The organism is Wohlfahrtiimonas sp. XWW7, assembly GCF_056716055.1.
Genome location: NZ_CP168032.1, coordinates 1,032,501 through 1,090,171, shown reverse-complemented (window position 1 = coordinate 1,090,171; position 57,671 = coordinate 1,032,501). Strand labels below are relative to the sequence as shown.

General features: G+C 38.5%; 48 protein-coding genes and 2 rRNA genes (2 of these 50 cut by a window edge). 18 read left to right on the top strand and 32 right to left on the bottom strand.

Annotated features, from left to right (window positions below; all coding sequences use genetic code 11):
- On the bottom strand, nucleotides 1–1,215 hold the 5' portion of the coding sequence (fdrA, locus tag ACA100_RS05295; protein WP_481079105.1) for an acyl-CoA synthetase FdrA. It extends 450 nt beyond the left edge of the window; 1,215 of the gene's 1,665 nt are visible here — the first part of the coding sequence; its start codon is at nucleotides 1,213–1,215; its stop codon lies beyond the left edge, outside the window.
- 342 nt (nucleotides 1,216–1,557) lie between these two features.
- Here fdrA and ACA100_RS05290 point away from each other — a divergent pair, with 342 nt between their 5' ends.
- Both ACA100_RS05290 and ACA100_RS05285 read left to right on the top strand, forming a co-directional pair.
- Complete coding sequence (locus tag ACA100_RS05290; protein WP_481078930.1) at nucleotides 1,558–2,859, top strand: MFS transporter; 1,302 nt, start codon at nucleotides 1,558–1,560, stop codon at nucleotides 2,857–2,859.
- A 204-nt stretch (nucleotides 2,860–3,063) separates the two neighbouring features.
- Nucleotides 3,064–4,224: a porin gene (locus tag ACA100_RS05285; protein ID WP_481078929.1), complete on the top strand. Its 1,161-nt coding sequence runs from the start codon at nucleotides 3,064–3,066 to the stop codon at nucleotides 4,222–4,224.
- Here the strand turns inward: ACA100_RS05285 and ACA100_RS05280 are convergent.
- The 3 genes from ACA100_RS05280 to ACA100_RS05270 form a co-directional block, all read right to left on the bottom strand.
- Nucleotides 4,181–4,522, bottom strand: a complete 342-nt coding sequence (locus tag ACA100_RS05280; protein WP_481078928.1) for a hypothetical protein — start codon at nucleotides 4,520–4,522, stop codon at nucleotides 4,181–4,183. The genes ACA100_RS05285 and ACA100_RS05280 overlap by 44 nt on opposite strands.
- 17 nt (nucleotides 4,523–4,539) lie before the next feature.
- Nucleotides 4,540–5,373, bottom strand: a complete 834-nt coding sequence (locus ACA100_RS05275) for a hypothetical protein (protein ID WP_481078927.1) — start codon at nucleotides 5,371–5,373, stop codon at nucleotides 4,540–4,542.
- A gap of 115 nt (nucleotides 5,374–5,488) precedes the next feature.
- Nucleotides 5,489–5,974 carry a MerR family transcriptional regulator gene (locus ACA100_RS05270; protein ID WP_481078926.1) on the bottom strand — a complete coding sequence of 162 codons (486 nt, stop codon included), beginning with the start codon at nucleotides 5,972–5,974 and terminating at the stop codon, nucleotides 5,489–5,491.
- 82 nt (nucleotides 5,975–6,056) lie between these two features.
- Between ACA100_RS05270 and ACA100_RS05265 the strand changes: the two genes are divergently transcribed.
- Together ACA100_RS05265 and ACA100_RS05260 are read left to right on the top strand one after the other, a co-directional pair.
- Nucleotides 6,057–6,791, top strand: a complete 735-nt coding sequence (locus tag ACA100_RS05265) for an SDR family oxidoreductase (RefSeq protein WP_481078925.1) — start codon at nucleotides 6,057–6,059, stop codon at nucleotides 6,789–6,791.
- A 104-nt stretch (nucleotides 6,792–6,895) separates the two neighbouring features.
- Nucleotides 6,896–8,485 (top strand): peptide chain release factor 3, encoded by a 1,590-nt coding sequence (locus ACA100_RS05260; protein ID WP_481078924.1) that lies wholly within the window; start codon nucleotides 6,896–6,898, stop codon nucleotides 8,483–8,485.
- A 59-nt stretch (nucleotides 8,486–8,544) separates the two neighbouring features.
- Here the strand turns inward: ACA100_RS05260 and ACA100_RS05255 are convergent, their stop codons facing one another.
- The 5 genes from ACA100_RS05255 to ACA100_RS05235 all read right to left on the bottom strand — a co-directional run bounded on the left by ACA100_RS05255 (nucleotide 8,545) and on the right by ACA100_RS05235 (nucleotide 17,621).
- Nucleotides 8,545–9,513: a DUF2207 domain-containing protein gene (locus ACA100_RS05255; RefSeq protein WP_481078923.1), complete on the bottom strand. Its 969-nt coding sequence runs from the start codon at nucleotides 9,511–9,513 to the stop codon at nucleotides 8,545–8,547.
- A gap of 260 nt (nucleotides 9,514–9,773) precedes the next feature.
- Complete coding sequence (locus tag ACA100_RS05250) at nucleotides 9,774–11,813, bottom strand: DUF2207 domain-containing protein (RefSeq protein WP_481078922.1); 2,040 nt, start codon at nucleotides 11,811–11,813, stop codon at nucleotides 9,774–9,776.
- Nucleotides 11,810–13,735 carry a DUF2207 domain-containing protein gene (locus tag ACA100_RS05245; RefSeq protein ID WP_481078921.1) on the bottom strand — a complete coding sequence of 642 codons (1,926 nt, stop codon included), beginning with the start codon at nucleotides 13,733–13,735 and terminating at the stop codon, nucleotides 11,810–11,812. The genes ACA100_RS05250 and ACA100_RS05245 overlap by 4 nt, the downstream gene beginning before the upstream one ends.
- Complete coding sequence (locus tag ACA100_RS05240; RefSeq protein ID WP_481078920.1) at nucleotides 13,732–15,663, bottom strand: DUF2207 domain-containing protein; 1,932 nt, start codon at nucleotides 15,661–15,663, stop codon at nucleotides 13,732–13,734. Before ACA100_RS05240 ends, ACA100_RS05245 begins: the two co-directional genes overlap by 4 nt.
- Complete coding sequence (locus ACA100_RS05235; RefSeq protein ID WP_481078919.1) at nucleotides 15,660–17,621, bottom strand: DUF2207 domain-containing protein; 1,962 nt, start codon at nucleotides 17,619–17,621, stop codon at nucleotides 15,660–15,662. Before ACA100_RS05235 ends, ACA100_RS05240 begins: the two co-directional genes overlap by 4 nt.
- Before the next feature lie 199 nt (nucleotides 17,622–17,820).
- Here ACA100_RS05235 and ACA100_RS05230 point away from each other — a divergent pair, with 199 nt between their 5' ends.
- The 4 genes from ACA100_RS05230 to ACA100_RS05215 all read left to right on the top strand — a co-directional run bounded on the left by ACA100_RS05230 (nucleotide 17,821) and on the right by ACA100_RS05215 (nucleotide 23,474).
- Nucleotides 17,821–18,747 carry a DMT family transporter gene (locus ACA100_RS05230; protein ID WP_481078918.1) on the top strand — a complete coding sequence of 309 codons (927 nt, stop codon included), beginning with the start codon at nucleotides 17,821–17,823 and terminating at the stop codon, nucleotides 18,745–18,747.
- A gap of 128 nt (nucleotides 18,748–18,875) precedes the next feature.
- On the top strand, nucleotides 18,876–19,982 hold the full coding sequence (locus ACA100_RS05225) for an ATP-binding protein (protein WP_481078917.1): 1,107 nt from the start codon (nucleotides 18,876–18,878) through the stop codon (nucleotides 19,980–19,982).
- 4 nt (nucleotides 19,983–19,986) lie between these two features.
- On the top strand, nucleotides 19,987–22,290 hold the full coding sequence (locus tag ACA100_RS05220; protein ID WP_481078916.1) for a DUF5682 family protein: 2,304 nt from the start codon (nucleotides 19,987–19,989) through the stop codon (nucleotides 22,288–22,290).
- Nucleotides 22,291–22,301: 11 nt separating this feature from the next.
- Nucleotides 22,302–23,474, top strand: coding sequence for a VWA domain-containing protein (locus ACA100_RS05215; RefSeq protein WP_481078915.1), 1,173 nt, complete (start codon nucleotides 22,302–22,304; stop codon nucleotides 23,472–23,474).
- On the opposite strand, the gene ACA100_RS05210 is transcribed toward ACA100_RS05215, so the two are convergent.
- Nucleotides 23,471–24,037, bottom strand: a complete 567-nt coding sequence (locus tag ACA100_RS05210) for a LemA family protein (RefSeq protein ID WP_481078914.1) — start codon at nucleotides 24,035–24,037, stop codon at nucleotides 23,471–23,473. The genes ACA100_RS05215 and ACA100_RS05210 overlap by 4 nt on opposite strands.
- Before the next feature lie 66 nt (nucleotides 24,038–24,103).
- The gene (locus tag ACA100_RS05205; protein WP_481078913.1) at nucleotides 24,104–24,649 is read right to left on the bottom strand and encodes a cysteine hydrolase family protein; all 546 of its coding nucleotides are present in this window, start codon (nucleotides 24,647–24,649) and stop codon (nucleotides 24,104–24,106) included.
- A gap of 173 nt (nucleotides 24,650–24,822) precedes the next feature.
- On the opposite strand from ACA100_RS05205, the gene ACA100_RS05200 reads away from it, so the two are divergent.
- Nucleotides 24,823–25,359 (top strand): VUT family protein, encoded by a 537-nt coding sequence (locus tag ACA100_RS05200; RefSeq protein ID WP_481078912.1) that lies wholly within the window; start codon nucleotides 24,823–24,825, stop codon nucleotides 25,357–25,359.
- Nucleotides 25,360–25,384: 25 nt separating this feature from the next.
- Entirely contained in the window at nucleotides 25,385–25,765 is a 381-nt protein-coding gene (locus ACA100_RS05195; protein ID WP_481078911.1) for a hypothetical protein, read from the top strand.
- 82 nt (nucleotides 25,766–25,847) lie between these two features.
- On the opposite strand, the gene ACA100_RS05190 is transcribed toward ACA100_RS05195, so the two are convergent.
- From ACA100_RS05190 to ACA100_RS05145, 10 genes are all read right to left on the bottom strand, one after another.
- Nucleotides 25,848–27,208 (bottom strand): IS3 family transposase gene (locus ACA100_RS05190; protein WP_481076906.1). Its coding sequence is split into 2 segments (ribosomal slippage): nucleotides 25,848–26,728 and nucleotides 26,728–27,208, totalling 1,362 coding nucleotides; the frame shifts between segments, so codons are not numbered across the junction.
- A 91-nt stretch (nucleotides 27,209–27,299) separates the two neighbouring features.
- Nucleotides 27,300–28,667 carry an L-serine ammonia-lyase gene (locus ACA100_RS05185; protein WP_481078910.1) on the bottom strand — a complete coding sequence of 456 codons (1,368 nt, stop codon included), beginning with the start codon at nucleotides 28,665–28,667 and terminating at the stop codon, nucleotides 27,300–27,302.
- A gap of 88 nt (nucleotides 28,668–28,755) precedes the next feature.
- Nucleotides 28,756–30,081, bottom strand: coding sequence for an SLC5/6 family protein (locus ACA100_RS05180; protein WP_481078909.1), 1,326 nt, complete (start codon nucleotides 30,079–30,081; stop codon nucleotides 28,756–28,758).
- Between the two features lie 68 nt (nucleotides 30,082–30,149).
- The gene (locus ACA100_RS05175) at nucleotides 30,150–30,866 is read right to left on the bottom strand and encodes a helix-turn-helix transcriptional regulator (protein ID WP_481078908.1); all 717 of its coding nucleotides are present in this window, start codon (nucleotides 30,864–30,866) and stop codon (nucleotides 30,150–30,152) included.
- Between the two features lie 252 nt (nucleotides 30,867–31,118).
- Nucleotides 31,119–32,045 (bottom strand): c-type cytochrome, encoded by a 927-nt coding sequence (locus ACA100_RS05170; RefSeq protein ID WP_481078907.1) that lies wholly within the window; start codon nucleotides 32,043–32,045, stop codon nucleotides 31,119–31,121.
- Nucleotides 32,046–32,047: 2 nt separating this feature from the next.
- Nucleotides 32,048–32,692: a c-type cytochrome gene (locus ACA100_RS05165; protein ID WP_481078906.1), complete on the bottom strand. Its 645-nt coding sequence runs from the start codon at nucleotides 32,690–32,692 to the stop codon at nucleotides 32,048–32,050.
- Between the two features lie 145 nt (nucleotides 32,693–32,837).
- Nucleotides 32,838–34,427, bottom strand: coding sequence for a phospholipase D family protein (locus ACA100_RS05160; protein ID WP_481078905.1), 1,590 nt, complete (start codon nucleotides 34,425–34,427; stop codon nucleotides 32,838–32,840).
- Nucleotides 34,428–34,489: 62 nt separating this feature from the next.
- Nucleotides 34,490–36,988, bottom strand: coding sequence for an ABC transporter permease (locus tag ACA100_RS05155; protein ID WP_481078904.1), 2,499 nt, complete (start codon nucleotides 36,986–36,988; stop codon nucleotides 34,490–34,492).
- Entirely contained in the window at nucleotides 36,981–37,667 is a 687-nt protein-coding gene (locus tag ACA100_RS05150; RefSeq protein WP_481078903.1) for an ABC transporter ATP-binding protein, read from the bottom strand. Before ACA100_RS05150 ends, ACA100_RS05155 begins: the two co-directional genes overlap by 8 nt.
- A gap of 129 nt (nucleotides 37,668–37,796) precedes the next feature.
- Complete coding sequence (locus ACA100_RS05145) at nucleotides 37,797–38,741, bottom strand: STM4504/CBY_0614 family protein (RefSeq protein WP_481078902.1); 945 nt, start codon at nucleotides 38,739–38,741, stop codon at nucleotides 37,797–37,799.
- A 114-nt stretch (nucleotides 38,742–38,855) separates the two neighbouring features.
- Between ACA100_RS05145 and ACA100_RS05140 the strand changes: the two genes are divergently transcribed.
- Nucleotides 38,856–39,467, top strand: coding sequence for an arylesterase (locus ACA100_RS05140; RefSeq protein ID WP_481078901.1), 612 nt, complete (start codon nucleotides 38,856–38,858; stop codon nucleotides 39,465–39,467).
- Here the strand turns inward: ACA100_RS05140 and ACA100_RS05135 are convergent.
- Together ACA100_RS05135 and ACA100_RS05130 are read right to left on the bottom strand one after the other, a co-directional pair.
- Nucleotides 39,445–41,067: an NAD(P)-binding protein gene (locus tag ACA100_RS05135; RefSeq protein WP_481078900.1), complete on the bottom strand. Its 1,623-nt coding sequence runs from the start codon at nucleotides 41,065–41,067 to the stop codon at nucleotides 39,445–39,447. The two genes, ACA100_RS05140 and ACA100_RS05135, sit on opposite strands and share 23 nt — an antisense overlap.
- A 1-nt stretch (nucleotide 41,068) precedes the next feature.
- The gene (locus tag ACA100_RS05130) at nucleotides 41,069–42,583 is read right to left on the bottom strand and encodes a polyamine aminopropyltransferase (protein WP_481079104.1); all 1,515 of its coding nucleotides are present in this window, start codon (nucleotides 42,581–42,583) and stop codon (nucleotides 41,069–41,071) included.
- Nucleotides 42,584–42,712: 129 nt separating this feature from the next.
- Between ACA100_RS05130 and ACA100_RS05125 the strand changes: the two genes are divergently transcribed.
- From ACA100_RS05125 to speD, 5 genes are read left to right on the top strand one after another with little or no spacing between them, the layout of a single operon-like run.
- Nucleotides 42,713–43,111, top strand: coding sequence for a DUF350 domain-containing protein (locus ACA100_RS05125; RefSeq protein WP_481078899.1), 399 nt, complete (start codon nucleotides 42,713–42,715; stop codon nucleotides 43,109–43,111).
- Between the two features lie 36 nt (nucleotides 43,112–43,147).
- Entirely contained in the window at nucleotides 43,148–44,167 is a 1,020-nt protein-coding gene (locus ACA100_RS05120) for an SPFH domain-containing protein (protein WP_481078898.1), read from the top strand.
- A 9-nt stretch (nucleotides 44,168–44,176) separates the two neighbouring features.
- Complete coding sequence (locus ACA100_RS05115; RefSeq protein ID WP_481078897.1) at nucleotides 44,177–45,766, top strand: DUF4178 domain-containing protein; 1,590 nt, start codon at nucleotides 44,177–44,179, stop codon at nucleotides 45,764–45,766.
- A gap of 11 nt (nucleotides 45,767–45,777) precedes the next feature.
- Nucleotides 45,778–45,921 carry a hypothetical protein gene (locus ACA100_RS05110; protein ID WP_481078896.1) on the top strand — a complete coding sequence of 48 codons (144 nt, stop codon included), beginning with the start codon at nucleotides 45,778–45,780 and terminating at the stop codon, nucleotides 45,919–45,921.
- Nucleotides 45,922–46,278 (top strand): adenosylmethionine decarboxylase, encoded by a 357-nt coding sequence (gene speD, locus ACA100_RS05105; RefSeq protein ID WP_481078895.1) that lies wholly within the window; start codon nucleotides 45,922–45,924, stop codon nucleotides 46,276–46,278.
- An 18-nt stretch (nucleotides 46,279–46,296) separates the two neighbouring features.
- Here speD and pcnB read toward each other — a convergent pair whose 3' ends face one another.
- From pcnB to ACA100_RS05075, 6 genes are all read right to left on the bottom strand, one after another.
- Nucleotides 46,297–47,529 carry a polynucleotide adenylyltransferase PcnB gene (gene pcnB / locus ACA100_RS05100; protein WP_481078894.1) on the bottom strand — a complete coding sequence of 411 codons (1,233 nt, stop codon included), beginning with the start codon at nucleotides 47,527–47,529 and terminating at the stop codon, nucleotides 46,297–46,299.
- Nucleotides 47,530–47,604: 75 nt separating this feature from the next.
- Nucleotides 47,605–47,997 (bottom strand): 30S ribosomal protein S9, encoded by a 393-nt coding sequence (gene rpsI, locus ACA100_RS05095; RefSeq protein ID WP_077926667.1) that lies wholly within the window; start codon nucleotides 47,995–47,997, stop codon nucleotides 47,605–47,607.
- Nucleotides 47,998–48,014: 17 nt separating this feature from the next.
- Nucleotides 48,015–48,443 carry a 50S ribosomal protein L13 gene (gene rplM, locus ACA100_RS05090; RefSeq protein ID WP_481078893.1) on the bottom strand — a complete coding sequence of 143 codons (429 nt, stop codon included), beginning with the start codon at nucleotides 48,441–48,443 and terminating at the stop codon, nucleotides 48,015–48,017.
- 180 nt (nucleotides 48,444–48,623) lie between these two features.
- Entirely contained in the window at nucleotides 48,624–50,294 is a 1,671-nt protein-coding gene (locus ACA100_RS05085; protein WP_481078892.1) for a glycerol-3-phosphate dehydrogenase/oxidase, read from the bottom strand.
- A gap of 37 nt (nucleotides 50,295–50,331) precedes the next feature.
- The gene (glpK, locus tag ACA100_RS05080) at nucleotides 50,332–51,831 is read right to left on the bottom strand and encodes a glycerol kinase GlpK (protein ID WP_481078891.1); all 1,500 of its coding nucleotides are present in this window, start codon (nucleotides 51,829–51,831) and stop codon (nucleotides 50,332–50,334) included.
- 33 nt (nucleotides 51,832–51,864) lie between these two features.
- Nucleotides 51,865–52,713: an MIP/aquaporin family protein gene (locus ACA100_RS05075; RefSeq protein WP_481078890.1), complete on the bottom strand. Its 849-nt coding sequence runs from the start codon at nucleotides 52,711–52,713 to the stop codon at nucleotides 51,865–51,867.
- 183 nt (nucleotides 52,714–52,896) lie between these two features.
- On the opposite strand from ACA100_RS05075, the gene ACA100_RS05070 reads away from it, so the two are divergent.
- Nucleotides 52,897–53,748 carry an alpha/beta hydrolase gene (locus ACA100_RS05070; protein WP_481078889.1) on the top strand — a complete coding sequence of 284 codons (852 nt, stop codon included), beginning with the start codon at nucleotides 52,897–52,899 and terminating at the stop codon, nucleotides 53,746–53,748.
- A gap of 2 nt (nucleotides 53,749–53,750) precedes the next feature.
- A complete protein-coding gene (locus tag ACA100_RS05065; protein ID WP_481078888.1) occupies nucleotides 53,751–54,140 on the top strand; it encodes a YchJ family protein in 390 nt (129 codons plus the stop codon).
- On the opposite strand, the gene ACA100_RS05060 is transcribed toward ACA100_RS05065, so the two are convergent.
- The 3 genes from ACA100_RS05060 to ACA100_RS05050 all read right to left on the bottom strand — a co-directional run.
- Nucleotides 54,141–54,977, bottom strand: coding sequence for a DNA ligase (locus ACA100_RS05060; RefSeq protein WP_481078887.1), 837 nt, complete (start codon nucleotides 54,975–54,977; stop codon nucleotides 54,141–54,143). It lies immediately after the preceding gene.
- 173 nt (nucleotides 54,978–55,150) lie between these two features.
- A 5S ribosomal RNA gene (gene rrf, locus ACA100_RS05055) occupies nucleotides 55,151–55,266 on the bottom strand.
- A 117-nt stretch (nucleotides 55,267–55,383) separates the two neighbouring features.
- A 23S ribosomal RNA gene (locus tag ACA100_RS05050) occupies nucleotides 55,384–57,671 on the bottom strand (it continues 621 nt past the right edge of the window).

The following is a 57,671-nucleotide window of genomic DNA, read 5'->3' as shown; positions in this document are numbered from 1 at the left end:
TAACTTCATGATCTCTTCTTGACGAGATGATGGATCAATCATTGGATGTGGGCGACCAACTGTATAAAAGTCATCACCGAGATCCACAACTTTATGACCATCCGCATCTAACATTGTGCCTTTATCATGCTTAGCATCGATCTCTGCATTCAAGCCTTCCGCTAAAATTAATGCAATTTCTGCTGCTAATGTACCGCCTGTGTATAAGCCCAAGATTTTTCTATTAGGCACAGGTTTCATTGTTTCATAATCTTTTTCTACTTCTGATAATTCAGCGGCTAAACGCGCTGCTTTATCAATCGTATTGATCAAGTAAACATTGCCATCTTTTGGCTGATCGATTTTGCTACCTAAAAACAATGCCACAACTGGCTTATTAATAGATTTCATTCGCTGAATAATTTTTTGGCGCACTTCTTCTGCTGGTGGTTTCGATACAAAAGCGATCACTTTAGTATTTGCATCATTTGCCAACATATCCAAAGCTGTCATTGCACTTGTGCCACCGACATCCACAGATAGATCACGACCGCCCAAACCAATAGCGTGAGTAATGCCTTGCCCTTCTAGTGCAATCTGTGAACATAGCTCTTGAATACCTGTACCCGATGCACCCACAACGCCAATATTACCTTCAGGAATAATATTAGCAAATGCCAATGGAGAGCCTGCAATCATAGTTGTACCACAATCAGGGCCCATCACAATTAAACCTTTATCCGCTGCTTTTTGCTTTAAACGAATCTCATCCTCTAATGTTACGTTGTCTGAGAAGATCATCACGTTCAAATCACGATCCAATGCTGAATCTGTCAAGTCCGCTGCATATTCACCCGCAATAGAGATCAACAATGTATTGGCATCGGTCATTCTTTGTAAGGCTGAGTCCAAACGTCTCGCCTTTGGAATTCGTTTACCGCCACCACCTTGATTCTTTGCTAAGTTTGCTAATTCTTCTTCCAACGCTGCAACAATAACATCTACAATGCTTGAATCTGTTGTTTCTGCTTTAATCGCTATGCAAATATCATTAGGCGTTGCTTCATCAAATTCTGGGCTCCAGAAACCTGTTGCTTGTAATAAGTCTTTATTGGCTGGTGTTCCCATCATGACTGAAATTTCTTCGACATCAGGATGTTCACTTAGCTTGCGTGAAATCAACATCAAGCTAACTGAATCCTGAAAGCTGCCTTTCTTCACAAAAGAATGGATCATAGTTTGAGTACCTCGTTTAAATGTACCTAAATTTAAGTGTGCCATATCACAATTAGGATGTGGCATTGCACAATCAAAAAGTAACATGCTTCCCGAATATAATAGTGATAAATGTCATGAAATTCAGGCTGTTTTAAATTTTCAGTCAATGCTAAAAGATTGGCTTAAATTTTTTGATGAGAAACGCCGTGAAGATAGATTTCTTCGATCAATTGAAGGACATTGACAACAAATTTATTGCAATCTTTGAAACCTAACTTAAGTCAAATCTTTCTCCTTCGGACAACACTACATTGAGCATAGTTATCCCACTTAATGTTACGTTTTTAAGGAGAGCTTTCTATGAGTTCAACACAACAATCCCCAAACGTCAGTAGTAAATATTGGATGGTGGCTGTCGCCGTCTTTTTCTTAGGTTGGGTCTTTATCTATGCAGGTCGAATGTTAGTTAGCCCTGTCATGAGCGAGATCGGCAAAACATACGGCATTGGCGCTGCTGCTGTTGGCGGTATTATGAGCCTTTTCTATTTAGCCTATACAGGCTTACAAGTGCCATCAGGCATTGTGGGCGATATCATTGGTAGAAAACGTGTATTAGTCATCGGCTTCATGATCTACGCACTTTTTGTTGCAATGGTTTATTTTGCTAATTCATACGCAATGTTCATTATCTTTTGGATGATTGCAGGTGCTGCACAAGGTAGTTATTACGGTCCACAATATGCATTATCATCTGAAGCCATTCCGCCAAAGCATTTAGCCGTTGGCAGCGCGATCATTGGCGCTGGTATGTCATTCGGTATCGCCTTAGGTTATGAAGTATCAAGCCGCTCTTTCAATGCAGGTAACGATTGGCGAATGGCCTTCGTTTATATGGCAATACCAATCTTTGTTGTCGCTCTATTGATTTTATTCTTCATCAAAGAGAGAGTGAACAACGTTAATACAGCACAAACTGCCACAACGGAAAAAAAGAAAGGCATTACATTAGCGGACTTTTTATCTCTATTTAAACGCCGCAATCTTGTGATGGCTTACATCGCTATATTCTGTTCAATCTATGGCTTTTTCGTGATCATTACATGGTTACCGTACTATCTAGAAATGGAACGCGGTATGGATAAAGCTGTTGCGAGCCGTGTTGCATCTATAGTTCCTTGGTTATCCATCATCGGTACAATCTTCTTCAGTTGGGTTTCTGACCGCTTAGGCAAACGTAAAGCCGTTGCATTGTTCATGTTGCCTTTATCATTGTTATCCATCTTCGGTATCGTTTATTCGGGTAATTTAGACAATAGCACCACAACTTCAACAATCTTGGGCTTAGCAACCAATCCACAAAATATCTTATTGTTATGTGTGTTAGTGCTTTACGGCTTCATTGGTAAAATCAGCTTGAACCCAGTTTTATTGGCATTAACCGCTGAAAATGTACCGAAATCTCTATTAAGTACAGCATTTGGTCTATATAACTTCTTAGGAATGTGTGGCTCTATCTTAGCGCCTTGGATGACAGGTTTCATCGCTGAAAAAACAGGTAATTTGAATGCGAGTTTCTATGTTGCAGCGGCAGTTACAGTGATTGGTATTTTGGCATTATTGTTTGTCGATGAATCCAAAAACTTAAACAAGAAAACCGCGTAACGATAATTAATTTAACTGAATTATTCAGCCTTTCTGATGCATTTCAAAATGGCTTTTTTATGCACATCAATTTAAATATCATTGTTAATTTTTATTAATATAAGTTAATTCTTTTAAAGATAAAGACTATTCTTTATAATCGCCAAGCTTTCTCACAGCGACATTAGTCATTGATTCATATAACTAACTTAAATGAGAATTATCATGCATAGAAAACTTACTGCTCTCATCATATCCATATCTGCTTTAACTTCAGCGCATGCTGCCACAGAAATCTACGGATCATTACAACTCGGGATGACGCGATTAGACAAACAGGGTCTAGCCATTGAGGATTATGGTTCTTACATTGGCTTACGCGGCAGCGAATCTCTCGGTGAAGATACACAGTTAATTTTTAATTTACGTTGGGCTTTCAATGCTGCTGATGGCGTTGAAAATGGCGAAGGCTTTGAAAATGAAATCGCCATGATTGGCTTAGAAACATTCATAGGTACCTTTGCCATTGGCCGTATGGAAAACCCTTTTTATGATGTTGTCAAAGCTGATAGCGTTTCTGATGATTTTAATGCCTTAGGTTTATCTGCCAGTGCAGCAGCGGCAGGTGATATTTTGCTAGGCAATGCAGGATCAATCAATACATTTGATGCTGAAATCTGGGAATACTTAGGCAATGCTGCCATTTACACATCGCCAACCTTTGCTGGTTTAAGCTTCACAGCTGGAATAGTTGCTAGCAATGATGAGGAAATCTATGGCAACAATCATGGTGCTAATCTCTATACAATCAGCCTAGCTTATGAACATGAATCGGGATTTTACTCACGTTTGGGTTATTTTTCTGCGGATCTCGCGGATGATGCAAAACGCGCTTATAGTTACGGTGCTCAAGTTGGCTTTAGAACAGAAGATTGGGGAATCACAACCAATTATGCTTATGCTAAAAATAAAGGTGCAAAAAACTTTGGGATTGGCAATGCACATTCAGAGTTTTTCTGGGATCAAATCAAAGATCAATCAATCAGTAATAATGATTATAAACACACAGCCAAAGGTTGGGATATTGGTGCATATTGGGCATTTGGTTCAGATCATGACACAACATTGCGTGCAACTTATGGTCAAGCCACTGCAAAAAAACGTCACACAGGATTGGATAATCTCAATCACGCCATTCGAAATCAAGAAGATAATCGCTTGAAAACTTTCTCTATTGGATTGGAACAAGAATTATCAGAGCGCACAGCCATTTGGGTAGAATATCAACACAACGTTGTAAAACAGAAATTCGTAATGGATCAAGGCGTATCATCTAGAAAATTCAAAGATGATCAATTAAGTATCGGTATCCGCCACGATTTTTAATACAGATTTTCATTCTAATAAACCATTCTGATAAATTGAACTGCACCCCAAAAGTTGGACACAACTTTGGGGTGTTTTTATATGGCGCACTACTTACACCAGATATTCCAAATACACCTTTAGATACAATTTTAGATATATCGACCGTTGCCAAACGATATAAGTAGCCTTCCATATCATAAATAACATCGTAATCACCATTAGCAACATCAATCGCCTCAGCATATTGCTCTAATTCTTCTTGCGAATAATAAACACTTGCATAACCGTATTCATCTAATATCAATGGTAATCTCATAATGACTTCAATAAATCCTATAATTGCTGAGCAATATATCGATCAAGTTGTTCTTTAAGCGTTTTTCTCTGTGTTTTATCCATATCCAAAGAGATCAAAGATTGATTCAGTATTACAAAATATTCAGAAGTTGGATCATAAACCACAATCATATAACTTCCCGTTGCATCACTTAAAATGAATGGCATCACATTGCCTTGCTTTTTATTCACACCGAAATACATTTTTTGCAATTTCCCATGAATCATTAACTGATACATGACCGTGTTCTTTTTCTCCCACATTTTTTCATCAAAACGATACAAAGCAAGCTCGATATTGCCACGGTTCAACTCATCAAAAACGTGCCGACTGCGCGGTCTTCTAGTGAATAATATTAAAATCAATAACCAAAATAATAAACCACTCACAGCAATCCAGAACAACACAATCATTGCGCGAGCGCCCATCTTTTCGACCGCCAAATCCAAAGTAACATAATCAATATTATTCGGATCTCTTAAGGCTGTCACACTATAATCTCCATTTTTAAAAGAAAAAAATGAGATATCCTGAGGATATGTTTTACCTCCAACTTTCACTTTCACATTACAAGTGGTCAATACAATTAAATGTGATCGACATTTACCATCAATCTGAGCACTTACAAACTCTAATTGATCTTTAACTTTATAATCCTCGTAAATCTCTTTGGCTTGAAAAGCTGCAAATACTAGCAAACCCATCGCCATTGCAAATAGGACAAACATTGCTAACGCAGATTTAATAACACTGACAGAGAATTGAATTTTTGGCTGAGGCATTGGTAATAATGCTTGTAACTCAGGCGCACGCTTAATTTCATTTATCATAATTGACCTTTATTATTCATAATTATGGCAGGCATATTAACCCACAAAGCCCTTATAAAATAGCCATTATCATCAATAATACGCAACTATTAAAAACTGCATGAGCCTTAATTTTCTATTCTTTCAAATAACTTGGTGTTGCCGTAACTTTGTGCTTATTATTTTTTTGCATACTGTTGTAATGCTCTAAAACTTCGGGATTCAATACTCGCGTGCCTTCAATAAAATGTATCGACTCAGTTTTAGCTTCACAGGCCGATTCGTAATACCATTTCTTCCATTTCAAGAATGCTAACATTGTTTCTAGTACTTTAATTTTATCTTCTAAATCGCGTTCTTTTTCCGTAAAAAAATGCTTCCTATCTTCTAAAGTTTCATCGCCCATCATTGTCCATTGTACAAATTGACCAATCTCTTTAACAGGCACGTCAGATCGTTTTAAGCATTGAATCACTTCCAGATACTTCAAATCATTCTCACTAAATACTCGATAACCAGCACCATTTCTCTCTACAAATGGCAATAAACCAATTTTATCGTAATATCTCAATGTATCTGTTGTGATGTTTGTCATTTTCGAGACTTCACCGATGGTATACATTTTTTTATCCTTTTACTTGCATTGGAGTTAACTCCAAGGTGTATTCTCTCTTTCATTCCAAAAATATAAGGATGAATACAAAATGTCAAACAAACCATTAGTTGTGATTACAGGCGCAAGCTCAGGATTTGGTGCTAAAACTGCTGAAATGTTTAATCAAAAAGGCTTCCCATTACTATTGCTAGCGCGTCGCATCGAGAAAGTTAAAGATCTACCTTTGAATTTTGATAATGTCATGATCGAAAAAGTAGATGTTGCAGATGCCCAAACTTTTAAATCCGCCATTCAAAAAGCAGAAGCCATTTATGGACCAACTGATTTGCTGATCAATAATGCAGGTGTGATGCTTTTAGGCGACATCAGAACGCAAGATGAATCTGAATGGCAAACCATGCTTCAAACAAATGTCATTGGCGTACTCAATGGCATGAAAGCTGTTTTGGATGGTATGGTGAAAAGAAATGGCGGAACAATCATTAATATCTCCTCCATCGCTGGCTATAAAGCATTTCCTAATCATGCTGCTTATGTTGCCTCTAAATTTGGCGTTCATGGCTTAACAGAAACCATTCGTCAAGAAGTTGCAGATGCAAATGTTCGTGTCTCACTTGTTTCCCCAGGTGCTGCAGAAACTGAATTACTCACACATGTGACCAGCGAACAATCTCTGACGGATTATAATGCATGGAAAGAGAGCATGGGTGGATTAACATTAGATCCGATCAAAGTCGCTGAATCTATTGATTTCATCTATCACATGCCGCAAGAAGTGACCATTAGAGAAATCTCAATTACAGCGACAAGACAGCAGCCATAAAATTTTTTAAGCGTGATATGTTGCTGAATATTTATTAATTTGTTGTATCAAATCATGTAAAATGGTTGGTTTATTTAAAAGTTTATCAATAGGCAACATATTTTATGGCAGGAATGATTCAAGAGATGGAACGCAGACGCACGTTTGCGATTATCGCTCACCCTGATGCTGGTAAAACCACAATGACCGAAAAGCTTTTGCTATTCGGAGGTGCGATCAGCTTGGCAGGTACAGTTAAAGGTCGTAAGGCAGCGCGTCACGCAACATCTGACTGGATGGAGATGGAAAAACAACGTGGTATTTCCATCACATCTTCTGTCATGCAGTTCCCTTACAAAGAGAAAATGATTAATCTCTTGGATACTCCAGGCCATGAAGACTTCTCGGAAGATACTTATCGTACTTTAACAGCCGTTGACTCAGCTTTGATGCTCATTGACTGCGCAAAAGGTGTTGAAGAGCGAACCATTAAATTGATGGAAGTTTGTCGCCTACGTGATACGCCAATCATGACATTCATCAACAAGCTCGATCGTGAAGGTAAAGATCCGATTGATCTACTCGATGAAGTTGAAGATGTCTTAAAAATTCAATGTGCGCCTGTAACATGGCCAATCGGCATGGGTAAAGAGCTTAAGGGCGTTTACCACTTGATCGATGATTATGTCGCTTTATATGAAGTACATAAAGATGGCAAGAAGCATGATAGCCGTATCATTCAAGGTTTGGATAATCCTGAGTTAGATGAAGTTCTGGGTGCAAAAGCAGCTGAATTCCGTGAAGAGTTGGAATTGGTTCGTGGCGCAAGTAATGAATTCAATTTAGAAGATTATTTAGCAGGTAAATTAACACCTGTTTACTTCGGCTCTGCTGTGACAAACTTCGGTGTGCAAGAAATGCTGGATGGCTTTGTTAAAATCGCCCCGCCACCAAAAAGCCACGCAACAACAACGCGTGAAGTTGCACCATCTGAAGAAAAATTCACAGGTTTTGTCTTTAAAATCCAAGCCAACATGGACCCAAAACACCGTGACAGAATCGCATTTATGCGCATTTGTTCTGGCAAATATTCTCCTGGCATGTCAGCGCGCCATGTTCGTATCAATAAGAACATCAAAATTCCTGATGCTTTGACATTCATGGCATCTGAACGTGAGCATTTAACAGAAGCTTATGCTGGCGACATCATTGGTATCCACAACCACGGCACAATCCGCATTGGTGATACATTCACAGAAGGCGAAAACTTAGTTTTCACAGGGATTCCAGATTTTGCGCCTGAATTATTCCGCCGTGCGCGTTTGCGTGATCCATTGAAGATGAAGCAATTGCAAAAAGGTTTAGAAGAGTTGTGTGAAGAAGGTGCAACACAGTTATTCAAGCCACTCAACAGCAATGATTTAATCATCGGTGCAATCGGTGTACTTCAATTTGATGTTGTATTGAATCGCTTACAAACTGACTATAACGTCGATTGTATTTTTGAAGCTGTCAACGTAACAACTGCACGCTGGGTTGCTTGTGCTGATGCTAAAAAATTCGATACATTCATCAATAAATGCTACGACAATATGGCAGTAGATCACTCAGGTGAATATGTTTATATCGCGCCAACGCGTGTGAATTTAACATTAGCTCAAGAGCGTTATCCTGAGATCAAGTTCACAGCAACTCGTGAACATGGCGTTGGCTAATTAGCTCAACTGCATAAAACTAAAGCGCTTCTGTCGGATAGATTGAAGCGCTTTTTAGTTTACGGTCCTTTATCAGAAGGATCTTTTTTCAAGAAAAAATCTTCAAGCTCTTTACTTTGATCAATCCCATGCGTTCTTCTATTACTCACAAATTCAGAGCTTTTACTTAACTCATATATTCTACCGACATTTGTCTCTCTAAATTTTTCATATTCCTCAGGATATAACTTTTTAAACATCAGCATCCAACGTCTATCCAATCTCATGACCATTGTCAGCACTAAATATTCTTCAAATATTTTTGGATGTAATGCGGGATCACCTTCTTGAACATGTTGAATAAAATATTTAAAGCTCAATACTGTTAATTTTGCATCCAAATACTCAGGCTTAATCCTTTGTCCAAACATACCAAACAAAGCACAAACAAAACCAAGCAATATACAAGCCAGCCACATTGTCACTGCATTACTCCAATGTGCTGTTGTCATGGCAACATCGTTCCATGAAAAAATGAGCGGTACAGCACCAAAAACAAACCCTATTATGATTAAAAACAACATTAAGAAAAATCCTCCCACAGAGGATAAATCATTATTAGATGAAAATAGAGATGTTAAACCAACATAACTCAGCAGCCCGCCCGCTAATGGAAATAACATTAAAGCTAAGAAATAGCCCGAAGTTAATCCATAAAATGCCGCAATACAGCCCAATAAAATAATCATTAAGAATTGGTTCACCCAACCAAATGGTACATAATAAAATTCTCGCGAATAATTCAATGCACCATCATTAATGTCAGTTAAATCCTCTTCATCATATTGTTCCAATGCTTCTAAAAAATATCGCTGCCCTGTTGAGAGATATGCATTTTCTTTCTGATCTTTATTCAGCAAAATTTTGCTTTGGACCACATCGTAAGTAATCACGTTCTTCTGAGCCAAATCCACAACAAGCGCTTTTGTTAAATCATCATCCTTGCCATAAACTGGCCGAACTAAAGCCTGTAATTTAATCAAAGGCATATCTGGAGGTATCGTTGTTGGATGATGAATTTGGGGTATTTTAATTAACCTATTGTTCAATAGAGCATATGCAAAACACCAATAACAAAAAATAATTCCTATAAATATCAACATCAGCAATGTATATGGATGAATAAATATTGGCAACGTTTCTTGTAAGACACTCACCCAATCAACATTAGGTTTATCAAGCACTAATGATGATTCTTTTAATAACCACATTCCCAAAAATATTATAATAATTGTAATCAATATTCGTTTCATCGACCACCTCCGCCGCCGCCACCTGAACCGCCACCCGATGATCCGCCACCGCCAGAACCCGAGCTGCTTCCACCACCTGAAGAACTACCAAAACTGCCAGATATTCCGCCTAAAAAACCTGATGAACCGCTGCCAGAAGTAGAAGAACCTGTCATCGACAGCGCATGATCGGAATCTTCACTATAAGATGGCAATAATGCGCCAATACTATTAATATCATCCAAAATATCAATCGATTGAGATTGTAAAACAACTTCTGGATATAGTTTACGATACAAAGCAACCCACTTTTTCTCTACACCCAAAACAATGGCATATGGTAAATATTCATCAAATAAATCAGCGGTTAAAAGCTCATATTCATGCGCTTTTGTATAAGCTAAAAAATGTCTAAATTCATACACAGCACGTCGTTTATCTTTATAAAGAGAATTCAATAATTGTATTTTTATAAAACTATTATAAATCCATAGCATTACCATACAGATGCAAATCCATATCGCTATCAACCCCACAATGGAGCCCGTTCTTAAAATTGTTGAACCCGTCATATTTATAAAAAACATAATAATTATGGATGCAAAAACACCAAACCCATATATCATTGCTGAAGGTATAAGAAAGCTGAAAAACAGTATGATCTTGCCACGAAAGATTGCATATAACAAAACCATACTGGCAGGATAAAAAGTTTGAGAAACAATGATCAACATTAAGCCCATCATGATATATGTCATCAGATCGGTAGAAGGCAAAATAATCAACACCACTGGCACTAAGAGATAAATTCCGCTACCTAGCCACTTCATGATAGGATTTTCAAACATTGATTCATAATATAGTGATAAAGATGTTTGATATGGCCGAATAAAAATATCTTTCAAACTTTCTTCTGAAATATCTCTAAATCGAATGAAATCACCAGCTTTAGCAAACTTTATAGAGAATAAAAATCTCTGCTGACACACGGATAATGACTGATCTGCTCTCACTTCACTCATCGAATCTTTCAGTAATTGAAAGCCTTTTTTCTGTAATTGAATATAGCCGTTTGCATGCAATCCAACTAATTCCGCTGTAATCAGCTTATCGCTATAGGGATAATGTCGACTCAGTGCCATTGTTTCCATAAGCGTTGTAGAGGGTTCATATCTCACCATAAATATTTTACGACTTCTGCGTTCCATGACTTTGATACAAAGTCGACCGAATAATGTATAAACAAAAATCACAACCGTCAGCCAGAGCAAACTTTGCATCCAAACTGGTATTACAACAACGATATCCATAATTTGTATGCGCCACATGCCATCATTAATAATAATGAATGGCGGTAATGCCTGAGATATATTTAAACCTTTTTCAAATCCAACAGCGACAGTCATGCCTTTTTTTCTACCCAATTTTTCAGGTGATGAAAAATGTATAGTTTGAGGCGTTTCTATTAATCCTTGTATTTGATCAATCGCACCTGAATAACCGTAATAACTGGTTGATTGTGTCATGCCAACTTTCTTAGGTAGATGCACGGTTACACTTGCTTTCTCTATTGGTAAACGCCAATTATGACCAATTGCATTGAAATATAACTCATCATAATCTTTAAATTGACGAATATGATGATAGCTTTGCCAATGGATCTGATAAACATTACGACCAAAGTTAATATAGTTTTTACGCTCATCCTTGTCTTCACCAATGGCAATGTACAAAAGATCATTTTCCCTTGTCCGTAAAAGATTATTATCATGCAAAACACGCGCATAATAAGGTTCTTTATGACCATTTCGTGTAATACTCATGATCCGCGTTGGTGTTTCTACATTGCGATTGTCTAATAAATAATGCAAAGGGATTTCGCGTGTGATACCAAGTTTAATCTCTTTAAACTCTGTATCCACTTCTATAGTCTCCACCACATCAATTTTGCCATCTTCTAGTACTGTGACATCCACATGATAATTTTTGATGACATCAGCGAGTGCAACATTCAGCAACAACCATAATGTGATAAGGATCGTAATTATTTTTCTCATCGTCCACGACCTCCACCACCGCCAGAACCACCGCCTGAAAATCCTCCACCGCCAGAGCCTGAGCCTGAGCTTGAACCAGAGCTAGAACTTGAATCACCATGAGATGTACTCATACTAAATCCGCTAGATGACTTGGGTTCAGATTGTGCATTGTTAAATGTATATGATTGGCTAATACCATAACTAAACATCACACTAGAATTTTCAGCCATCTTATATTCAGCGGGATAAGCCTCTTGATAACGCTTTAACCAATGATGATCCACACCAAAAATAATTGAATAGGGTAAATACTCTTCAAATACTTCAGGTGGAATTAAACGATATTCTTCTGCTTTGGTATAACGCAAATAATGTTTAAATTCTAAAACTTGCTGTTCTAAATCAACATATTTTGTGCGTACAATCGGTTTAATCTTGTTATACCAGCATAATGATGCATAAAAAAACTGAAAAATTACTGCCATCAAAACACCTGCCCATCTATCATTGACAGGATCTGTACCTAACCCCACAAAAGGCCATAGTACAATGGCAAACCCTATACCTCCTCCTAACAGAAATAATACGAAACGCCATATAAAATTCCACAAAGAAGTGCTACGGAATAATAAATACAACATTCTAAAAATAATCGCAGAGCCAATCACACTTGGAATGAGATACATGATGAAAATTTCACCCAAAAATGATACTGCCCATCCAATTAAAACTGCCAATAATAAAACCCAAACAAATGGCATCAAAAATTGAAAAACAGGTGTTTTATAATATTGTTTTTTATAACTTTCAACGGGCCGCACTAATCTTCGTAGCGCTATATTGAGCGACTCATTATAGCTAGAATAGTACAGCTGTTTACCATATTGCTCATTGATGTCTTCTAAAAATACTTCCTGTCCATCCGTCAGTCCTGATACATTCTGATTTTTACTAGAATTACATGCTATCGTTTTTTTATCATCATTAAACCGAATGAGTTTCCGACGTACTAAGTCAATCAATAAAGCTGTTTTCAATCGATCACTGGAACCATGAGATAATGTAGATATTTGATCAAACGATAAATTTGGTGGTGAAAAACGAACTGTGAATGCACGCTGAGAACGTGGCAACTGCATTCGATAAATGAGATAACAAATACACCAATATAAAAACATTACGCTGAAAGATATTGCCATAATAATGTGCATATACCTTACAAAAGGAAAATATTGAGTCAATCCATCCTTTATTCTATCAATGATGCTAGGTTTCACACTCGGCAGGACTCCTTTCGTAACACCCACTGCAACTGTTACTCCTCGACCCAATCCAATCGATTCAGGTACAGTAAATACAGTAGTCTGAGGAGATATTTGCTCTGTCATTATCGTTTTCGTGCTTTTGACAGCACCATAATAGCCCGCATATTGCTTGACTGTAACAACTTCGGGAAAAATCACAGTCACAGAAGCTTTCTCAATCGGAAAAGCCCAATTATGTCCAATGGCATTAAAATACAACTCATCATAATCCGAAAAACTTCTAATATGATTTGAGCTTTGCCAATTGAATTGATAAGTATTTTTACCCAATGGCACATAATTATTAGGATGATTAGCTTGTGCTCCTGTATAAATCTCATAATCATTATTATTGTGTTCCACCCAATAATTTTCTGGCTGACCATTGCGTTTGACACTTAAAATTTTGATAGATGTTTCTACTGTTTTATTGCGAAACGCATAAGATTTAGGAATATCACGAATAATACCTAATCGTACATCTTTATGATCAATGTCCATCTCAATCGTTTCCTCCACATCAATTTTGCCATTTTTCAATACAGTCACGACCACATGATAACTTTTGATGACATCAGCGAATGCAACATTCAGCAACAACCATAATGCAAGGAAAATCGTAATTATTTTTCTCATCGGCCACCACCTCCGCCGCCACCAGAACCACCGCCTGATGATCCACCACCGCCCGAACCTGAACCGCCAGAGCCACGACTACCACCATATCCCTGAATATGATGATTAGATGGCATGCTTGACGATAATGCTCCATTAAAGAATGAAGGATTATGCGCTGCTGAATAGAATGCTGTGCGCCCGTTATTTTTACTCATCATAAACTGTGTTGGATATAAAGATTTATATAGATCTAGCCATTTATTTTCTACACCAAAAATAATGGCATATGCCAGATACTCTTCAAATAAATCTGGCGTAATCAATTGATACTCATCCTCTTTTGTATACGCTAAAAAATGTTTAAATTCTAAAACAGCTTGTTGATCTTCCACATACTCTTTTTTCAATGAAAATTGCCAGCTTTGGACGATATAAAAGCAGATGCATGAAATCACAAGCGATACAACGATTGTTATATAGAATGCTAAAAATTCTAACGATGACAGCTGAATGTTTATAATTTCATCTTGCATGCCAAACATTGGAATCGCCCCTGCAACAAAACCTATTACAACGGCAATGATGCCCATAAATTGGAATTTGGAATCAGTGGGTAAAATGTATTTCATCAGAACTGGCGCAATTAATTTAGCACTGGCGAGCGTCACAAATATTAAAGCCAAATAATCTTCTAAAACAAAATATAGGCTAGAAATTAGCAAAATACCTGCTAATAAAACCGAACCAAAAAACTCATAAAAATGTAATTTATGACCATAAAATTGCATTATAGAATTTTGTAAACTCTGTTGCGTTTGGTTCATTGCTTGCGCCAAATCTGGATTACGTTGTGTTAAGTCATAATGCGCTTTACCCAACAACTCTAGTGCTTTCAATAACACTTTCTGAGCATTACTTAAATGAGATTGATCATCCAATGAATGCACAATAAATTGCTGATTTTGTCGATCAATGGTGATGAATCCTTTCCCATTTAGATCCACCAATAATCCAAACATTCCTCGATCCATTCGGATATTCTCGGGATCTGTACTCACAAGCCCAAAAGTTTTATCCAAATCTATATGTTCAGGTGGTGAATATCTCACCATAAAAGCTCGGCGACTTTTAGGTGTTAACAGCCTATGCAAACAAAATCCTAAGCATGCGTAACCCATCATCACGATCATTGCACCAAACAAAATAATATTCATCGGCTGAATAAACTTTGGAAAATAGCCTAAAATCTTATCCATAATGATATCTTTTTGATCAGCTTTTACACTTGGAATAATCCCTTTCGTAAAACCTGTTGCGACCGTAAAACCTTTGCCATTACCTAATATTTCAGGCGCTATGAATTGAATTTCCTGTGGGGATTTTTGAATAGGTTTTGCCTGATTGGTTTGACCTTGCACACCATAATAAACGGCTGATTGCATGGCTGACACAGATTTTGGTAAATTCAATTTAACGCTTGCATCGATGATCGATAATCGCCAATTATTCCCTATCGCATTGAAATATAACTCATCATAATTTTCAAAGCTGCGAATATGATTTTGACTCTGCCAATGGATCACAAATGTGTGTTTGCCTTTATCCAAATAGTTATCCACAACGTTATCAACGGAACCTGTGAATATCTCCACATTTCCCCCGTTATTTTCCGTCCAAAAATTTTCTGGCTTACCATTTCTCATCACACTTAATACATCAATTGGTGTTTCCACTCGTTTGTTCATGAAATAAAAACTTGTGGGAATTTCTCGAGTGATGCCAAGTTTAATCTCTTCATGGTTAGTGGATATCTGAATCGTTTCCACAACATCTATCGTGCCATCTTCTAGCACTGTAACATCCACATGATAACTTTTGATGACATCAGCGAATGCAAGATTCAGTAGCAACCATAATGTAAGGAGAATCGTAATTATTTTTCTCATCGGCCACCACCTCCGCCGCCACCAGAACCACCACCTGATGATCCACCACCGCCCGAACCTGAACCGCCGCCACGAAAACCACCTGATGAACCATATCCACTGCTCATGCTAGCAGGTGCTGTTGTTGCATTACTCACGATGGCTGAGCCTCCACGTGAGAATGATAATCCACCTGTTAATAAACTTTCCTGATAATGATTAGGATAATATGATTGATATAGCTTTAACCAACGTTTCTCTATGCCAAAAATAATGGAATATGCTAAATATTCTTCAAAAAGATCTGGCGTAATGATTTCATATTGATCTTTTTTTGTGTAAGACAGATAGTGTTTAAACTCCAATAACTGCTGATATTCATCCGCATACATTGGTATCAACTGGTATCTAAATTGCCATAAACTTAACACAAGTTTAATGATCACCCACCATGAAAACCATGCAAGACTAAATGCCACTATATATTCAGGTATAGACAGTGGTGCAATCGCTGTTTCAACCAAAATCAAATACAATGGTACTGCGCTAAAGCTCAACATAAATAATATCACTGGCACATATTTCACTATGATTATGAGTTGCCTGAATATATTTTTGCTACGACCAACATTCATGGCGTGTTGGATAATGGGATAAATAAAAATAAGCATTGGAAACAGTATAAATATCCATGATACATAAATATCTACACCCATAAATAACGATGATAAAAAGATCATTCCCCCCAAAATTAACATACCTAGAAGACTAAAAATGGGGAACTTTTTTTGATAACATTTTTGCCTAAGTTCATCCAATTCCTCTGATAAATCTGTAATATTTTTATCTAAAAAACCGTTGTATTTTTTTAAGGAGATTGTTGGTGTATAGGTTATTTGGAAGCTTCGAACAAAATTTTGCTCAGCAGCTCCCATGGATAACCATTGATCATTGGTGAGTTTTTTATTCACACTTAATGTCTTCTTTTTACGATCAAAAATTAGAATCCCTTTATTATTGAGCTTCACTAAGATCGCAAAAATAGAAGTTGTGTTACATCCTGTTTGAAAGCCCAATGACAATACACATGCTAAATCTATGGATATATTCGGTGGTGAAAAACGTACAGTAAATGCCCGATCGCTTTTTATTCGCATTCGCTCATGCATCATTGATGCAAACTTACGAAAAGCTTGTAATACAACAATCATACTCAATAGAACAATATGAAATGGCTGAATAAAATTTGGCAAAACATCCAGAATTTTGCCCATAATAATGTCTTTTCGGTCAGCTTTTACACTTGGAATAATCCCTTTCGTAAAACCTGTTGCGACCGTAAAACCTTTGCCATTACCTAATATTTCAGGCGCTATGAATTGAATTTCCTGTGGGGATTTTTGAATAGGTTTTGCCTGATTGGTTTGACCTTGCACACCATAATAAACGGCTGATTGCATGGCTGACACAGATTTTGGTAAATTCAATGTAACGCTTGCATCGATGATCGATAATCGCCAATTATTCCCTATCGCATTGAAATATAACTCATCATAATTTTCAAAGCTGCGAATATGATTTTGACTCTGCCAATGGATCACAAATGTGTGTTTGCCTTTATCCAAATAGTTATCCACAACGTTATCAACGGAACCTGTGAATATCTCCACATTTCCCCCGTTATTTTCCGTCCAAAAATTTTCTGGCTTACCATTTCTCATCACACTTAATACATCAATTGGTGTTTCCACTCGTTTGTTCATGAAATAAAAACTTGTGGGAATTTCTCGAGTGATGCCAAGTTTAATCTCTTCATGGTTAGTGGATATCTGAATCGTTTCCACAACATCTATCGTGCCATCTTCTAGCACTGTGATATTAGAATCATAACGATCAATCTGATCGGCATTTGTTATATTCAGCGCGAAACACAGTAATATTAATATGATCACTGAAATATTTTTTATTTGATCCTGCATTTTTATTCCAAAGTATTCTTATAATCTTTGGGCATTATAACAGCTGAGAAAATAATTTATGATTGACACTTTTTCCATAAAATATATTATAGACAATCAATATCCTTAATTAGCTTCTCAAAGACCATCATATCTTTGATGTCATTGCGCATTAATTACGGATATAAAATATCTTTAATATATTTACAAAGGTTCAACTATGTCCATCTTGCCTTATATTTTGCTCGGCTTACTTGCAGGTGCTTTTTTTCCGATTCAAGCCACCATCAATGCCCGCTTAAGAACGTACGCAAAAACACCTTTAACAGCATCATTCATTGCCTTCTCTGTAGGTTCTGTGATTTTATTCATTGCACTAATCACATTCGATGCACAATTTTATCAACGCATTGATTTTTCATATCCCGTCACTGTATTTCTCGGTGGCGCTGCATCTGGCTTAGTTTTCAATGTTGCCAACATAGTATTATTTGCAAAAATCGGCGCAACCATCACAACTTTGGTCACAATTACTGGGCAAATGATCATGGGCATCATGCTAGATCATTTTGGTGTGCTTGATCTGCCCATTCAAGAAATTTCCATATTGCGTTTGATCGGTGTAATTTTAATGATCATTGCCATCATTATTTATCAAAATGCCAATCTAAAAACTCAACATCACACGACAGAAACCAATCCTCATGCTAAATATTGGATTGTCATTGGATTATTTGTCGGGATTTTTCCGCCATTGCAAGCAGCATTCAACGGTCAATTAAGATTAGCCACTCACTCAATTTTAACAGCCACATTCTTATCATTCTTTATCGGCGCCATCATGCTTGCCATTTTGGTTTTCATCGTGGAAAAGCGCATTAAAATTCCATTGCACGATGCACAAGGCAACAAAATTCCCTTATGGATTTATACAGGCGGTGTTTTCGGCATCATCATCGTCGGCGGTACAATCGTCGTTATCCATCAATTGGGCGCTGTATTAACAAGCATTGTCTTTATTTTAGGGCAACTCTTGATGGCCGTATTCATTGATCAACTCGGTCTATTTGGCTTAGCAAAACGTACGATCACTTACCAAAAAACTATTGCCTTATTGTTAATGTTCGTTGCATTAATCATCGTATAATCCCACATGAAATATTTAGCCATTAATATTAATGAGAATATTTGATATTTTTTTCAGCATTAATTTTAATGAATCTTTTGTTATTCTAACCTGCACAATTAATACCGAATTTCATTACGGAGCAAAAGATGGCAAAAAAAGCTAAGAAAACAGATGATGCATTACGTTTACCAGCAGAACTGTTATATGCACATGAATTGGAAGCACTGAAGAAAGAAGATGCCAAAAATGATAAACCCGCTGGCTGGCAATTGTCGCCAAAAGCCGTATTGAAATTCATTGTGGGCGGCACAGCAGATGGCGTTGAGATCACACCGAAATACATTGGCCATGATCGCTTAGTGGAAATTGCAATTGCAACATTATTAACCGATCGCTCTTTGCTATTGATTGGTGAACCAGGTACAGCAAAATCATGGTTATCTGAAAACTTAACCGCAGCGATTTGTGGCGATTCTGCCAAAGTTGTGCAAGGTACAGCAGGGACAACGGAAGAACAAATTCGTTACTCATGGAATTATGCAATGCTATTGGCAAATGGCCCATCGGAAGATGCGCTCATTCAAAGCCCAATCTTTCGTGCGATGGAAACAGGTTCAGTGGCACGCTTTGAAGAGATTTCCCGCTGCGCTTCAGAAGTGCAAGATGCTTTGATCTCTATTTTGTCTGAAAAAACAGTTTCTGTGCCTGAATTGGCGCGTGAACAACGTGCTCAACGTGGTTTTGGCATCATTGCGACAGCCAATACTCGTGATAAAGGCGTCAATGATATGTCATCCGCATTGAAACGCCGCTTTAATATCATTGTATTGCCTGCACCGAATGCTTTAGAAACAGAAGTGAACATTGTTTCTAAACGTGTTGCGGAGATTGCTAATAGTTATCAATTAAAAGCAACTTTACCTAGCCATGATGAAATTGAAAAAATTGTCACGATCTTCCGTGAACTTCGTCAAGGCTCAACATTGGATAACAAACAAAAATTGAAATCACCAAGCGGCGTTGTTTCCACAGCAGAAGCCATTTCGCTCATCACAAATAGCATGGCTTTAGCATCCAGCTTCGGCACAGGCACAATCAGCCCAGATGATTTAGCCGCAGGTTTGCAGGGTGCAATTGTCAAAGATGAAGATAAAGACAAAATCGTTTGGAAAGAATATTTAGAAAATGTGATGAAAAAACGTGGTGAACAGTGGCGCAATTTGTACCACAGCTGCAACGACATGAATGGATAAAATTATGACTGCACAAATTTTTGGTGTGCGCCATTTATCGCCAGCGGCAGCGCTGCATCTTAGAAGCTATTTGGCGGAAAAAAAGCCCAAGTGCATTTTAATCGAAGGGCCAAAAGATGCCACGCACTTCATCCCTATGATTGCTGATCCCAAAGTGCGCCCGCCGATTGCCATCATGGCTTACACACAATCATTCCCAATTGAAAGTGTACTATTCCCATTGGCGGACTATTCACCTGAATATCAAGCCATTGTTTGGGGGAAACAACATAAATGTGATGTAGCATTCATTGATCTACCTGCGGCAAGCTCATTAAAGTTTCGTCAAATCATGCGTGAAGTTCATGAAGATGATTCAGACAATCAATTGCGCCAAGATTTCAATGAATCACAACATCAATTATATGCAAACATTGCTAAATTATCGGATGAACATGATTATGAAAGTTATTGGGAACGCAATTTTGAGCATTCCCAAAGCGCTGAACATTATCAAGGGGCGATTGTTTATCAATCTTCACAGATTCGTGAATTAACAGAATCCACAGAAGCGATTGCAGAGCCATTAGATCATGCTTATAACCTTATTCGTGAAGCTCATATGCATTCAGAAGTGCTGCGCATTCAAGCTGAAAAAGGTTATCAGCTGGATGAAATCGTCATCATTGTGGGTGCTTATCATGTCGCAGGTTTAGAAGCACGATTTGCTGCATCACAAAAAGAGATCATGCCACCATTGCCATCTTGTGAGATCAAACAAGCGCTGATGCCCTATTCTTATCTACGTTTAAGTAGCCGTACAGGTTATGGCGCAGGTAATCGTGCGCCTTACTATTTCGGCATGATGTGGCAAGCATTGCTCAACAATAATATTGAAAATTTATCTGCACAATATCTCACCAAAGTGGCACAAGATTTACGCAAAGATGGATACAATGCATCCTCGGCCAGTGTGATTGAAGCTGTACGTTTAGCAACGGCTTTAACCACAATGAAGGGCGGACAATACCCTGTATTATCTGATCTGCATGAGGCTGCTGTGACCTGCCTAGGCGAAGGCGAGTTATCTAAAGTTGCCGTTGCCCTTAATCGTGCAGACATTGGCACAGAGATGGGACATTTACCAGAAGGCAGCTATCAAACGCCCATTCAAGAAGATATGAATCTTCAATTAAAGCGCTTAAAACTGCAAGATTATCGTGATGCTGTACAAAAAGAGCTAGCATTGGATCTACGTGAAAATATCCGTGTTAAATCAGAGGCTGCTGCATTTATGGATTTGAATCGCTCAACATTTTTGCATCGTTTACAAGTGCTCAATATTCCATTTGCAACGCAACAGCGTACATATCAAGATTCTGCATCATGGTCAGAAAAATGGCTATTACAGTGGTCAACTGAAGTTGAAATCACAGTGATTGAAAGTAACCTTAAAGGTGAAACCATTGAAATGGCTGCCGCTTATCAACTGCAACAACAATTGGATGAATGTGAAAGCGTTGGCACTGCTGCACAATTAATTCGTCAAATTTGTGAATGTGATCTCACAGAGATGTTTGATACAGCCATCATTTCATTACAAGCGTTACTCGTGGATAGCGAAGATTTTGATGCCATTAGCACAGCCTGTTTTGAACTCAGCCAACTGTATCAATTTGGTTCGCTACGCCGCATTGATACACAAACACTTGAGCCCATCATTCAACAGCTATTTTTACGTGCCTGCTTGTTATTGTCTGATGCCGCTAATTGCGATTACAGCGCTGCTAAAAGCATCACACAAGCCATTCATGCTTTAGAGCAAGTTGCCCATGATTTATATGAATCTGTGAATGTTGAACTGTGGCATGCAGAGCTCAATGTTGTGGCACATGGTGATCACTACAACACTTATTTATCAGGCTTGGCATTTTCATTGTTATTAGAGCATCAGCTTGTTTCCGATGATGATTGCAGTGTAGAAGTTGCTCGTAGATTCTCAGCGGGTGTACCTGCTGATTTAGCCGCAACATGGTTTGAAGGCTTAGCTGCACGTAATCGTTATGCTCTATTGTCTCGCATTGCCATTTGGCGTGAACTCAATGATTATGTGACAAATTTGGATGAAGAAGGTTTTAAACGTGCCGTTGTCTTTTTACGCAGAACATTAGGGCAATTTGAACCCACACAAAAAGCAAGCATTGTGGATCTTCTCAATGATTTTTGGGGTACAAGTTCTGCACAAACAGCAGAATATCTTCAGGCAGAACTCACAGAAGTGGAAACACAAAAACTGGATGAGCTCAATGATTTTGACTTTGATTTTTAGCGAGCAACGACATGAATACGATTGATAATACTGAGATCGACCAAGAGCAATTGAAACGTTGGCGTTTAATCTTAGGCGAAGGCGCTGATAATTTACAAGATGCACCTTTGTCCGATACTGAAATGGTGATGGATCAAGCCCTTGGCATGATCTATGAATCCAATGATTCAGGTAATGGAAACAACACTAAGCGAAGTGCTGGCCGTGGCGCTTCATCACCTAAATTGGCAAAATGGTTAACAGATGTTCGTAACTTTTTCCCAAGCGATGTTGTGAGTGTGATCCAAGCTGATGCAATCGAGCGCAAAGGCTTAACACAATTATTGTTAGAACCTGAATCCCTACAAAATGTGACGCCTGATCTCAATATGGTGAGCAATTTACTTGCACTCAAAGATGCCATTCCTGAAAAATCTAAAGAATCTGCAAGACAACTGATTAAAGCGGTTGTGGATGAGATTATGAAAAAGATGGAGATGGATCTGCGCCGTGCCGTTACGGGCGCCGTGAATAAACGTGCACATACGCCGATTGCTAATTTTTCAAGCACTGATTGGAAAATGACGATTGAACGGAATCTCAAAAATTATGATGTGGCTACAAAGCGTTTAATTCCTGAGCGCTTCTATTTCTTTGAACGCAATCAAAAACAGAAAAATTGGACTGTCATTTTGGACATCGACCAAAGTGGCTCGATGTATGAATCCATCATCTATTCATCCATTATGGGCGCAATTTTTGCGAGCATGCCAGTTCTAGAAACTCATGTTGTGGCATTTGACACTAATATTATGGATTTAACAGAATTGTGCCGCAATGATCCTGTGGATGCACTTTTTGGCTTCCAAATGGGCGGCGGAACGGACATCAATAAATCCGTTTCCTATTGCCAAACACTGATTACAGAGGCGAAGAAAACCATCTTCATTTTGATTTCAGATCTCTATGAAGGCGGCGTTCGTAAAGGTTTGCTGCGTCGATTGGAGAATATGAAAGATGATGGTGTCATTGTCATTACGTTATTAGCATTAACCGATAGCGGCCGACCTGATTATGATAAAAATCTTGGCAAAGAGATCAGCAAATTGGGCGTACCTTGTTTTGCCTGTACGCCAGATCGCTTACCAGATATGATTGGTGCTGCGCTCAAAGGCCATGATTTAAAGCGTTTTGAGGAAGATTAAAGCGTTATTGTCGGTGCATTGCGCTCTGTTGAATCATTCACTGCAAAGTACTCAATCATCGGAAAATTGAACATAGAAGCAATGATAACATTTGGGAATTGTTGCTTATAAGTTAAATAATGGCGAACTGTTGCATTATAGTAGCGCCTTGCTTTACTGATATCATCCTCAATCTTCACCAATGATTCACTCAACTGCTGAAAATTATGATTCGCTTTAATGTCAGGATAATTTTCAACCAACATCAATAACTGATGAATTCTGTCACTCAGTTTTAACTCATTTTTGCCTAAATCACCCACAGACAAATTGCCGTTTAAGCCTTGTGAACGCAGCGCCACAATCTCTTTTAAAACATTGGCTTCATAATCACGCGCACCTGTTGTGACAGAAACCAACATCGGAATTAAGTCATAACGCTTTTTCAAAAAAACATCCATGCTGGCAAATGCCTCATTAGACATTTGCCGATGTTTAATCAATTGATTGTAGACCGTGACTGTAAAAATCATAATCAATAATGCAGCCACAGAAATAATGATGAGAATCGTTGTAATGGTCATGTTTTATCCACTTTTTAATTTTATGCAATTATAACACTCAAGCTCATCATTATTCTGTCAGATAAATTAAACAATCCGCGCACCTAAAACATTTTTAAAATGATTCAAAGCCCATTCATGCCCAACAGGATCAAAACTTGCAACACCTTTTTCGTGAATCACAATGTCATAACCCAAGTTGTATGCATCAATCGCCGTATGCAAGATACAGATATCTGTGCAAACACCCACTAAATGCACTTCTTTAATATTGCGTTCACGCAAACGAATGTCTAAATCCGTGCCACTAAATGCAGAATAATGGCGCTTATCAATCCAATAAATTTTAGGATCATGACAATGTTCTGCAAAATATTTAGCTAAATCACCATATAAATCACGCCCTTTTGTGCCCATCACATTATGAGCAGGAAATAATTTATTCTCAGGATGATAACGATCATTAGGATCATGTCCATCAATGGCGAAAACAACATAATCTCCTTCATCCACAAAATATCTCGTCAATGCCAAAATATCATCATGCAGCTTCTGCCCTGCTTCAGCAGTTGTGAGTTTTCCTTCTGTTGCTACAAAATCAAATGTGTAATCAATATTGATTAAAGCTCTCATTAATCCCCTCCAATGGTTAAATGACATCAGCATGATAACTGATTATATTTTGTTTAGTAAGCTAAACAATTCCTTTAACGATTTATGACCTTTTAATCTTGCGAGATTCGTGTAGAATTTACCGCTTGAATCACTTGGGTTCCCTCACCCCAATTTAATTAAAAAGGTTAGCTATGAAATATATCTATCTCATTGCCTACGTGGCAAGTGTGCTCGTTGCAAATCTATTGCTGGATCATTTTATTGAACTGCCATTTTTTGGTTTGCTCAGTTACGGTACAATTTTCTTTGCCTTTGTTTTTACATTGCGCGATCATCTTCATCGTTATGGCTTAAATTTTGCATTATTGGGCATTGCACTCGCTTTAATCGTCAATACTATTTGTGCGATTTATTTTGAGATTCCATGGCGATTTCTTATGGCATCCTTCATTGCCATTTTATTCAGTGAACTGATGAATACAGGCGTTTTTGAAAAACTCAAAGCACGATCTTGGCATGTTCGTGTATTAGCAAGTAACGCCGCAAGCGTGCCCATTGATAGCACATTCTTCACTTTCATTGCCTTTTATGGCATTTTTGAACTACCAATGATGATGGAAATCATCTTTGCAGACATTGTGGCAAAATTCCTGATTGCTTCAACGATCATCAGCAAAGTATTCATCATTAAGCCCAAACATGATCAGGCAACCTTATCCACTCAGTAAACATTAAATCACCATGAAAAAACCTATGATTGATACTGTCGTTTTACAGTATGCATCCGAACATCACGATTTCCCAATTGATCTAATACGCAATCAATACCCTGAATTAAAGACTGCCGTCAAACATGTCATTCAACTACCCATTTTGTGCCATGCGAGTCAAAACCCTAAAGCAGGATCAACCATCAGCATTAGCTACACTGCTGATCTAGTATTACTAGAACTCTTCTCCTTAGAAAAATATATCAATGCGTTTATTGGACATAAAACTGTGCGTGATCTTGAATATCTAACACAGGTGATCGCTTTAGAATGTTGTAGAGCACTCAAAGTGGAAACCACTGTCACCGCTGATATTATTTTAGAAGGATTGAATCAATCACAAATCATCACTGTCACGGCATAATAGCAATGTTTCACATGAATCCAAGATAAAAAAAGCCCCATGAATAACTGAACTGACCCCATAAACTTGGACAGTTTATAAATTATAAAGACAAGGACTGATTTCGATATTCTATCGGACTCAGTCCTTTTAGTTTGAGCTTAATTCGATCATTATTGTAATAATCGATGTACTCATGAATCTCTTTCTCTAATTGATCGATAGATTCAAATTTTTTCACATGAAATAGCTCTGATTTCAAAACACCAAAGAAGTTCTCAATCACAGCATTATCATAGCAATTGCCTTTGCGTGACATGCTTTGTCTAACTTTGTGATCTTTTAAAGATTGTTGGTACTGTTTCATTTGATATTGCCAACCTTGATCAGAATGTAAAATCAGTTTCTTGCGTCCTTTCTTATGTAACTTTAAATGCTTCAATGCCTTATTCAGCATTTTACCCACCAACTCATATTTGGAGTTTTTAGCAACTTCATAGCTAATAATTTCCTGATTATATAGATCTAAAATCGGAGATAAATACAGCTTTTCACCGTTCACTTTAAACTCTGTGACATCTGTTACCCATTTTTGGTTGGGCCTTTGAGCCTTAAAATTACGCTTCAAAATATTCTTCGCTATTTTTCCAACTTTTCCTTTATAAGATTGGTATTTCTTCGGTCTTACTAAAGATTTAAGATTCAGTAATCGCATGATTCTTTGAACTTTTTTATGGTTAATGGGGAAATCTTTTTGTAATATCGCAGTGATGCGACGATAACCATATCGACCTTTATGCTCATGAAAAAGGGCTGTTATCCTTGCTTTAAGGCTTTCATCTGAATCAGGCTTAGCCAATACTGCCTTATGATAGTAATAAGTGCTTTTGGCTAGATTCATGATTTTCAGTAACGATGACAATGAATGCTTTACTTTGAGTTCTTCTGCGATGATTGTTTGCGCCTGAGCGCTTCTTCCTTCTCGTCCAATTCCTGAAACTTTTTTAACACATCATTCTCCGCACGAAGATAGGCTAATTCAGCTTGAAGTTGATCTATCAACTTTTCTTGTTCAGTGCGATTATCAGGTTTTTTGGGCAATCTCATCTTTTTAGGTCTTCCTTTTTGACGTGGTTCAAGTGCACTCAAACCACCTTCTTTAAACAGTGATTGCCATTCTAATATAGAAGTAAATGCTGGAATATTAAAATATGAAGCCGCTTCGCGGGCAGAGTAATAATGATCTGACATAAACTTCAATACATAATATTTGAATTCAGCAGAATATAATCGTTTTGTTGTTCTTGGCTGAATCCCTGATTGACCATGATACTGATAAGCTTTGACCCACTTTTTAACGGTGGAGTGATCAATATTAAAATGATCAGCTGTAGAGCTATATCCATTTCCTTTTTGATAAAACTTAACAACTTTTAATTTGAAATCAAAAGAATACTTCGCCATATAAAAACACCCCAAAGTTGTGTCCAACTTTTGGGGTGCAGTTCATAACATGGGGCAACGGGTTATATGGTTAATATTAGGGGGAGGGAGATTAACCACATCTTGTGATCACGGCAGCTAAGCCACCCTGTGATGTTTCACGATATTTACAGTGCATATCTTTGCCTGTTTCATACATTGTTTGAATCACTTTATCTAAAGAAACTGTTGGCGTACTTGTACGACGAAGCGCCATTCTTGCCGCATTAATTGCTTTCACTGCACCAATTGCATTACGCTCTATGCATGGTACTTGTACTTGTCCGCCGATTGGATCGCACGTTAAACCTAAATTATGTTCCATGCCAATTTCTGCTGCCGTACAAACCTGTGTTGCGCTGCCGCCCATCAATTCTGCCAACCCTGCGGCTGCCATAGAACATGCAACGCCCACTTCACCTTGGCAGCCCACTTCTGCGCCAGAAATCGATGCATTCAATTTATAAAGCATCGCAACTGCCGAACTTGCCAAATAGAATCTTAAATATGCATCAAATGTTAATGGCTCTACAAACTTATCGTAATACGCTAATACTGCTGGAATAATGCCGCATGCACCATTGGTTGGCGCAGTCACAACACGGCCACCTGCTGCATTTTCCTCATTCACAGCAAAAGCATACATATTAACCCAATCAATTGTCACCATCGGATCTGTGGATAATCTATCCTGTGCACGAATCGAACGATATAAATCAGGTGCTCTACGAGGAACTTTAAAACCGCCTGGCAATAAACCTTCTGTTTTCATCCCGCGCTCAATGCCTTCTTTCATCACTTTGATCACATTCTCAAAATGATTTTGGATCTCTTCCATTGAGTGCATACACAACTCATTTTTCAACATTAAACAAGAAATCGATAAAGCATTGTCTTTACTTTGTTGAAGTAATTCTTCCGCCGTTGAAAATGGATAAGGTACTTGAATGGATGTAGATTCTTTTTTGCCAAAATTTTCTTCATCAACGATTGTACCGCCGCCAATGGAGTAATATGTTTTGCTGAGTAACAATTCATCACCACGATAGGCGCGAATCGTCATACCGTTTTCATGTAATGCTAAAAATTCTGAATGAAAGTTCATGCTGGTTTCTAATGGAAAATCTACACAGTATTTATTATCCATCATTGGTAATCTGTTCGTTCTTTCTAAACGCGCCATGAACTCTGGAATTTTTTCGATATCAACGGTTGCAGGATCATTACCTGCTAAACCTAAAATTGTTGCTGTATCTGTTAAGTGACCTTTCCCTGTTAATGATAATGCACCATATAAATCAACAACAATTTTTGTTGTACTTTCGATTAATTCTAAATTAACCAATTCAGTCGTGAATGACTTTGCTGCTTTCATTGGGCCAACTGTGTGGGAACTCGAAGGGCCAATACCAATTTTGTAGATTTCAAAGATGCTGATCATAGGGAATCTCCTATTTTTATTTTAGAGGCTTAAGCTCATTGTGCGTAAGCCTCTGCTTTTATTTAATAAAGTTTTTGTGATATTGGTATTAACCTGCAATCGCCATACTTACTAAGCTGAATACGATCGCTGTGATTGCAATTAAACCTAATACTGTTACAAAGATGTTGCTCACTTGTCCTTTGTATTTCGCTAATGCTGGTACTCGGCTGATCGCATACATTGGTAATAAGAACAAGATCGATGCAATGATTGGGCCAACTAAAGTTTCGATTAGATCTAATACATTTGGTGAAAGAATTGCGATAACCCAGCAAGTGATGAAGATGAATACAAATGTGATCTTGTTAACAGTTTTTACAGAAGGTGCTTTACCCATTGCTTTTGCGCCTCTTGTTACCAAGCCATCAAAGCCTTCTTTTGCACCTAAATAGTGACCGAAGAATGATTTAGACATCGCTACAAATGCTACGATTGGCGCTAAGATTGAGAAGAATGGTGTACCGAAATGGTTGGCAACATAAGACAAGATTGGTAAGTTTTCTTCAGCTGCTTGTGATAGTTGATCTGGTGATAACGCTAATGCACAGCTCACTACGAAAAACATTACTGTCACAACCATTAAAATGTTTGCATATTTGATAATACGAGAGCATTTTTGTTCAGCAATACCTGCATCTTCTTTTTTCTTCGCAACTGCTAAAGAAGAAATGATTGGTGAATGGTTGAAAGCAAATACCATTACAGGAATGATCAACCAAATGTTACCTAAAGTGCCCATAACAGTTTCTTCCGTTGACCAAGAAGAGAAAATTGCTGTTGACCAATATTGAGACATCCAAACTGCAATGAACATTAATACTAAAATGAATGGATAAACTAAGTAAGACATTACTTTCAACGTCATCTCTTGTCCGAAGTTAATGATCAACATTAAACCGCTCACAATCACCAACGATACAATTGTTTTCAATGCAACTGAGTCTGCAGCTGCTGCGCTGATCAAATGAAGCTGATTCTCCATAAAGCTGATCGTTGTATTCGTTAAACCTACGCTATAAATCAGCAAGATTGGGAAAATAATTAAGAAATATAAGAAAGTGATGACATTCCCTGCGGTTGGCCCAAAAAACTCTTCTGTTGTTACAGTAATATCACCATCTTTGCTGCTGCCCGCTAAGATGAAACGACACAATCCTCGATGCGCTAAATATGCCATTGGAAATGAAAACAACAGTACGAATAATAACGGTATTAAGCCACCAGAGCCTGCTTTAATCGGTAGAAACAAAACACCTGCACCGATTGCTGTACCATAAAGGCTTAACATCCATGTTGTGTCTGAACTTGTCCATTTAGATCGAGCAGTTGTCGATTCTATAGTTGTTGCGGTTGGGTTATATGTATTGCTCATAACAGCTCCCTATAACAAGGTTATTTTTGATATAAAATTAGCTAAAATAATGAATGAAACTTAAATGTTTACCCCATTTTTAAATGGTTAACTTCATGATTAGATTTGAACTCTCTAATGTTTTTATAAACGGCATGCCGAGTGATATTTAAATGATCCGCAACAATGACTGTCGCTTCTTTTAATTCAAAAATTCCACTGTCATACAGCACGCGAATAATACTTTTATTTCTATTTTTCAAACTTGTTTGCATTGCATTTACTTCTTGTTCTGCATGTGCAATGGCTTTTTCAATCACATCTTTAGCATTCGTGCTGAAATTTTCTAATTGATTTGTCATTATTGCAGGCAATGCACCTGTTGGCATTAACGTTTGAATCAACTCAGGAAATGGCACTGATAAATTAATGTTAATACAAAACATACCAATAGCTTCATCTGTATGGTTTTTCAAAATACAGGTTGTGGATTTCATCAAGCCACCACTTTTCGCATTTGTAAAGTAACTTTTAGAAACGCAATCTCCAGTTTGTTCATAAAGGTGCAACATTTTTAAACCTAAATCTGTGACTGGTGAATTTAAAGTTCTACCTGTATGATGACCATTAATGATTTTTACAACAGATTTTTCGATGTTTTCAAACGAATGAATAACAACTTCACAATGAGGACCAATCAGATCTGCAACAGTTTCTGCTAAATTAAAATATGATTGTAAGCACTCATGATCTACTTTCGAGAACTTCTTTTTAAAGATGATTGTTTGATCTTTTTGAGCTTTCATATTTTATTTTCTCAGTGTAAAAAATTTAACTTCTGAGACGCATTTTATTTAACAAATCTTTACATGTAAATATAAAATTACATAAATATAACCTTGTATTATTATTTTTATGAGTTATGTCATGTTTAGGATATTTTAGTTAACTCAAAACACCCTGTTCAAATCAAGAAATTGTAACTTTTATACCAAACAACAAAAAAGCTCCAACATTGTTGGAGCTTTGATTTGAAATACGCTTTATGAATGAATTAGTTATTTTATACCTTGGCCTAAAATCTTACCATTCACTTCTTTACCATAAAGATTGACACCATCATTTGCATGATATTTTTCGTAAGTCTTTTGCACTGAACCATCGATCAAACGTGGATCTTGTGGGCGCTCATGACTATTCATGAATGCAGCAACATCCCATGCTTCTTGATCGGTTAAAGAGTTACCTTTCCCTAATGGCATATTAGCTTTAATGAAATCTGCTGCCGTATTGATACGGTGCATACCAGCGCCCCAGTTAAAGGAATCTTTACCCCAAAGCGGCGGGAATACATAGTTATCAGCAACTTTTTGCCCCATGCCATCAGAGCCATGACAGAAGGCGCAGTTATCTGCATAAACTTTTGCGCCACGTTCAATGCTATAGCCACCTTCTGGCTGTGCTACTTTTGGATAAGCACGACCTGGCAAAGAAACGCCCGTTGGTGCATTCGTTGCTAACCAATAAGAATAAGTGATCAATGCAGTCATAGCTTCGCTATCAGCGGCTGGCGGTGTACCATCCATACTGAATTGAAAACAGCCTTGAATACGTTCAGCATAAGTATTCACTTTATTATTCTTACTACGATAAGCAGGATACATTGGATATGCACCCCATAATGGTGCCGCATTTGCTAAACGACCTTGATCCATATGGCAATTCACACAGTTCATACCATTGCCAACATATTCTGGCACTTGATTTTTTGTATCCACAAAAATTGCATGGCCTTTACGAACCATTTCACCATAAGCATTGTCTGGTAGATCTTTTTCTAACGGTGCTTGATGGTATTGAGTTGTTTCATCCACAGCTTGAATGTTAGATAATTGTGATTGATCATCCATTTTGATCGGATTTTCGGCCACTGCTACAGAAGAATAAAGAGCAGCCATAATAGATGCCACTAAAATCTTTTTCATGATTATTCTCCTTGCTGACCAATCGATTCAAAATATGCTGCCACTGCTTTTGCTTCTTCATCTGTTAAAGATTTTGCAATGTGCCCCATTAAGTCTGCTTGGTCATTTGTACGTGTACCATTTTTCCAAGCAGTGATCTGATTCACAATATAGATCGAACTCTGCCCCGCTAATCTTGGGAATGAATCGCCAACGCCAACACCACTTGGACCATGGCATGCGATACATTCGGGAATATGACGACTCCAATCACCACGCAAAGCCAATTGACTACCAACATCTGTTGGTGTTGCCGCTCTCGTAATCATTGGCACTTCTTGCACTGGCAATTCAGACATATAAAACGTTACGGCTTCAATTTCATCATCACTCAAATTGCCCGCAATGCCATCCATGATCGCATGACTTCTTGTACCGTCTTGAAAATCATGCAACTGCTTGGCTAAATAATCAGGTGACATCCCTGTAATATTTGGATAACCCGCGACCGCTAAACCATGTCCTTCCGCCCCATGACATGTTACGCACGCAAGTGCCTGTGGCTTTTCACCACCTTTTAGGTAAATCTGCTCCCCTTCATCAGCATAACTGACGAACGGCAACATCCCCAAAAGAGACAAATATCCGATTTTCTTGATATGTCTCATGTTCCCCTCCTCTATTTAAAATACTTATCCTCGAACGGATCATGCTATCACAAATAAATTAAAAAAAAACACTCCTACCAAAACAGAAATGTTTTTGTTAATTATCAATTAGTTAAATTACAACCAATCTACAGCTAGATTATCTTTATAATTGAGATTCTACAGGTAACCAAGAAACAATTTTTACAATCATTCTTTTCCATAAACTGGTTTCAGGATCTTTTTCCCACTCTTTTAATTCAGACTGACGATCATCCAACCAGATCATTTGATCATCGCGCAAAACTAATTCGTAACTCACGTCGCTTTGCATCACATTTTTATAACGCTGACTTAATTGATCAGCAATACCAGTATTTTCAAAGAATACGCCCATCTCTGTATTAAGCCTTGCAGAACGAGGATCTAAGTTAAATGATCCCACAAAGCCAATAGCATCATCAATGATGAATGCTTTAGTATGCAAACTTGCGCCACTCGCGCCGATCTTCCAATCCTTAGATAACTTGTAATTCACATTAAAAGGCATTAACTCATACAATTTTACGCCACTTTTCAATAAATCTTGACGATAAGGCGCATAACCTGCATGAACCATTGGTACATCATTCGCAGCCAATGAGTTTGTTAAAATTGCCACACTTTTACCTGACTCACTCAATCCCGCCAGTGCTTTAGTGCCTTCTTCTCCTGGGACAAAATAAGGTGAAACAAGATAAAGTGAGCGCTCTGTTTTTTGCCATGTTGTTGGTAGAATATTCATGATCAACCACTGCGCCTCATTCTCACCAAACACTTTTTCGGGAGGATCAGATAGCACATGAACATTATCACTCCAAAATATTTTGCTTTTTTTCGTCACGACATCATCAATTGTAAAATGAATGGTTAAAGCTTTTTGGTAATCCTCCATTAACTGTCGCTCGGTATCGCTCATTGTCAACGGCGTTTCTCGTAATTGTGCCAACGCATTTTTATGCCCAAACTTCACTTGCTTTGCAGGAATGGATGCTTGGCTATCCCAAAAGGATTCAAAAATCACTTCGGCCTCTTCTACTGCTTTGCCCATCAACAATAAATCCACATCCAAAAAGTTAGTTTCAGGATCTGCATCAAAATATTCATTCCCAATGTTTCGGCCACCAATAATGGCAAGCTGACTATCTGCAATCATGGATTTATTATGCATTCGGCGATTCAAACTTAAGCCTCTAAACAGCATTTCCACCGTTCTTGTCACAAAATTACGACGGCTATAAATCGGGTTGAATAATCTAATTTCCACATAAGGATGTTGCGCTAAGCCCGATAGCACAATATCTTTTTCCACAGTATTCATATCATCCAACAAAATACGAATGAATACGCCGCGATCTGCCGCTTTCAGCAATTCATAGCCGAGCATATTGCCTGTCAAATCATCATGCCAAATGTAATATTGGAGATCCAAAGTTCGCTCTGCACTACGAGCCAGCAATATTCTATCCGCATAAGCTTCCAAATTATCATCCAATAGATATAAGCCTGTGCCGTTTGGATGTTCTGCTAAATAAGGCTCTATCACTTCATCTAAATGAGTTTTCACATCTCGATCAATGGGCGGACGTTTTTTGCCCATATACATTTCATTAGGCTTAAAATCATTGAAAACTAGAGTAATAATCGTGGTGATCACAGAGATCAATATGAATAGCAAAAAGAGCCACTTCAGCATTTGGATTATTTTAATTAACATTATTCCTCCCGCAGTCAATTGTCATAGAGTAACACTGACAAAAATAAACCCTCAATGCCACATCATCCGCGCAGTACTAATAGCGGGCTCACCGAGACAACTTTTTTCGTACCCAATATTCCCATGATCGCAATCAACATTGCGCCAATGATGGGTAATAACAACAACCAAGGATGCCATTGCCATTCTAAATTCAAGACAGAACGATACAGTAAGAAGCTAATGAATTCACCGCCGATCATGGCTAATAAGCCCGCCAATCCGCCCATTAATGCAAACTCGATCAATTGGCTTTTGAATAACATTTTTCGATGTGCACCCAAAACTCGTAAAATCGCCCCTTGGCGCAATCGATCACTCAATGTTGCTTGTAAGCCTGCGATTAATACGATCAAACCTGCAATTAAAACAAGGGCCAAAATGTATTCCACCGCTAATGTTACTTGCTGCAAAATGCCATTCAGTTGGTTCACTAAAGCCATTAAATCCAATAGCGTCACTGTTGGGAATTCTCGCGCCAATGTGATCAACTCTTTTTGCATATTCTCTGGCAAATAAAAACTTGTTAAATATGTCACAGGTGCATCTTGAATCGATGTTGGGTCAAAAATCACAAAGAAATTCGGCTGAACAGTATCCCAATTCACTGTACGAATACTGGCAACCTTCGTGCGATAAGTTTCCCCTGCAATCACAAATGTCATTTCATCACCAATCGTAGCATTTAAACCTTTGGCTAAATCTTCTTCTATAGAAACCCCAACATTATTTTCATCCTTTTGCCACCATTGCCCATCAATGATCTTATTTTCACTGGGTAAATCTGCACTCCAAGTTAAATTAAGATCACGATTAATAGAGTTTTTTGCACGCTCATTCTCTAAAGACATTTCACGCACAGAAACGCCATTCACTTCTGTCAATCGCCCTGCAACCATTGGATAAAATGGCGAGATATTGGGCGATAATTCTGCCACTCGATTTTGAAAGTCAACTTTCTCATCTTCTGTGATATTCATGGCAAAATAATTCGGTGCATCATGCGGCAATTGATCTCGCCATGTTTGCAACAACTCGCCACGCAGCATTAACACCAATGCCATTGTCATCAAGATAATACCAAAAGCCACAATCTGCCCCATGGATTTCACTGGATAACGCAATGTTTGCCCCAAAGCCATGCGCCATACAAAGGATGGGCGTGATAATAATTTTCGTAAAAATCTAACAGAAATATAGAGCACAAAACTGAGCAAAGCCACCATCGCAATTGAACCGCCTAACAATGCTAGAGTTAAACTGATGTTTAAACTCAATTGCCACATGATCAAAAATAGCGCAACAAATGCAATACCATAAACCACAAAATTTTTAAGCGGTGTTGGTAATAGATCTTCACGCAATACGCGAAGTGGCGGCGTTCTGCCTAAAGCAGCCAATGGTGGCAATGCAAACCCAATCAGTACTGTAAAACCTGTCGCAATCCCTGCCAATGCGGGTGCAATTCCACCTGATGGTAATTCGGCGCTGATGATATCTTTCAATAATTCAAATAATCCCAACTGCGCCAACCAACCTAATAACGCACCAATGATTGCACCAATTGCACTCACATACAGTAATTCAAAGCCATACAACCAAAGTACTTGCTTTTGTTGCATCCCCAATGAACGCAATAACGCACTCGCATCATAACGATTATTGGCAAACTGATTGGCAGAAAGAGCAATCGCAACACTTGCCAATAAAATTCCCACCAAGCTCGCGAGATTTAAATAATTCTGCGCACGACTCAAAGCACCGCTCACTTGTTCGCTACCATCTGCGATCGTTAATATTTTCTGGTTCGGCTCTAGCGTTTTCTTAAGCTCCACTTGTAACTTTGGAATCACATCTGCATTACCTGCCCATAAATTACGATAAGTGACTCGGCTGCCTTTTTGTATAGCGCCCGTTGCATCTAAATCCGCTCGATTCATCAATGCAAAAGGATTCAAACTATAAAAATTCCCTGCACGATCTGATGCATAAGTGATGATTTTAGTGATCTTTAATGGCAACTTACCAATATCAATAGTATCGCCCACTTTCAGATTCAAACCATATAATAAACGTGATTCAACCCAAACTTCGCCTTGCTTTGGCCCTTCATTCACTGCATATTCCAGCGTTTCTAGATCATCTTGTACTTTCAATTGCCCACGCAAAGGGTAATTGCTATCTGCTGCTTTAACTGCTGTTAACTGTAGATCATCACCATTTAAAATCACAGTGGAAAAATTCACAGTTTTGGCATGATCTAATCCTAAATCTTTCGCTAATTTCAACTGAGCATCGGTTGCATCTTCATTACTTCGCAACACTAAATCAGCGGCTAAAAACTCACCTGCGCGTGCTTCCATTGAGCCATGTAATCGCGCACTGAAATAACCAATTGCTGTGCTGATCATCACTGTGATCAACAAAGCCACAAGCAAAATGCGAAGTTCACCTGCACGAATTTCTCGGATCAATTGTTTAAAAGCTAATCCCGCTAACTGAATCGTGGATAACTTATTCATGATTGAAATCCTGCAACACTAATCGCCCTGCTTCGATCTGAATACGATGCTGACAGCGCTCTGCCAATCGTGCTTCATGCGTCACTAAAACCAATGTTGTTTTCATCTCAAAATTTAATTGAAAGAGTAATTCAATGATGGATTCGCCTGTTTTGGTATCTAAGTTGCCCGTGGGTTCATCGGCAAATAAAATTGTAGGATCCGATGCAAAGGCGCGCGCAATCGCAACGCGCTGCTGTTCACCGCCTGATAATTGTTTAGGATAATGGTGCGTGCGTTCGCCCAAGCCAACGCGCTGCAATAATTCCATCGCGCGCTCTCTTGCGTTCTTTTTGCCTTCCAATTCTAAAGGCAACATGACGTTTTCAACGGCAGTTAAGGATTCTAATAATTGGAATGATTGAAATACAAAGCCAACATGCTCGGCTCTTAATGATGCACGTTCATCTTCACTCATTTGGCTTAATGGCTTGCCTGCCAATAAAATCTCGCCTTCCGTTGGCACATCTAAACCTGCCAATAATCCCAATAACGTGGATTTACCAGAGCCTGAACTACCAATAATGGCAAGGCTATCGCCCTCGTTTAATTGAAATGAAATATCCTGCAAAATTGTTAATTTTTCTGTTGTTTCTACAGCTTTTCCAACATGTTGGGCATCCAAAATTATAGTCGTCATGTATTGTCCAAATGAGTTAAAATTTCAAGGATCAATCATAACATTTTTTGATGCCCACAAAATGGCTGAGGCAAGTTCTATTATTTAAAGTATTGTGGTTGATTATTTAGCAATTAAATACATTTACATTTATAATTTTTCTTCACATTGAGCTAAAAATAATAAATTAGTTGCTGTTAAATGCAATGCATAACTTGCCAAATGTTCAGGAACTTCCCTAACTTCTGTTCCTTGTCCATGTCCTGACTCTCTATTTCTAGTAGTAGGCAATCCACTTTTCAATAAATTTCCTAATGAATCAAATTGGGTTTGCATATATTTAGGTATTAATTCATGGTCAAAACAACTTTGTACAAGCCTTTGAGCAGTATCTTTATCTCTGTTATATTCCCAATTTCGTTTTTCATGAATCGCTTTCAAAAAACTCTCGAATGATTTTAAACAATCATTCAAACTTTCTTTATAGTTTTGGTGGCGATAATGCTCATGAGCGGATAAAAACTCATCATTTGCACCTTGGTACAAGTCATTATTTGCCAAAAATTTTAATACAGGTTTTACAACCTCTGAGTGAATAAATTGAGAATCTACACGAATAATCTCATTTGCTTCAGGTTCAAATTGATAGCCAATTCCATGTTCTTTGAAACGATAATTTAATTCTTGAACCACCTGATTAATATCATTAATAAACTCTTTACCATAATTCCAGCCATACTCCTGAATAAGATGAAGAGAAGATTGTGATAGAAGTTCAATAATATCCAAACATTCTTCTATATTTTTTGTTATTTGTAGATAATTAAAAATTTTCTCATACGTAAATATGGCATTATTTAATGATAAAACCCCATATTCTCTACATAATATTTTATGAATATTCTCATATATATCATTCGTATAAGCGAAAGTTCCTACACACTTTCCAGAATAAAATGATTGTGTTCCAATAATTTCTGTAAATATCAACATCACTTGCCTACGAAATTCAATAGGAAAATCTTTATATTGATAAACATCAGGATATTCACCACGTAATCGTTTTTGGCGTTTTGAATAAATATTAGTAATCATTTTTATACCTTAAAATATTTATAAAATTTTTCGTAATCACACTGCTTAAAGCTTATGTCATATACTATAACCCCTCATATTTTAAATCTCAGGTAATTCATAAAGGTTGACTAAATGTTTATCAAACAACTCAAACTCATTCTAGTTTTATTCATCGCCATTGGCTTTGCGCAAGCACAATCCATTTTAGTTGTGGGCGATAGCATCAGCGCTGGTTTTGGTATGAATCCCAAAGATGGTTGGGTGAATTTATTGGATGAGAAATTGAAGGCCGAAGGTTATCAATATGAAATGGTGAATCGCTCGACTTCAGGCGATACAACAACGAATGGCTTGCGCCGTTTGCCAAGATTATTGGAGCAAGTGAAACCTGAAATTACGATCATAGAACTCGGTGGCAATGATGGCTTGCGTGCAACGCCGCCGAAACAAATCGCCGAAAATTTATCCGCAATGATCGAATTGGCAAAAGCCGCAGATAGCAAAGTTTTATTAGTTGGGATTCAATTGCCACCCAATTATGGTGATGCTTATTTAGAGCGATTTTTAGCGATTTATCCTGAATTGGGTGAAAAACACCAAATCGCCGTTTTACCATCCATTGTGGAAAAAGTGGGCGGTAATAATGATTTGATGCAAGGTGATGGCATCCATCCTAATAAAGATGGACAACCATTAATGATGGAGGCGGTTTGGGAAAAACTTACGCCTTTATTATCCCATTAGCCGCTTGAATGCCCCACCAGCTTGCTTCTTCAAAGATCGAATAGCCTGATAAATCACTGTGAGCAAATAACAATCGTGAGCGATGATTGCGTAAATTCAGCAATCCTTGATTCTGTAAAAAGCCTGGTGTTGGGCTTGCCATTGCATGCCCGCGCACTGTTAAATCCGCATGCACAATGCGATTCACAAATTCACGACCATAGAGTTTTTCTAAATCCTCAGTTGCGAGCATCATCAACTCATCTTGCGTGACTTGATACTGCAACCAATCACGCATTTCATTGGGCGATTTATTTTCCAACACACGATAACTCGTAAATACTGTTCTTTCGGGTCGAATGACAGAAATCTGCTGATGCGTGCTATTGATATAACCCAAAGTTGGCCCTTGATAAACCACATTATCCCAAGCCAATGGATAGGAAACATCTTCTTTCGGGAAGCCATTCAATACAAAATTACCAATCAACCACGGCGCATAATTCGGTAGGTCACGCTTGGCATCAAAACCATAACGCTCGAAATTTTTCACAATGTATTGCGTGATATAAATCGGTGCGGCACAGATTACATTTTTGGCTTTAATACGATATTTTTTCTGATTCAGTAATACATCCACAATCACATGATCATCTTGCTCATCAATGGCAAGTGCACTGCCATCCATTTCATAGCGATAATTGTCTGCCAATTGCTGAGGGAAATTAGCAAGCTTTTCAAAGCCTATCCAATCACGCAATTTCTCAACCAACATGCCTAATCCACCATCCCACGTTAATAACTGATTGCTATCTGTTTCATGTGTTCTTGCTGCAAAATATTGAATCCCTGCCCAAGCGGAAACCGCATCAATGCCTTGCCCATAATCATCCAAGCAGCAGTAGTTCAAATACCACAATAAAGATTCTGATTGATAGCCCTGATCTTTTAACCATATTGAAAATGTGATTTTATCCAATTGCGTGAATGCTTCATCTTGCGATGATAGTGCAATCGGAATCACAAAAGCGCGCTTGCCATCTTTACCGTAACTATTCTGCAATACTTGAATATGCTTAAAAAAGCGTTCACCATCTTTATCCAACTCAGGCAATAACTCAGCTTGCCATTTGTTATTTCTGAATAAACGCTCACTCGGTGCATGAACGACGGCCATTTCATCATATCGTCCATATTTCAATAAGCCTAAATCCGTGAGCATTTCATGAATGTGTGTGGATTCTTTTGTGGGCTCAGCTAAATAATGTGCGCCCGTCGGATAATTTAAGGATTCATAATGACCGCTTCGGCTATTGCCGCTGCGTTCTGGGCCATTCAACAATAAGAATCGATCATGCCCTTGTTTTTTCAATTGCCAAGCTGCTGAAATCGCTGCAACACCGCTGCCCACAATTAGTGTATCCATCTCAATAGGCACGATATTTGGCTCATCTTTTGAAAAAGCATGCTCACGGATCGCATGCCCTAATTCCATCCCTGCAAAATTCACATTGATCGTAGGTTTTGCTGGTGTTCGTGAAAAATAAGTATAGCTACCTAAGCCAATCGTTGCCGTTAAACCAATGCCATTAACGATGAATTGTCGACGATTCCAGCGCATATTAAGGTGTTGCCTTTCGCCAATCTTGCTCAAAGTATTTCACTAAGATTTGCGTATTCAAATGGTTCGCTTCTAAATCTGTTCTCACTGGCATATCGAGCGGAAATTTAAACATTTGCGCTGTAGTTTCTTTATCCAAATAGCGCGTATTCACTTGATAGCTTTCAGGAATCATAAAATTGCCATCACGATTGGCTAAAATATAGCCCCATTCACCAAACGAAGGTACATAAGCATGATAAGGCAATGTTTGTAAGTTCGCTGCTTGCAACGTTTTATTGATGCTACCAAAAGCATGTGGCGCGAAATATGGCGAAGTGGATTGCACTACCATCACGCCATTCGGCGTTAAATGCTGCTTCACTAAGCGATACATTGGCACAGAATAGAGTTTACCTAATGAGAAGTTAGAGGGATCAGGTAGATCGATAATGATCACATCGTATTGCTCTGTTTGTCGCTCTAACCACTTTGCTGCATCTTCATTCACAATCGTGACTTTTTCATTATTCAACGCATTATCATTGAGAATCGTTAACTGAGCCGATGTCTTAAATAGCTCCGTCATTTTGGGATCTAAATCCACCAATGTGATGGATTTCACATCAGGATATTTCAAAACTTCACGCGTTGCTAAACCATCGCCACCGCCCAAAATCAAAACATTTTCAGCTTTGGGTACATTTTCCATCGCTGGTAAAACTAAAGCTTCATGATAACGCGCTTCATCCATCGAAGAAAATTGTAAATTCCCATTGATGAATAAACGCGTATCATCTTTATATTTAGTCAATACTAAGCGCTGATAAGGCGAATTGTATTGATACACAATCGGATCACCAAAGTAATGTTGCTCTGCTCTTTCTGTTAAATCATTGGCAAAGAAAAATGCTGTCAACAATGCAACTAATACGATGTTACCTTTGATCATCAGCTTTTTGTATGTGGGTAATTTCTCACGGAAAACATAGCAAGAAAAAATCGCCACCAATGTATTCAAAATACCAAATAATAATGCACTTCTCGCCATGCCCAATTTTGGTGCTAATACTAATGGAAACAATAATGAAACTGCCAAGGCGCCCATATAGTCAAAGGTTAATACTTTACTGACGAGTTCTTTAAAATCTGTTTTATATTGGTTCATTACGCGCATGACAAGGGGAATTTCCATCCCCACAATTATACCGATGATAAAAACCAATGAATAAACGATCACACGAAAGGGCGCAGAAGATAATCCAAATAGAATAAACAGCAATAATGCACAAATTCCGCCGATCAAACCCACAAGCAATTCAATATCAATGAATCGTGTTAATGCATCTTCATCTTTGATATAGCGCGTTAAATGTGCGCCAATGCCCATCGCAAATAGATAACCACCGATAATGGTGGAAAATTGCAAAATAGAATCGCCCAATAAATAACTGGCCAACGCAGCAATGATGAGTTCATAAGCAAGTCCACAACTTGCCACCACAAAGACAGAGATAATGAGTGTACGATTAAACATTGTTAGAACAGTATAGTTATGATCATTTAAAGTGGACGATATTAACATGATCCCCGTTTTCAAGTGGGATAAAGTCATAAAATATAGTAGAATTCCGTCACTATTATACCAATCCATGAAGGCGACCCAATGAACGAATTAGTCTCGCAATACATTTTATACTTACAATACATCGCTCTTGCTATCGTAATGACAGCTTGTTTTGCAATCACCTATCTCAAAATCACACCTTTAAAAGAGCTACAGCTCATCAAAGAAGGTAATGTTGCATGTGCCATTTCCTTTGGTGGTGCTTTGATCGGTTTTTGTATCACAATCACATCAAGCATGAGCACAACACTTTCTCTATTAAGCTTTTTAATTTGGTCACTATTGGCCACTGTCATTCAGTTGTTGGTTTACTATGTTGCAACGCACGTAATCAAAAAAGCGAGCATTGAATTGGCTAACAACAATATTGCCGTGGGCTGTTTATTTGCAGCATTTTCCATTGCGATCGGTTTAATCAATGGTGCAGCATTAAGCTAATCAAATATTATTTTCACCCTTTAAGGAGAATATAAAATGGGCTTAGGTCGTTTTATTAAAAAGCAATTTATAGATGTTATTCAATGGCCAGATCCTAATCCTGAGCTATTGATGTGGCGTTTCCCGATTGCGGATGAAGAAATCCAAAATGGCGCAGCATTAATTGTGCGCGAATCACAAGTGGCGTTATTTGTGAATGAGGGCAAATTAGCCGATGAATTTACAGCAGGATCATACAAGCTAACCACCAATAACTTGCCTGTATTAACGAACTTAAAAAATTGGGATAAGCTTTTTGAATCACCATTCAAATCGGATGTTTATTTCTTTAATACTCGTCAGCAATTAGCATCTGGCTGGGGAACCGCTCAACCAATCACAATTCGTGATAACGAATTTGGTTTAATCTCTGTGCGTGGTTTTGGTAACTATAGTTATCGCGTGAATGATTCTCGTAAATTCTTCACAGAAGTTGCAGGCATTACAGAAGAGTTCTACAAGTCTCAATTGGATGATCAATTGCGCAACTTATGCATCACAACTTTGTCTACAATTTTGGGCAATAAAAATATTCCCTTCATTGATATGGCGGCAAATTTAACAGAACTATCTAAACTGGTTCAACAATCTTTGCAAACAGCATTTGAAGGATTGGGCTTGCAACTAGAAAGCTTCTTAATCGAAAGCATTACATTGCCACCTGCCTTACAAAAAACTCTAGATGACCGTATTTCTATGGGCATCATTGGCGATTTATCTGCCTATACACAATATCAAATGGCCAATAGCATTCCATTAGCAGCACAAAATGAAGGCGGTGCTGCGGGCGTTGGAATGAGCATGGGCGCAGGCTTAACCATGGGGCAAATGATGGCTGACGCAATGCAGCAAAAGTCTGCCGCAGCTAGCCAACCACAACAACAAGCTGCACCTGCTGACAATAATGATCCAACTGCAAAACTTTCACAGCTGAATGATTTATTGCAAAAAGGATTAATCACTTCTGAAGATTACGACAAAGCTAAAGCCGAAGTTCTGCGTCAACTCATAGGATAATAATAAATTATGGCGACATTTTTCTCAGCAGCGTGCCCAAGTTGTGGTGCTAAGATTGACATTCAGTCACAGACAACATTGATGGTTGCCTGCCCTAAATGTCAATCGAATCTACTATTCAACAATAACAGCTTGGCATTATCTGGTGAACATTCTGCAATTTTAGAGGATTTCAGTGCCATACAAATTGGCTCATCTGGCACCATCAAAAATGAAGCGTTCCAAGTGATCGGACGATTGCAAGTGCAATATCACGATAAAGATGACCAAAAGAAAATTGGTGGTACTTGGAATGAATGGTATATTCAATTTGCTTCTGGGAAAAATGGTTGGCTATCTGACAGTAATGGCAATTATGTCTGTTTAGAAAAATTAGAGCACGACAATACTAAACCTTTACCATTACCCGCTTTTCACGATATCACTGTAGGAAAAGAGATTAAGTTATTGCCAACATCTCATTCTTACTATGCATGTGATATTCGCGAAGCAGTTTTATTGCAAAATGCTGTACAAGGGGAACTGCCATTCATTCCTAAAAAAAATGAAGCCATTCGTGTTGTGGATGCTCGTTCAGAAGAACGATTCATCACTGTTGATTATTCAAACACTAAAGAGATAGAGATATTTACAGGCTTTGCTGTAGATTTTCATCGACTTGCTTGGCAAAATCTCCGTACAGAACGAGAAATCCAAGAAACTTCAGGGGAATTAAAAGGCGCAACACAAGAGAGTAAATGCCCAAATTGTGGCGGCAATATTCAATGGATCACAGGCGTTACGGAAAATGTTAACTGCCGTTATTGCGGCTCTGAAATCGCCATCAATGATAATGTTGCTCAATTGCTCAAAGCTCATAATATTCGTTCCATTCAAAAGCAAGCCATGGCTTTAGAGATCGGACAAAAAGCTAAAATTGATAATAAAGAATGGACTGTAATCGGTATGATGTGCCAATCAGAGTTAGATGGTGATCAAACTCAATTAGCCATTCAAAACAAATTGAAAAAAGATTTTGTCCAATTTACGCATGAACAATGGCATGAATATTTACTGTTCTCTTTCCCTGATCAATTTATGTGGCTAGTACAAAGTGGCCCCAATGATTGGGCTGTTGCGACAACACAAAATATATGGCCGAAAATTGGGCATGATATGCGCCCAATTCACCGCACAGGACAACAGTTGCCTCGCTTATATAATTATGGCGGCCGTGTAAGATTTGCCATCGGTTCATTCTATTATCAAGTCAGCCCTGGTGATATGACTTATTATGTGGATTATGGTCGCGAAGATCAAAAATTATCCATGGAAGTCACCGCAAATGAAATGAGCTGGAGCCGAGCAACAAGCATTTCCAATAAGCGTTTGAATGAATGGTTTAAAGATTCTGGTGGCATTAAAAATGTTTCAACGAGCGCCCCTTCTTCTCTCGTTGCAAATACTATTAAACATCAACCGACAAAAAATACAGCAACGCTATTTTTTATTATCTTCTTAGTGATTAATATTCCTGTATTTTTAATGGATGCACAGCAATTTATTATCTCCGCCATTATTGTGGGCGTGTTATTACATTCTGTTGCTAATAACGATTAAGGAACGTAACAATGAAGACTTTTTATACTTGGTATGCCGTGATCGTCATCACTATTGCAACTATTGTTAACTATACATCTTTGGATAGTAATCGCAGTTACTCTTCTGGGGGATATAGTTCTTATGGCTCATCATCTGGCGGATGGCACAAATAAATGGCAACTGAATACCATGCTTATGGCCAGCACGTGATCTTAGATATTTATGGCGTTGCAGATCTACTCACCAAACCACAAACAATTGAAAAAATTATGTTAGACGTTGCAAAACAATTAAATGCAACGGTCATACAATCGCATTTTCATCATTTTGGAGTAGATCAAGGTGTCACGGGCGTTTTACTTCTCGCTGAATCTCATATGAGCATTCATACTTGGCCAGAAACAGGTTTTGCAGCCATTGATATCTTTATGTGCGGCGATGTCATCATGGATGAAGCCATCCAGCTATTTATTCAAGAATTTACCCCAACGCAATATGATGTCAAAATCATTCATCGGGGTAAATCTTAATCACTTTCACTCAAAATATTATTGCTGAGAATGATTATTCTTTTCCCAAGCTTTCTTCCAAAAATCAGCTGAATCCACAATTTCCTCTGACTCATAAGCATCTTTACGCAATAATAAAAAGTCATACGCAGCTTTAAATCTTGGATGATGCATAATTTTACCAATACCGCCTTTTTGCTTTCTTGCCTTCACGCTCGTTAAACGGAATTGATATTTCCATAAATCTGAAATTTGCGAAGAAATACGCTTTGGAATCATCGTGTAATCTTGCTGTCTACGCAAGATTTTATCGGCCGCAATGGTACTAGCATCATGTGGAGAGAATCGATCTGATACAAGCACATGATATTCATCCAAGAATGGCTCCCACAATAATGCAGCATAAAGAAAGTACGAAGATGCACCCAAACCATCATTGATGCGATTATCTGAATTATTCAATGCAGAAATCAACAAATGCTCTTTCGGATCACCCAATTCAATTAATGCACGTTCCGTTTGCGGAAAAATCTGTCCAAATAAACGGTAATGACGCAATTGATGATAAATAGCATTGCCCTGCCCATTCAGCAATAATTTGATCACTTCATCGAACATTCTCGCAGGTGATACAGTTTGCAATAGATGACTCATTTCGTGAATTGCATTCACTAAATCTTGTGGCAATGCAAAACCTAGCTTGACTTCAAATCGAACAGCACGCAACATGCGCACTGGATCTTCACGAAAACGTCGATCAGGTTCACCAATCAGTTTTAACTGGCCTGATTTCAGATCTTCAAAACCATTTGTGTAATCCACAATGATATTCTGAATCGGATCATAATAAAGAGCATTTAATGTAAAATCACGACGCAAAGCATCATCTTCCACAGAGCCATAAACATTATCGCGCACCAAAAATCCATCATCATCCACTTTACGATCTTGCGTAGGATGATCATTATTGGATTCTGCTCTAAAGGTCGCAACTTCAATCACATCACGACCAAAGAGAATATGAGCTAAACGAAATCGTCTACCAACTAAACGACAATTTCTAAAAAGTCGCTTAATTTGTTCTGGATGTGCATTCGTCGCAATATCAAAATCTTTTGGGGATTTATTCAATAATAAATCACGCACAGCACCACCAACGATGTAGGCTTCATAACCTGCATCCGTCAATGTATTGATCACTTGCAATGCATTTTTTGAGATCTGCCTAGATGTTAAAGCATGATCTTTTGAGGTATATATTTTCTTATTCACACTGAATACTAAATCTATAAAAAGAAAGCCTTTCTGTAGCAGAAAGGCTTGTAGTGTTGTAGAACTGTAAAACGATTAACGTTTTGAGAACTGTGTTGCACGACGAGCTTTGCGTAAGCCAACTTTCTTACGTTCAACTTCACGAGCATCACGAGTTACATAACCAGCTTTACGCAATGGTGAGCGATTAACTTCATCATATTCGATCAATGCACGAGTTAAACCGTGACGAATTGCACCAGCTTGGCCAGATTGACCACCGCCAGAAACAGTTACATATACATCGAATTGCTCTGTTGCTTCCAACAACTCTAATGGCTGACGAACAACCATACATGCTGTTTTACGGCCGAAGTATTCGTCTAATGGTTTACCATTGATAACGATGCTTCCTGTACCTTTACGCAAGAAAACGCGAGCTGCTGAGGTCTTTCTACGACCTGTACCATAATTTTGGTTCACTGCCATGATTTATCTTCCTTAAATTAAAAGTCTAAAACTTTAGGTTGCTGTGCAGCATGAGTATGTTCAGGACCTACAACGATCTTTAGTTTACGGAACATATCTCTACCTAAAACGTTCTTAGGCAACATACCTTTAACAGCGAATTCTAAAACACGCTCAGGATTGCTTTCTAACATTTTCTCTAAAGAAGTTTGTCTTAAGTGACCAACATAGCCTGTATGCTTGTAATAAACTTTTTGCTTCAATTTATTACCAGTTACACGTACTTTTTCAGCATTCACAACAATAATATAATCGCCTGTATCAACATGCGGTGTATATTCTGCTTTATGTTTGCCACGTAAACGTTTTGCAACTTCAGTTGCTAAACGACCAAGTGTTTTGCCTTCTGCATCAATCACATACCATTCGCGAACAACGTCAGCAGGTTTTGCACTAAATGTTTTCATTGAAAACTCCAAAAAATAAATAATCTCTAACTAAAAGCTATCTTATTGTTGCCCCAAGATGAAAGAGCCGTAGCTCTCATCCCGTTCACCTCAAAGCTTTTCTAAAAGACAACCACCGTTAGGGGTCGCTGGTAAACGATCGCACTATTCTACTTAAATTGGGGGATATTTCAAGCCTTATTACTGTTTTTCATCAGGAAAATCTGTCGCAAACTTAAAGGTTTGCTCTACATCAGCTGTCATACGGCCGATTGTTTCAGAATCCCAATCAAAATATTTTGCCATATAATCAATAACGCCAGTTTTTTCTCTCATCGCTTCTGCGATATTAAAGAATAAATGACCTGTACGACGAATCAAAAAGTCACATGGCGTCATCACACATTCATAATTTAAAGCATACCATAATCGCAATTGCGTTAATCGACTCAAAGCCTCTGTATCATCCACAGGGTTTGCTTTAAACTCATCAAACATGACTTGAGCATTTGTACCGTAAAACTGTGCTAAAAAAGCTGCTTCTGACTGCGACAAACCAATAGATTCACCAACTTTCGCTTGTGATTGAATGAATGCATAAAATTTATCAGAACCGCCAACATCGCCGCCTGAAACGGGCTGTGTTTTTGTCATACATGGTTTAAATTGTAAACTGAAGTCTCGCTGAAAAATGCTCGCCAACTTATCCACAATTTCTTCTGCCATGTGGCGATAACCTGTTAACTTTCCGCCCGCAATCGTCAATAAGCCTGTTTCTGATTCCCATATTTCATCTTTACGAGAAATCTCAGATGGACTTTTACCTTCTTCCCAAATCAGTGGACGAATTCCTGCCCAAGATGATTCAATTTTATCAGCTGTCAACTGAACGGTTGGGAACATATAATTCACAGCAGCAATGATGTAATCACGATCAGCTTTAGTTGCAACTGGATTTTCTTTACCTTCCTCATAGACGGTATCTGTTGTGCCAATATATGTTTTACCATTGCGTGGCACAGCGAAAATCATGCGCTTATCTTTTTCTGTATCAAAGTAAACAGCTTGCTTCAATGGAAAGTGAGTTTGATCCACAACTAAGTGAATCCCTTTTGTTAAACGAAGATGTTTATTGTTAGGTGTTGCTTTATCTTTTTTACGATTTTCATCCACCCAAGGACCCGTTGCATTGACAACCTTCTTAGCCTTGATCTGAAATTCAGAACCAGTCGGCAGATCCTTAACATCCATACCGATGATTTGGTTTTTATCATCGTAGATAAAGCTATCACCTTTTGCATAATTCAATACAGTTGCACCAAATTCTACAGCCTTTTTCATCACTTCGATGGTTAAACGTGCATCATCGGTGCGATATTCCACATAATACCCAGCTCCTACTAAACCTTCTTGGCGAACCAATGGTGCTTTTTGAATCGTTTGTTCACGATTAAGCATGCTTTTTTGCTCATCTTTTTTGACACCTGCCAAAAGATCATAAACCTTCAAACCAATGGATGTTGAGAATGGTCCAAATGTACCACCACGATGCATTGGTAATAACATCCATTCTGGCGTTGTCACATGCGGACCATTTTCATAAACAACAGCGCGTTCACGCCCTGAATGCATGACAACGCCCACCTGTAACTGCTTCAAATAACGCAATCCACCATGAATTAATTTTGTGGAACGGCTACTTGTACCTGCAGCAAAATCTTGCATTTCAATCAATGCAACCTTCATGCCTCTTTTTGAGGCATCCAGAGCAATTCCAGCGCCCGTTATTCCGCCACCAATGACCAAGACATCATAAGTATCGCTTTGAAGTTTTTGAATGGTATCTTGACGCTTCATTCCTGAAAATGTCATGAATTGCTCCTTCATCTAAAAATAACAACAGTGTCCATTATATATTTGGTTTGAATGCCTGTGTTGCTTTAATTGCACATTCCCAACCATGATATAACTTCGCACGCTCATCTTCTGCCATTTTTGGCGTATACTTTTGATCTAATGACCAATTTTGTTGAATTTCTTCTTGTGATTCCCAATAACCTGTCGCTAAACCTGCTAAATAAGCGGCACCCAAAGCAGTTGTCTCATTGATTTGTGGTCGATCCACTTCCACACCCAAAATATCTGACTGGAACTGCATTAAGAAATTATTCATTGCAGCACCACCATCCACACGCAATGCAGTCAAATTCAATCCCGAATCTTTCTCCATTGCTTGTAATACATCACGTGACTGATAAGCAATGGCTTCTAAAGTCGCTCGCACAAAATGCTCTTTTTGTGTGCCTCGAGTTAAACCAAAAATCGCACCACGTGCTTCAGAATCCCAGTAAGGCGTGCCTAAACCAACAAAAGCTGGTACAACATAAACACCTTCAGCAGAAGCTACGCGGCTCGCATAATCCTCTGATAACTTAGCATGCTGAAACATACGCAGACCATCACGCAACCACTGAATAGCAGAGCCTGCCACAAAGATAGAGCCTTCGAGTGCATATTCCACTTTGCCATTAATGCCCCATGCTAATGTTGTCAGCAAACCACTTTGGGATTTAACTTGCTTTGCTCCCGTGTTCATCAGCATGAAACAACCTGTACCATAAGTATTTTTTGCCATGCCTTCTTTAAAGCATGCTTGACCAAACAGCGCAGCTTGTTGGTCGCCAGCGGCACCTGAAATTGTGACTTCTCGTCCTAAAAAGTTTTGAGCCATGGTTGTACCATAAACCTCAGAAGAAGAACAAACTTTCGGTAACATTGCAGCAGGCACACCTAAAATGCTCAACAATTCTTCATCCCATTTTAGATCATAAATGTTATACATTAATGTCCTACTGGCATTAGAGTAATCTGTCACATGTGCCTCTCCACCTGTTAATTTCCAAATTAACCAAGTATCGATCGTGCCGAATAGTAGTTCACCTTTTTCAGCACGACTTCTTGCACCTTCCACATGATCCAAAATCCAAGCAACTTTAGTGCCCGAGAAATATGGATCTAACAATAATCCTGTTTTATCTTTAAACAACTGCTCATGCCCTGCTTTCTTGAGCTCATTACAAATTTTATCCGTTTGTCGAGATTGCCAAACTAAAGCATTATAAATAGGTAAACCTGTCTCTTTATCCCAAACAACAGTTGTTTCACGTTGATTAGTGATGCCAATCGTTGCGATCTGTTCTGGGCTTAAATTATTCTCTGTCAGTACTTCTGTCACAACAGATAATACCGACGACCAAATTTCAGTTGGATCATGTTCAACCCAACCTGGATGCGGGAAAATTTGGCGAAATTCTCTCTGCGCAACACCTTTGATATTCCCTGCTTTATCAAAAATAATTGCTCGAGTGCTCGTTGTGCCTTGATCAATAGCCATCACAAATTTTTGCATACAAACTCCTTAAATCTTTCCGTAATTATTCATTTAATGATTCTCTGAACCTACTTCTAATGCACGTTTTTCTGCCTGTTTACGACGACCATAACGCAACAAATAAAAGCACAATACACCACCAATGCTTAACCAGACAATGCTACCAAAAATACTCATTGTATTACCTGCACCTGAACGATAAAAAAGCCCGTAAAGTGCAGTACCAATAATCGTTCCAACCATCGGCCCTAAAATAGGCACAAATGCATAACGCCAATTGGAATCAGTTTTGCCTGCGATTGGCATTAAAGCATGCATGATTCTAGGACCTAAATCACGCGCAGGATTAATTGCATAACCTGTTGTACCACCTAAGCTTAAACCAATGGCCATAATTAAGAAACCGACAACAACAGGCTGCAAACCTCCTGTAAATTCATTAATTCCAATGAATAAAATTGCAAAAATAAGCACTGCTGTACCTAAGATTTCTGAAACTAAATTAGAGGGATAATCTTCTATTGCTGGTGTTGTACAGAATATATCTCGCTTAGCAATGGCATTTTCTGTCACTGCAAAATGTGGTTTAAAATGCGTCCAAACAAGGAAAGCACCAAGCATTGCACCCAACATTTGAGCGATGATATAACCTAGCACATACATCCATGGAAATTTATTGGCAATTGCTAATCCAACCGTTACAGCTGGATTTAAATGCCCACCACTATATTTTCCAACTGCAAAAACTGCCAACATGACAGCGAATCCCCAGCCCATAATGACGACAATCCATCCTCCGCCCGCAGCTTTCGATTTATTCAATACAACATTCGCGACAACACCGCCACCGAAGAGAATCATAATGGCAGTTCCAATAAATTCAGCAATAAAACTAGGCATAAAACCTCCGTGTCTTTGATAGATTTTTAGAATATTAATGCAGATTGGATTAATTATGTTTATTAGGCTTATATATTATATTTATAACACGATCACCATAATTCACAAATAATTGTGTCCAAACTTTATAATTAGGATCATCTTAATTATCATAAAGGTTCAAATATTTTCGGATCGTATCACGTGAACACAATTTATACTTATGACATCTTCAAAGAAATTGAACTCAAAGCAGAATATCGGCCTAGTAAATATTCAAGTAACAAGCCTACATTGCTTTATATCCATGGTGGCGGTTTTATTTTAGGTGAACGTTACGATCTACCTGAGATTTATATCAACATGCTCAATGATGCAGGATACAATTTATTACTATTGGATTATCCATTAGCACCAGAAGCCGAACTCTCTGAGATTCATCAATGTTTAGCCAATGCATTAATATGGTTTCAAACACATTATCATGACATTCTTAAACTAAAATCATCAGAATATTATCTGTTTGGACGATCTGCGGGAGCTTATTTAGCATTATTACTCTCTGCTAAAAATCCATCACCACAACAACAAGGTATCATTGCATTTTATGGTTATTATTCAATGCTAGCCGATGCATTTATGAAACCAAGCGATTATTACTTACAGTTTCCAAAGCATAACTACATGGAACTATATGATCTAATTGATCAAGGAATTCTTACAACAGCATCCGTCAAATCACGTTATCCACTCTATATTAATTACCGACAAACAGGTGAATGGCTATCTAAAATATTACCCGATCGATCTTTATGGGAATATTACAGTTTGACAGATCAAGAAATATCCAAATTACCTAGGACATTTCTAACTGCAAGCAATACAGATAAAGATGTACCATATGAATCTTCTGTACATTTATCCAATACTATTCCTGACAATGAGTTCCATCCCGTACAAAATCAATATCATGATTTTGATCGTGATTTTAACAATGCCATTGCCATTAACATCTATCAATCATTAATCCATTGGTTGAATCAACACAAAGCTTAATTATGACATCTATATCTTGCCCTTGTAATCCTAAAACACAGTATCACATGTGTTGTGAACCTTATCACTTAAAAGAAAAATATCCTGAAAATCAGGAAATATTAATGCGAAGTCGATATAGTGCTTATGTATTAAAAAATATTGATTATCTAAAATTCACTTGGCACAGTACAACCTGCCCCGATGATTTTGGGGATATGGATGCAATTAAATGGTTAGGATTAAAAATCAATAAAGTTGATCAAAATCCAAAAAATCATGAGTATTTCGTAGAATTCATCGCAAGATACAAAGATAGCACTCAAAATGGTAAAGCTGATAAAATTCATGAACTCAGCCGATTCATCTATGAAAATGAACGCTTAGTTTATGTGGATGGTGAGTTTTTGTAATCACTCTATCGCTGGGTTTCTCATGCGCTTAAATCGAGCAAAACGTGGTTTACCATGATTTGTTAAACCATTATGAATAAATGCAATTGTTTCACCTACTTTTGGTGGGTTAGCTCGCATTTCATCTGTTAATCCTGAGCCGACATTAATAATCATGCCATCTTCCAGTTCAACAACCAATGCGCCAACCATTCCTGTGTACTTACCTTTGCCAGGTTTATAGCCAATAATGATACCTTTGCCTTCATCATGCTTTTTGACTTTCAGTAAATGATTTACTCGGCCAGAGCCATAATATGCATCCTCATGATGTAGCATTAAACCTTCTCCCCTTAATGCTACAACATTCTCTAACAATTTATTAAGAGCCTCTTTATTCTGAACTCTTTGCTGAGGAATCATTTTTACATGTTTAAGATTGAGCGCATTAATGTGATTCTCCATATATTCAACACGCTCTTTAAAAGGCTTATTAATATTGGGCATATCAAAAATCATATAACTAACTTTGTGCCAATCATCCTGATTCTCTGTACTATTTAATATTGGAATAATTTCTGAAAATTGATCTCGCCCCAACCATAATTCACCATCTAAGGGTTGATCACCCAAATTTTGAATGAACCATTCAGGAGGATTATAAGCGTAACCCGTTTTGCTTTTTAATACTTTCCCATCCCAATAACCACGAAAACCATCGAGTTTCTCACTTACAAAATATTGTGAAAGCTCTATTTCCATATCTTGATGGTAATATTTACCATGCTGTAATGAATCTGAAAAAGTAGGCACACATAACAAACAAAAATTGAGTAAATACAATATAAATAATCGCATAATCGAAAACCCTAAGTATTAAACAAGATTTATTTTTACATATATTTACAGTTATATAAAATATATTATTCTTATGATCTTATATCTCAATCAACACTTTTAATTATCTTTGCTATTTTCTTTCTTTTACACAAAGAAAAAGCCCACTCAATGAGTGGGCTATTCATGTTAGACCCTGGAGATGACCTACTTTCACATGGGGAGGCCCCACACTATCATCGGCGCAGCTACGTTTCACTTCTGAGTTCGGAATGGATTCAGGTGGTACCATAGCGCTATTGTCTCCAGGAAAACTGGTGGTTGGATGTTATTATCAACACCGCAACAGCATTCTTTGGTTTAGTTGGTTAGCTTTCGCTTGCGTCGTATATCGACATTATTGTGTTACAATTCTGAGACCTATTATATGGTCAAGCCTCACGGGTCATTAGTATTGGTTAGCTCAATGCATTACTGCACTTACACACCCAACCTATCAACGTCGTAGTCTCCGACGGACCTTTAGAGAGGTTAAACCTCTAGGGAAATCTAATCTTAGGGTGGGCTTCCCGCTTAGATGCTTTCAGCGGTTATCCCGTCCGTATTTAGCTACCCGGCAATGCCATTGGCATGACAACCGGAACACCAGAGATACGTCCACTTCGGTCCTCTCGTACTAGAAGAAGCTCCCTTCAAATTTCCAACGCCCACGGCAGATAGGGACCGAACTGTCTCACGACGTTCTGAACCCAACTCGCGTACCACTTTAAATGGCGAACAGCCATACCCTTGGGACCGACTACAGCCCCAGGATGTGATGAGTCGACATCGAGGTGCCAAACTCCGCCGTCGATATGGACTCTTGGGCGGAATCAGCCTGTTATCCCCGGAGTACCTTTTATCCGTTGAGCGATGGCCTTTCCATACAGAACCACCGGATCACTAAAACCTACTTTCGTACCTGCTCGACTTGTCTGTCTCGCAGTCAAGCACCCTTATGCTTTTGCACTCAAAAGCGCGATTTCCGACCGCGCTGAGGGTACCTTCGCACTCCTCCGTTACTCTTTCGGAGGAGACCGCCCCAGTCAAACTACCCACCATGCAATGTCCCCGATCCAGATAATGGACCTAGGTTAGAATTTCAAATATTTCAGGGTGGTATTTCAAGGATGGCTCCACTCAAACTGGCGTCTGAGTTTCAAAGCCTCCCACCTATCCTACACAAAAAGATTCAAAATCCACTGCAAAGCTATAGTAAAGGTTCACGGGGTCTTTCCGTCTTGCCGCGGGTACACCGCATCTTCACGGTGATTTCAATTTCACTGAGTCTCGGGTGGAGACAGTGTGGCCATCATTACGCCATTCGTGCAGGTCGGAACTTACCCGACAAGGAATTTCGCTACCTTAGGACCGTTATAGTTACGGCCGCCGTTTACTGGGGCTTCGATCAAGAGCTTCGCGTTACCGCTAACCCCATCAATTAACCTTCCAGCACCGGGCAGGCGTCAGACCCTATACTTCCACTTTCGTGTTTGCAGAGTCCTGTGTTTTTGATAAACAGTTGCAGCCACCTTTTCACTGCGGCCCTCTCAAGCTTACTGCGTAAAGCATTCACCTAAAAGGGCGTACCTTCTCCCGAAGTTACGGTACAATTTTGCCGAGTTCCTTCACCCGAGTTCTCTCAAGCACCTTAGAATTCTCATCCCGACCACCAGTGTTGGTTTGGGGTACGGTTTCTATATAACTGAAGCTTAGAAGTTTTTCTTGGAAGCATAGCATCAACTACTTCGGAGTCCGTAGACTCACCGTCATCACATCTCGGTATTAAGATCCCGGATTTGCCTAAGATCTCTACCTACTTGCTTAAACTGGGATAACCGTCACCCAGCTAGTTTAGCTTTCTCCGTCCCTCCATCGCATTATATAGAAGTTCAGGAATATTAACCTGATTCCCATCGACTACGCATCTCTGCCTCGCCTTAGGGGCCGACTCACCCTGCTCCGATTAACGTTGAACAGGAAACCTTGGTCTTTCGGTGTGGGAGTCTTTCACTCCCATTAACGTTACTCATGTCAGCATTCGCACTTCTGATACCTCCAGAATCTCTCACGAGTATTCCTTCTCCGGCGTACAGAACGCTCCCCTACCACTTAATATCTAAATATTAAATCCGCAGCTTCGGTATATCGCTTAAGCCCCGTTGAATCTTCCGCGCAGGCCGACTCGACTAGTGAGCTATTACGCTTTCTTTAAATGATGGCTGCTTCTAAGCCAACATCCTAGCTGTCTATGCCTTCCCACATCGTTTACCACTGAGCGATAATTTAGGGACCTTAGCTGGCGGTCTGGGTTGTTTCCCTCTTCACAACGGACGTTAGCACCCGCTGTGTGTCTCCCATGATTGCACTTTCTGGTATTCGGAGTTTGCATCGGGTTGGTAAGTCGGGATGACCCCCTAGCCGAAACAGTGCTCTACCCCCAGAAGTGATACATGAGGCGCTACCTAAATAGCTTTCGGGGAGAACCAGCTATCTCCAAGCTTGATTAGCCTTTCACTCCGATCCACAGCTCATCCCCATCTATTGCAACAGATGTGGGTTCGGCCCTCCGGTCAGTGTTACCTAACTTTCAGCCTGGCCATGGATAGATCGCCTGGTTTCGGGTCTACACCCTGCGACTAATTCGCCCTATTAAGACTCGGTTTCCCTATGCCT

Bases quoted from the DNA above. Each gene is read 5' to 3' on its own strand.
- ACA100_RS05170 (WP_481078907.1), bottom strand. From the start codon at position 32,045: ATGAAAAAGATTTTAGTGGCATCTATTATGGCTGCTCTTTATTCTTCT.
- ACA100_RS05110 (WP_481078896.1), top strand. From the start codon at position 45,778: ATGAAGACTTTTTATACTTGGTATGCCGTGATCGTCATCACTATTGCA.
- speD (WP_481078895.1), top strand. From the start codon at position 45,922: ATGGCAACTGAATACCATGCTTATGGCCAGCACGTGATCTTAGATATT.
- ACA100_RS05260 (WP_481078924.1), top strand. From the start codon at position 6,896: ATGGCAGGAATGATTCAAGAGATGGAACGCAGACGCACGTTTGCGATT.
- ACA100_RS05265 (WP_481078925.1), top strand. From the start codon at position 6,057: ATGTCAAACAAACCATTAGTTGTGATTACAGGCGCAAGCTCAGGATTT.
- rplM (WP_481078893.1), bottom strand. From the start codon at position 48,443: ATGAAAACATTTAGTGCAAAACCTGCTGACGTTGTTCGCGAATGGTAT.
- ACA100_RS05285 (WP_481078929.1), top strand. From the start codon at position 3,064: ATGCATAGAAAACTTACTGCTCTCATCATATCCATATCTGCTTTAACT.
- ACA100_RS05270 (WP_481078926.1), bottom strand. From the start codon at position 5,974: ATGTATACCATCGGTGAAGTCTCGAAAATGACAAACATCACAACAGAT.
- ACA100_RS05160 (WP_481078905.1), bottom strand. From the start codon at position 34,427: ATGTTAATTAAAATAATCCAAATGCTGAAGTGGCTCTTTTTGCTATTC.
- ACA100_RS05255 (WP_481078923.1), bottom strand. From the start codon at position 9,513: ATGCCTTTGATTAAATTACAGGCTTTAGTTCGGCCAGTTTATGGCAAG.
- ACA100_RS05060 (WP_481078887.1), bottom strand. From the start codon at position 54,977: ATGCGATTATTTATATTGTATTTACTCAATTTTTGTTTGTTATGTGTG.
- ACA100_RS05130 (WP_481079104.1), bottom strand. From the start codon at position 42,583: ATGTTTAATCGTACACTCATTATCTCTGTCTTTGTGGTGGCAAGTTGT.
- ACA100_RS05115 (WP_481078897.1), top strand. From the start codon at position 44,177: ATGGCGACATTTTTCTCAGCAGCGTGCCCAAGTTGTGGTGCTAAGATT.
- ACA100_RS05185 (WP_481078910.1), bottom strand. From the start codon at position 28,667: ATGATCAGCATCTTTGAAATCTACAAAATTGGTATTGGCCCTTCGAGT.
- ACA100_RS05180 (WP_481078909.1), bottom strand. From the start codon at position 30,081: ATGAGCAATACATATAACCCAACCGCAACAACTATAGAATCGACAACT.
- ACA100_RS05225 (WP_481078917.1), top strand. From the start codon at position 18,876: ATGGCAAAAAAAGCTAAGAAAACAGATGATGCATTACGTTTACCAGCA.
- ACA100_RS05210 (WP_481078914.1), bottom strand. From the start codon at position 24,037: ATGACCATTACAACGATTCTCATCATTATTTCTGTGGCTGCATTATTG.
- ACA100_RS05250 (WP_481078922.1), bottom strand. From the start codon at position 11,813: ATGAGAAAAATAATTACGATCCTTATCACATTATGGTTGTTGCTGAAT.
- ACA100_RS05155 (WP_481078904.1), bottom strand. From the start codon at position 36,988: ATGAATAAGTTATCCACGATTCAGTTAGCGGGATTAGCTTTTAAACAA.
- ACA100_RS05120 (WP_481078898.1), top strand. From the start codon at position 43,148: ATGGGCTTAGGTCGTTTTATTAAAAAGCAATTTATAGATGTTATTCAA.
- ACA100_RS05140 (WP_481078901.1), top strand. From the start codon at position 38,856: ATGTTTATCAAACAACTCAAACTCATTCTAGTTTTATTCATCGCCATT.
- ACA100_RS05195 (WP_481078911.1), top strand. From the start codon at position 25,385: ATGATTGATACTGTCGTTTTACAGTATGCATCCGAACATCACGATTTC.
- ACA100_RS05175 (WP_481078908.1), bottom strand. From the start codon at position 30,866: ATGAAAGCTCAAAAAGATCAAACAATCATCTTTAAAAAGAAGTTCTCG.
- ACA100_RS05290 (WP_481078930.1), top strand. From the start codon at position 1,558: ATGAGTTCAACACAACAATCCCCAAACGTCAGTAGTAAATATTGGATG.
- ACA100_RS05235 (WP_481078919.1), bottom strand. From the start codon at position 17,621: ATGCAGGATCAAATAAAAAATATTTCAGTGATCATATTAATATTACTG.
- ACA100_RS05165 (WP_481078906.1), bottom strand. From the start codon at position 32,692: ATGAGACATATCAAGAAAATCGGATATTTGTCTCTTTTGGGGATGTTG.
- ACA100_RS05135 (WP_481078900.1), bottom strand. From the start codon at position 41,067: ATGCGCTGGAATCGTCGACAATTCATCGTTAATGGCATTGGTTTAACG.
- glpK (WP_481078891.1), bottom strand. From the start codon at position 51,831: ATGCAAAAATTTGTGATGGCTATTGATCAAGGCACAACGAGCACTCGA.
- ACA100_RS05240 (WP_481078920.1), bottom strand. From the start codon at position 15,663: ATGAGAAAAATAATTACGATTCTCCTTACATTATGGTTGCTACTGAAT.
- ACA100_RS05065 (WP_481078888.1), top strand. From the start codon at position 53,751: ATGACATCTATATCTTGCCCTTGTAATCCTAAAACACAGTATCACATG.
- ACA100_RS05275 (WP_481078927.1), bottom strand. From the start codon at position 5,373: ATGATAAATGAAATTAAGCGTGCGCCTGAGTTACAAGCATTATTACCA.
- ACA100_RS05205 (WP_481078913.1), bottom strand. From the start codon at position 24,649: ATGAGAGCTTTAATCAATATTGATTACACATTTGATTTTGTAGCAACA.
- ACA100_RS05145 (WP_481078902.1), bottom strand. From the start codon at position 38,741: ATGATTACTAATATTTATTCAAAACGCCAAAAACGATTACGTGGTGAA.
- ACA100_RS05200 (WP_481078912.1), top strand. From the start codon at position 24,823: ATGAAATATATCTATCTCATTGCCTACGTGGCAAGTGTGCTCGTTGCA.
- ACA100_RS05280 (WP_481078928.1), bottom strand. From the start codon at position 4,522: ATGAGATTACCATTGATATTAGATGAATACGGTTATGCAAGTGTTTAT.
- ACA100_RS05220 (WP_481078916.1), top strand. From the start codon at position 19,987: ATGACTGCACAAATTTTTGGTGTGCGCCATTTATCGCCAGCGGCAGCG.
- ACA100_RS05230 (WP_481078918.1), top strand. From the start codon at position 17,821: ATGTCCATCTTGCCTTATATTTTGCTCGGCTTACTTGCAGGTGCTTTT.
- rpsI (WP_077926667.1), bottom strand. From the start codon at position 47,997: ATGGCAGTGAACCAAAATTATGGTACAGGTCGTAGAAAGACCTCAGCA.
- ACA100_RS05150 (WP_481078903.1), bottom strand. From the start codon at position 37,667: ATGACGACTATAATTTTGGATGCCCAACATGTTGGAAAAGCTGTAGAA.
- ACA100_RS05085 (WP_481078892.1), bottom strand. From the start codon at position 50,294: ATGACATTTTCAGGAATGAAGCGTCAAGATACCATTCAAAAACTTCAA.
- ACA100_RS05075 (WP_481078890.1), bottom strand. From the start codon at position 52,713: ATGCCTAGTTTTATTGCTGAATTTATTGGAACTGCCATTATGATTCTC.
- ACA100_RS05125 (WP_481078899.1), top strand. From the start codon at position 42,713: ATGAACGAATTAGTCTCGCAATACATTTTATACTTACAATACATCGCT.
- ACA100_RS05215 (WP_481078915.1), top strand. From the start codon at position 22,302: ATGAATACGATTGATAATACTGAGATCGACCAAGAGCAATTGAAACGT.
- ACA100_RS05245 (WP_481078921.1), bottom strand. From the start codon at position 13,735: ATGAGAAAAATAATTACGATTTTCCTTGCATTATGGTTGTTGCTGAAT.